The sequence below is a fragment of the Thalassococcus sp. BH17M4-6 genome, assembly GCF_049323015.1.
Lineage (GTDB): Bacteria > Pseudomonadota > Alphaproteobacteria > Rhodobacterales > Rhodobacteraceae > Puniceibacterium.
Window position 1 is genome coordinate 54146 of sequence record NZ_JBMPGU010000008.1, and the last position, 56030, is coordinate 110175.

At 65.3% G+C, this 56030-nt stretch carries 51 protein-coding genes (2 of these 51 running past the window's edge); 25 read left to right on the top strand and 26 right to left on the bottom strand.

What is annotated here, in order from left to right; translation table 11 throughout:
- The 5 genes from ACOXXX_RS12635 to hflX all read left to right on the top strand — a co-directional run.
- Positions 1-415: the 3' portion of a lipoprotein gene (locus ACOXXX_RS12635; protein ID WP_422827102.1), read on the top strand. It extends 179 nt beyond the left edge of the window; only the last 415 of its 594 coding nucleotides appear in the window; its start codon lies beyond the left edge, outside the window; its stop codon occupies positions 413-415.
- Between the two features lie 82 nt (positions 416-497).
- The gene (trkA, locus tag ACOXXX_RS12640; protein ID WP_422826955.1) at positions 498-1874 is read left to right on the top strand and encodes a Trk system potassium transporter TrkA; all 1377 of its coding nucleotides are present in this window, start codon (positions 498-500) and stop codon (positions 1872-1874) included.
- Positions 1875-1877: 3 nt separating this feature from the next.
- Positions 1878-3392 carry a TrkH family potassium uptake protein gene (locus ACOXXX_RS12645; protein ID WP_422826956.1) on the top strand — a complete coding sequence of 505 codons (1515 nt, stop codon included), beginning with the start codon at positions 1878-1880 and terminating at the stop codon, positions 3390-3392.
- Positions 3393-3518: 126 nt separating this feature from the next.
- Positions 3519-3758 (top strand): RNA chaperone Hfq, encoded by a 240-nt coding sequence (gene hfq / locus ACOXXX_RS12650; protein WP_114510067.1) that lies wholly within the window; start codon positions 3519-3521, stop codon positions 3756-3758.
- A gap of 17 nt (positions 3759-3775) precedes the next feature.
- Complete coding sequence (hflX, locus tag ACOXXX_RS12655; RefSeq protein WP_422826957.1) at positions 3776-5029, top strand: GTPase HflX; 1254 nt, start codon at positions 3776-3778, stop codon at positions 5027-5029.
- A 115-nt stretch (positions 5030-5144) separates the two neighbouring features.
- On the opposite strand, the gene ACOXXX_RS12660 is transcribed toward hflX, so the two are convergent.
- Together ACOXXX_RS12660 and ACOXXX_RS12665 are read right to left on the bottom strand one after the other, a co-directional pair.
- Positions 5145-6773: a BCCT family transporter gene (locus ACOXXX_RS12660; protein WP_422826958.1), complete on the bottom strand. Its 1629-nt coding sequence runs from the start codon at positions 6771-6773 to the stop codon at positions 5145-5147.
- A 100-nt stretch (positions 6774-6873) separates the two neighbouring features.
- Positions 6874-9336: a penicillin acylase family protein gene (locus ACOXXX_RS12665; protein ID WP_422826959.1), complete on the bottom strand. Its 2463-nt coding sequence runs from the start codon at positions 9334-9336 to the stop codon at positions 6874-6876.
- Positions 9337-9457: 121 nt separating this feature from the next.
- Here ACOXXX_RS12665 and ACOXXX_RS12670 point away from each other — a divergent pair, with 121 nt between their 5' ends.
- Together ACOXXX_RS12670 and ACOXXX_RS12675 are read left to right on the top strand one after the other, a co-directional pair.
- Positions 9458-10330 (top strand): NAD(P)-dependent oxidoreductase, encoded by an 873-nt coding sequence (locus ACOXXX_RS12670; RefSeq protein ID WP_422827103.1) that lies wholly within the window; start codon positions 9458-9460, stop codon positions 10328-10330.
- A gap of 760 nt (positions 10331-11090) precedes the next feature.
- The gene (locus ACOXXX_RS12675) at positions 11091-13988 is read left to right on the top strand and encodes an Rne/Rng family ribonuclease (RefSeq protein WP_422826960.1); all 2898 of its coding nucleotides are present in this window, start codon (positions 11091-11093) and stop codon (positions 13986-13988) included.
- Positions 13989-14058: 70 nt separating this feature from the next.
- Here the strand turns inward: ACOXXX_RS12675 and ACOXXX_RS12680 are convergent, their stop codons facing one another.
- The 6 genes from ACOXXX_RS12680 to ACOXXX_RS12705 all read right to left on the bottom strand — a co-directional run bounded on the left by ACOXXX_RS12680 (position 14059) and on the right by ACOXXX_RS12705 (position 22053).
- Positions 14059-14277, bottom strand: coding sequence for a tautomerase family protein (locus ACOXXX_RS12680; protein WP_422826961.1), 219 nt, complete (start codon positions 14275-14277; stop codon positions 14059-14061).
- A gap of 67 nt (positions 14278-14344) precedes the next feature.
- Entirely contained in the window at positions 14345-15799 is a 1455-nt protein-coding gene (locus ACOXXX_RS12685; protein ID WP_422826962.1) for a DEAD/DEAH box helicase, read from the bottom strand.
- A gap of 213 nt (positions 15800-16012) precedes the next feature.
- On the bottom strand, positions 16013-16951 hold the full coding sequence (locus tag ACOXXX_RS12690) for a glycosyltransferase family 2 protein (protein WP_422826963.1): 939 nt from the start codon (positions 16949-16951) through the stop codon (positions 16013-16015).
- The gene (locus ACOXXX_RS12695) at positions 16948-18696 is read right to left on the bottom strand and encodes a glycosyltransferase family 2 protein (protein ID WP_422826964.1); all 1749 of its coding nucleotides are present in this window, start codon (positions 18694-18696) and stop codon (positions 16948-16950) included. The genes ACOXXX_RS12690 and ACOXXX_RS12695 overlap by 4 nt, the downstream gene beginning before the upstream one ends.
- A 168-nt stretch (positions 18697-18864) precedes the next feature.
- The gene (locus ACOXXX_RS12700; RefSeq protein ID WP_422826965.1) at positions 18865-20472 is read right to left on the bottom strand and encodes a peptide chain release factor 3; all 1608 of its coding nucleotides are present in this window, start codon (positions 20470-20472) and stop codon (positions 18865-18867) included.
- A 45-nt stretch (positions 20473-20517) separates the two neighbouring features.
- Entirely contained in the window at positions 20518-22053 is a 1536-nt protein-coding gene (locus tag ACOXXX_RS12705; protein WP_422826966.1) for a cytochrome c, read from the bottom strand.
- A gap of 239 nt (positions 22054-22292) precedes the next feature.
- On the opposite strand from ACOXXX_RS12705, the gene ACOXXX_RS12710 reads away from it, so the two are divergent.
- Positions 22293-22547, top strand: coding sequence for a DUF7218 family protein (locus ACOXXX_RS12710; RefSeq protein WP_422826967.1), 255 nt, complete (start codon positions 22293-22295; stop codon positions 22545-22547).
- 69 nt (positions 22548-22616) lie between these two features.
- On the opposite strand, the gene ACOXXX_RS12715 is transcribed toward ACOXXX_RS12710, so the two are convergent.
- Positions 22617-23633 (bottom strand): Hint domain-containing protein, encoded by a 1017-nt coding sequence (locus ACOXXX_RS12715; RefSeq protein ID WP_422826968.1) that lies wholly within the window; start codon positions 23631-23633, stop codon positions 22617-22619.
- A gap of 121 nt (positions 23634-23754) precedes the next feature.
- Here ACOXXX_RS12715 and ACOXXX_RS12720 point away from each other — a divergent pair, with 121 nt between their 5' ends.
- Positions 23755-24534: an SDR family oxidoreductase gene (locus tag ACOXXX_RS12720; protein ID WP_422826969.1), complete on the top strand. Its 780-nt coding sequence runs from the start codon at positions 23755-23757 to the stop codon at positions 24532-24534.
- An 85-nt stretch (positions 24535-24619) separates the two neighbouring features.
- Entirely contained in the window at positions 24620-25783 is a 1164-nt protein-coding gene (locus tag ACOXXX_RS12725; protein WP_422826970.1) for a hypothetical protein, read from the top strand.
- A 30-nt stretch (positions 25784-25813) separates the two neighbouring features.
- On the opposite strand, the gene ACOXXX_RS12730 is transcribed toward ACOXXX_RS12725, so the two are convergent.
- The 4 genes from ACOXXX_RS12730 to ACOXXX_RS12745 form a co-directional block, all read right to left on the bottom strand.
- On the bottom strand, positions 25814-26503 hold the full coding sequence (locus tag ACOXXX_RS12730) for a M48 family metalloprotease (RefSeq protein ID WP_422826971.1): 690 nt from the start codon (positions 26501-26503) through the stop codon (positions 25814-25816).
- Between the two features lie 90 nt (positions 26504-26593).
- The gene (locus tag ACOXXX_RS12735; protein ID WP_422826972.1) at positions 26594-27031 is read right to left on the bottom strand and encodes an OsmC family protein; all 438 of its coding nucleotides are present in this window, start codon (positions 27029-27031) and stop codon (positions 26594-26596) included.
- 176 nt (positions 27032-27207) lie between these two features.
- Entirely contained in the window at positions 27208-28392 is a 1185-nt protein-coding gene (locus ACOXXX_RS12740) for a vWA domain-containing protein (RefSeq protein WP_422826973.1), read from the bottom strand.
- Between the two features lie 97 nt (positions 28393-28489).
- Positions 28490-29233 carry a hypothetical protein gene (locus ACOXXX_RS12745; protein WP_422826974.1) on the bottom strand — a complete coding sequence of 248 codons (744 nt, stop codon included), beginning with the start codon at positions 29231-29233 and terminating at the stop codon, positions 28490-28492.
- A gap of 352 nt (positions 29234-29585) precedes the next feature.
- Here ACOXXX_RS12745 and ACOXXX_RS12750 point away from each other — a divergent pair, with 352 nt between their 5' ends.
- Positions 29586-31226 carry an ABC transporter substrate-binding protein gene (locus tag ACOXXX_RS12750; RefSeq protein ID WP_422826975.1) on the top strand — a complete coding sequence of 547 codons (1641 nt, stop codon included), beginning with the start codon at positions 29586-29588 and terminating at the stop codon, positions 31224-31226.
- Between the two features lie 231 nt (positions 31227-31457).
- A complete protein-coding gene (locus ACOXXX_RS12755; protein WP_422826976.1) occupies positions 31458-32288 on the top strand; it encodes a class I SAM-dependent methyltransferase in 831 nt (276 codons plus the stop codon).
- Positions 32289-32401: 113 nt separating this feature from the next.
- On the opposite strand, the gene ACOXXX_RS12760 is transcribed toward ACOXXX_RS12755, so the two are convergent.
- The 4 genes from ACOXXX_RS12760 to ACOXXX_RS12775 all read right to left on the bottom strand — a co-directional run bounded on the left by ACOXXX_RS12760 (position 32402) and on the right by ACOXXX_RS12775 (position 35629).
- Positions 32402-32569 (bottom strand): apolipoprotein acyltransferase, encoded by a 168-nt coding sequence (locus ACOXXX_RS12760; RefSeq protein ID WP_422826977.1) that lies wholly within the window; start codon positions 32567-32569, stop codon positions 32402-32404.
- Complete coding sequence (locus tag ACOXXX_RS12765; protein WP_422827104.1) at positions 32566-33939, bottom strand: DUF2927 domain-containing protein; 1374 nt, start codon at positions 33937-33939, stop codon at positions 32566-32568. Before ACOXXX_RS12765 ends, ACOXXX_RS12760 begins: the two co-directional genes overlap by 4 nt.
- A gap of 2 nt (positions 33940-33941) precedes the next feature.
- Entirely contained in the window at positions 33942-34385 is a 444-nt protein-coding gene (locus ACOXXX_RS12770) for a GNAT family N-acetyltransferase (protein ID WP_422827105.1), read from the bottom strand.
- Positions 34386-34729: 344 nt separating this feature from the next.
- Entirely contained in the window at positions 34730-35629 is a 900-nt protein-coding gene (locus ACOXXX_RS12775) for an AEC family transporter (protein WP_422826978.1), read from the bottom strand.
- Between the two features lie 115 nt (positions 35630-35744).
- On the opposite strand from ACOXXX_RS12775, the gene ACOXXX_RS12780 reads away from it, so the two are divergent.
- A complete protein-coding gene (locus ACOXXX_RS12780; protein ID WP_422826979.1) occupies positions 35745-36350 on the top strand; it encodes a hypothetical protein in 606 nt (201 codons plus the stop codon).
- Here the strand turns inward: ACOXXX_RS12780 and ACOXXX_RS12785 are convergent.
- On the bottom strand, positions 36347-37189 hold the full coding sequence (locus ACOXXX_RS12785; protein ID WP_422826980.1) for an AAA family ATPase: 843 nt from the start codon (positions 37187-37189) through the stop codon (positions 36347-36349). The genes ACOXXX_RS12780 and ACOXXX_RS12785 overlap by 4 nt on opposite strands.
- Positions 37190-37370: 181 nt before the next feature.
- On the opposite strand from ACOXXX_RS12785, the gene dksA reads away from it, so the two are divergent.
- The 6 genes from dksA (at position 37371) to ACOXXX_RS12815 (ending at position 42246) form a co-directional block, all read left to right on the top strand.
- On the top strand, positions 37371-37793 hold the full coding sequence (gene dksA, locus ACOXXX_RS12790; protein WP_422826981.1) for an RNA polymerase-binding protein DksA: 423 nt from the start codon (positions 37371-37373) through the stop codon (positions 37791-37793).
- Between the two features lie 85 nt (positions 37794-37878).
- Positions 37879-39048: an FAD-dependent monooxygenase gene (locus ACOXXX_RS12795; RefSeq protein WP_422826982.1), complete on the top strand. Its 1170-nt coding sequence runs from the start codon at positions 37879-37881 to the stop codon at positions 39046-39048.
- 204 nt (positions 39049-39252) lie between these two features.
- A complete protein-coding gene (locus ACOXXX_RS12800; RefSeq protein ID WP_422826983.1) occupies positions 39253-39699 on the top strand; it encodes a tautomerase family protein in 447 nt (148 codons plus the stop codon).
- A gap of 78 nt (positions 39700-39777) precedes the next feature.
- A complete protein-coding gene (aac(6'), locus tag ACOXXX_RS12805; protein ID WP_422826984.1) occupies positions 39778-40224 on the top strand; it encodes an aminoglycoside 6'-N-acetyltransferase in 447 nt (148 codons plus the stop codon).
- 67 nt (positions 40225-40291) lie between these two features.
- Entirely contained in the window at positions 40292-41260 is a 969-nt protein-coding gene (locus ACOXXX_RS12810) for an XdhC family protein (RefSeq protein ID WP_422826985.1), read from the top strand.
- Positions 41257-42246, top strand: coding sequence for a molybdopterin-binding protein (locus tag ACOXXX_RS12815; protein ID WP_422826986.1), 990 nt, complete (start codon positions 41257-41259; stop codon positions 42244-42246). The genes ACOXXX_RS12810 and ACOXXX_RS12815 overlap by 4 nt, the downstream gene beginning before the upstream one ends.
- 149 nt (positions 42247-42395) lie before the next feature.
- Here the strand turns inward: ACOXXX_RS12815 and infC are convergent, their stop codons facing one another.
- A complete protein-coding gene (gene infC / locus ACOXXX_RS12820) occupies positions 42396-42941 on the bottom strand; it encodes a translation initiation factor IF-3 (protein ID WP_422827106.1) in 546 nt (181 codons plus the stop codon).
- A gap of 202 nt (positions 42942-43143) precedes the next feature.
- Here infC and ACOXXX_RS12825 point away from each other — a divergent pair, with 202 nt between their 5' ends.
- Positions 43144-44124 (top strand): hypothetical protein, encoded by a 981-nt coding sequence (locus tag ACOXXX_RS12825; protein ID WP_422826987.1) that lies wholly within the window; start codon positions 43144-43146, stop codon positions 44122-44124.
- Positions 44125-44212: 88 nt separating this feature from the next.
- Here the strand turns inward: ACOXXX_RS12825 and ACOXXX_RS12830 are convergent, their stop codons facing one another.
- The 6 genes from ACOXXX_RS12830 to cysG all read right to left on the bottom strand — a co-directional run bounded on the left by ACOXXX_RS12830 (position 44213) and on the right by cysG (position 49706).
- Positions 44213-45067, bottom strand: a complete 855-nt coding sequence (locus ACOXXX_RS12830) for a ferredoxin--NADP reductase (protein WP_422826988.1) — start codon at positions 45065-45067, stop codon at positions 44213-44215.
- 73 nt (positions 45068-45140) lie between these two features.
- The gene (locus tag ACOXXX_RS12835) at positions 45141-45509 is read right to left on the bottom strand and encodes a DUF934 domain-containing protein (protein ID WP_422826989.1); all 369 of its coding nucleotides are present in this window, start codon (positions 45507-45509) and stop codon (positions 45141-45143) included.
- Positions 45506-46321: a phosphoadenylyl-sulfate reductase gene (locus ACOXXX_RS12840; RefSeq protein ID WP_422826990.1), complete on the bottom strand. Its 816-nt coding sequence runs from the start codon at positions 46319-46321 to the stop codon at positions 45506-45508. Before ACOXXX_RS12840 ends, ACOXXX_RS12835 begins: the two co-directional genes overlap by 4 nt.
- Positions 46311-47981 carry a nitrite/sulfite reductase gene (locus ACOXXX_RS12845; protein WP_422826991.1) on the bottom strand — a complete coding sequence of 557 codons (1671 nt, stop codon included), beginning with the start codon at positions 47979-47981 and terminating at the stop codon, positions 46311-46313. Before ACOXXX_RS12845 ends, ACOXXX_RS12840 begins: the two co-directional genes overlap by 11 nt.
- A 22-nt stretch (positions 47982-48003) precedes the next feature.
- Positions 48004-48312: a DUF2849 domain-containing protein gene (locus tag ACOXXX_RS12850; protein ID WP_422826992.1), complete on the bottom strand. Its 309-nt coding sequence runs from the start codon at positions 48310-48312 to the stop codon at positions 48004-48006.
- Entirely contained in the window at positions 48312-49706 is a 1395-nt protein-coding gene (gene cysG, locus ACOXXX_RS12855) for a siroheme synthase CysG (RefSeq protein ID WP_422826993.1), read from the bottom strand. The genes ACOXXX_RS12850 and cysG overlap by 1 nt, the downstream gene beginning before the upstream one ends.
- A 148-nt stretch (positions 49707-49854) precedes the next feature.
- On the opposite strand from cysG, the gene ACOXXX_RS12860 reads away from it, so the two are divergent.
- Positions 49855-50313 (top strand): Lrp/AsnC family transcriptional regulator, encoded by a 459-nt coding sequence (locus tag ACOXXX_RS12860; protein ID WP_422826994.1) that lies wholly within the window; start codon positions 49855-49857, stop codon positions 50311-50313.
- A gap of 37 nt (positions 50314-50350) precedes the next feature.
- Here the strand turns inward: ACOXXX_RS12860 and ACOXXX_RS12865 are convergent, their stop codons facing one another.
- The gene (locus ACOXXX_RS12865) at positions 50351-51529 is read right to left on the bottom strand and encodes a cytochrome P450 (RefSeq protein WP_422826995.1); all 1179 of its coding nucleotides are present in this window, start codon (positions 51527-51529) and stop codon (positions 50351-50353) included.
- Positions 51530-51588: 59 nt separating this feature from the next.
- Between ACOXXX_RS12865 and ACOXXX_RS12870 the strand changes: the two genes are divergently transcribed.
- From ACOXXX_RS12870 to ACOXXX_RS12885, 4 genes are all read left to right on the top strand, one after another.
- Positions 51589-53331, top strand: a complete 1743-nt coding sequence (locus tag ACOXXX_RS12870; protein WP_422826996.1) for a sensor histidine kinase — start codon at positions 51589-51591, stop codon at positions 53329-53331.
- A gap of 61 nt (positions 53332-53392) precedes the next feature.
- Positions 53393-54616 carry a sigma-54-dependent transcriptional regulator gene (locus ACOXXX_RS12875; protein WP_422826997.1) on the top strand — a complete coding sequence of 408 codons (1224 nt, stop codon included), beginning with the start codon at positions 53393-53395 and terminating at the stop codon, positions 54614-54616.
- Between the two features lie 250 nt (positions 54617-54866).
- Positions 54867-55871: a DctP family TRAP transporter solute-binding subunit gene (locus ACOXXX_RS12880; RefSeq protein ID WP_422826998.1), complete on the top strand. Its 1005-nt coding sequence runs from the start codon at positions 54867-54869 to the stop codon at positions 55869-55871.
- A gap of 78 nt (positions 55872-55949) precedes the next feature.
- A protein-coding gene (locus tag ACOXXX_RS12885; protein WP_422826999.1) for a TRAP transporter small permease crosses the window boundary here: on the top strand, positions 55950-56030 show its 5' end (the start). 603 nt of this gene lie beyond the right edge of the window; 81 of the gene's 684 nt are visible here — the first part of the coding sequence; it begins with the start codon at positions 55950-55952; the stop codon falls past the right edge of the window.

Genomic DNA, 56030 nt, shown 5'->3' on the forward strand with positions numbered 1-56030 from the left:
ACGGGCGGCGCGCATCGCCGTTGAGATGCCGTTGCAATGGGCCAAGGACTGGAACGTCGTCGATGCGCCTTTGGTGCATAATTTCAAGGTCATCCACGGGCTGCGCGAAAAGGGGCTGTGCCGACACTGGGCCGATGCGCTGCAGCGCGCCATGGCCGCCGAAGGCTTCCGAACGCTGGCGCTGCACCGCGCCATCGCCAACGCTCACACAGTCAGCCTTGAACATGCCACGCTGATCCTGTCAGCGCGCGGCCAAGGCTGGGAAGACGGTCTGATCCTCGACCCCTGGCGCATCGGGCAAGGGCGGCTTTGGTTCGGGCGGCTGGCGGACGACACCCGCTACACCTGGGAATCCGCCGCCACGGTCCGCGCCAGAGCCGAGGCGCAGCAGGCCCGCGCTCTGACCACGCGGTAAGCGCGGTTCCTACGCCTCGGGCGTTGACCCGGCATGGCCTGCATGTCATGCCAATCAACGCGGGTGCCGGAGGCAGGAACACATGAAGGTCATCATTTGCGGCGCGGGGCAGGTGGGCTGGCAGATCGCGCGCCACCTTTCGGGCGAACGCAACGACGTCACGGTCGTGGACAACAACCCCGATCTGGTGCGCCGCGCCACCGACACGCTCGACGTGCAGGGCATCTCCGGGTTTGCCTCTTATCCCGACATCCTGGACCGCGCGGGCGCGGAGGATGCCGACATGATCATCGCCGCGACCTATTCGGACGAGGTCAACATGGTGACCTGTCAGGTCGCGCATTCGGTCTTTTCGATCCCGCGCAAGATCGCGCGGCTGCGGTCGCAAAGCTATCTGACGGCGATCTATTCCGACCTGTACCGCCGCGATCACATGCCCATCGACGTGGTCATCAGCCCCGAGAAAGAGGTGGCAGAGGCCGCGTTGCAGCGGCTTGCCGCACCCGCGGCCTTCGATACCGAGATCTTCTTTGACGGCAAGGCGCAGCTTCTGGGGCTCACCATCGATTCCGACTGCCCGGTGGTTAATACGCCGCTGCGCCAGCTGACCGACCTTTTCTCGACCCTGCGCGCCGTCGTGCTGGGGGTGCGCCGCGAAGGCACGCTGTTCGCGCCCGAGGCCCGCGATCAGCTCTTCGTGGGGGATTCCTGCTATGTCATGGTCCATGCCGAGGATATCCGCCGCACGATGGAAATCTTCGGAAAGTCGCTGCGCAAGCAGGAACGCGTGGTCCTGATCGGCGGCGGCAATGTCGGGTTGACGGTGGCCAAGGCGCTTGAGGGCCGCACCGAGCGGGTGCGCGCCATGATGATCGAGAAGAACCGCAAAAGCGCCGAATTCGCCGCCGAGGCGCTGGAGCGGACCATCGTCCTGCACGGCGACGGGCTGGATGCCAGCCTGCTGTCCGAGGCGCATATCGACCGGGCCGACGCAGTGCTGTGCGTGACCGACGACGACAAGACCAATATGCTGGCGGCGGTCCGCGCCAAGGCGGCGGGCTGTCCGATGGCCATCGCGCTGATCAACGATCCGACACTGGTGCCGCTGATGGAACCGCTGGGCATCGATGCCTATATCAACCCGCGCGCCACAACCGTCAGTTCGATCCTGCGCCACATCCGGCACGGCCGTGTCCGCCAGGTCTATTCCATCGGCGATGCCGAGGCCGAGGTGATCGAGGCCGAAGTGTTGTCGACCTCGCCCATCGCCGGGTCGCGGATCCGCGAAATCGACTTTCCCGAAGGCGTGCTGGTGGGCGCGGTCCTGAAAGGCTCGAAGGTGGTCAAGCCCACAGGATCGCTGAAGATCGACGAAGGCGACCTGATCGTGATGTTCGCGCTGAGCAAGGACGTGGCCGAGGTCGAGCGGCTGCTCCAGGTCTCGATCGATTTCTTCTGAGCCATGCAGCGCCTGCTTGCCCTGCCGTTCTTTCTGCTGCTGACGATGCTGGCCTGCGCGTCGATGATACTGCCCGCCATGGTGGCGTTGGCGCAGGAGGAATTTCACGACGCGCGCAGCTTTTTCTACAGCGGGCTGGTGGGGCTGGTGCTGTGCGTGATGGTGGGCATCGCAATGTCGACCCGGGTGCACAACCGCAGCGCCATGCGCCAGCTGCTTGCGCTGTTAGCCGCCTTTGTCTGCCTGCCGGCGCTGCTGGCGGTGCCGTTCTTCGAGGCGGTGCGCACCACCACCTTCGTCAACGCCTATTTCGAAATGGTATCGAGCCTGACCACCACCGGGGCCACTCTGTTCGAGCCTGCGCGCCTCTCGGCGCCCGAACACCTGTGGCGTGCCCAGGTGGGCTGGATGGGCGGGCTTTTGATGTGGATCGCGGCGGCGGCAATCCTGGCGCCACTGACCCTGGGCGGGTTCGAGGTCACCGCCCTGGGCGAACCCGGGCAGACCGCGCCCGAGGGGCGCGGCCCCAAGGAGGTGTCGGACCCCGCGCGGCGGCTGGCCCGCAGCACCCATGCGCTGCTGCCGATCTATAGCGGGCTGACCGTGGCGGTCTGGATCATGCTGCAGATGCTGGGCGATCCGCCGCTGGTGGCCTTCAGCCACGCGATGTCGGTGATGGCGACCTCGGGCATTTCGCCCATCGGCGGGCTGAGCAGCGCCCCCAGCGGCTTTGCCGGAGAGCTGATCCTGTTCCTGTTCATGTTCTTCGCGCTGTCGCGGCTGACCTTTTCCGGCGATACCGGCAATTCGGCCCGTCCGGGGCTGTCCCATGATCCGGAGTTTCGCATGGGCGTGTTGCTGGTGCTGATCGTGCCGACGCTGCTGTTCCTGCGCCACTGGCTGGCGTCGTTCGAGGTGGGCGACGAACAGAACCTTGCCGCAGGGCTGCGCGCCTTCTGGGGGGCGATGTTCACCACGCTGTCCTTCCTCAGCACCACCGGGTTTGTCAGCGGCGACTGGGAAACCGCGCAGAACTGGTCGGGGCTGGCCACACCGGGGCTGATCGTGCTGGGCCTTGCGCTGATCGGCGGCGGCGTGGCGACAACGGCGGGCGGGGTCAAGCTCTTGCGGGTCTTCGCGCTTTACCTCAACGGCCTGCGCGAGATCGAAAAGCTGGTGCATCCGTCCTCGGTCGGCCGGTCAAGCCTGCTGAGCCGCCGCATCAGACGCGAGGGCGCGTTCATCGCCTGGGTGTTTTTCATGCTCTTCGCGCTCACGCTTGCGGCGGTGACGCTGGCGCTTGCGGCCTTTGGCGTGGCGTTCGAGCCGTCGCTGGTGATGGCCATCGCGGCGCTGTCGAACACCGGTCCGCTGGTCACCGTCGCCTCGGAAACGCCGCTGGCGCTGGTGCAGTTCGGGGCCGGGGTCAAGGCGATCCTGTGCCTTGCGATGGTGATGGGCCGACTGGAATTGCTGGCGCTGATCGTGATGCTCAACCCCGATATGTGGCGCGACTGACGCCGCAATGCCGCAGGTGCGGAATTTTCGGCGTTTTGCACTGGAAGTTCCGGAATGTGCAGACCATACTTGATCCCTGATGCAGCGCGCAAACTCCGGCGCGTCCAAGAAAAAAAGGCAATTTCAATGGCTTCGGACAGACAGAATCTGCAGGACGCATTCCTTAACCACGTTCGCAAAACCAAGGTTCCTGTGACCGTATTCCTGATCAACGGCGTGAAATTGCAGGGCGTCATCACCTGGTTCGACAATTTCTGCGTGTTGCTGCGCCGCGACGGGCAGTCGCAGCTTGTCTACAAGCATGCGATTTCGACGATCATGCCCGCGCAGCCGATCAACCTGTATGACGGCGAAGACAACAATTGAACGAACACGGGGACCGTGTGACCCGCGCCTGGGTCCTGCATCCTGACATCAAGTCCGACCGCGACCGCCGTGATCCGGTGACCGCGCTGGACGAAGCCGTGGCGCTGGCCGCGGCCCTGCCGGGGATGGAGGTGGTGGGCGCCGATATCGTGTCGCTGCCGAAACCGCAGCCCGGCGCGCTGTTCGGGACGGGCAAGATCGACGAGATCAAGGCCCGCATCAGTGCCGAAGAGGTCGAGCTTGTGCTGGTCGACGGGCCGGTGTCGCCGGTGCAGCAGCGCAATCTGGAAAAGGCCTGGGACGTCAAGCTTCTGGATCGCACCGGCCTGATCCTCGAAATCTTTTCCGACCGCGCCGCCACCCGCGAGGGTGTGCTGCAGGTCGAAATGGCGGCGCTGTCCTATCAGCGCACGCGGCTGGTGCGGGCCTGGACCCACCTTGAGCGCCAGCGCGGCGGGCTTGGCTTTGTCGGCGGTCCCGGTGAGACCCAGATCGAGGCGGACCGCCGCGCCATCGACGACCAGCTGGTGCGCCTGCGCAAACAGCTTGGCAAGGTTGTGCGCACCCGCGAATTGCACCGCAAGGCGCGGGCGAAGGTGCCGTATCCGATCGTGGCGCTGGTGGGCTATACGAACGCCGGGAAATCGACGCTGTTCAACCGTTTGACCGGGGCCGAGGTGATGGCGAAGGACATGCTTTTCGCGACGCTCGACCCGACCATGCGCGCCGTGAAGCTGCCCAACGGGCTGGATGTGATCCTGTCGGACACGGTGGGGTTCATCAGCGACCTGCCGACCGAACTGGTCGCCGCCTTCCGCGCCACGCTTGAAGAGGTGCTGGCGGCGGACCTGATCGTGCACGTCCGCGACATCGCCCATGACAACACCGAGGAACAGGCCGAGGATGTGCGTGCCATCCTGAAATCGCTCGAGGTGTCCGAGGATACGCCGCTGCTCGAGATCTGGAACAAGGTCGACCTGCTGGAGCCGGAGGCCCGCGAAGCCGCCCGCACCCGGGCCGAGAGGGAGCCGGACATTCTGGCGCTGTCGGCGCTGACCGGCGACGGGCTGGAAGCGTTTCTGGACGAGGTCAAGCTCCGGCTCGAAGCGGAAACCAGCACTGAAACGCTTCGTCTGGGCTTTGACGAAGGGCACCGACGTGCCTGGCTGTTCGAGCGCGGTCTGGTCGAGCACGAGCAGGAAACCGAAGAGGGCTTTTCCCTGACCGTGCGCTGGTCGGACAAGCAGAAACGCACGTTCGAGACGGTTTAGGCCGTTTCGCGACTAACCTGAAACCTCAGGCACGACTTGATGCGTTGAAACCGAAGATTTCAGGCAGCCCCAGGCGATACGGGATTTTCGCGACATGCTATCGTCCGTGCGCCAGTCAGTCCGGCGTGTCGCGCGCAAAGCTGTCCAGTTCCGGCCTCGTGCCGATGTTGATGTGGTCGATCTCCTCGTTCGAAAAACCGAGGATCAGAGACGGTATCATCATGCTGACCAGCACGAAGATCGGCAGCCCGACGACCGTGATCACCTGTTGCAGGGCGGTGAGCCCCGCCTCACCGGCGAGGATGATCAGCATCGCCGCGACCAGCCCTTCGGCCGCGCCCCAGAACACGCGCTGGTGCACCGGGCCCGGCGTGGCCGAACCGGTGCAGAGCATGTCGACCACCAGCGAGGCCGAGTCCGACGAGGTGGCGAAAAAGATCGCCACGATCACCACTGCAAAGCCCTGGATGAAGCTGGTCCAGGGCAGTTGTTCGAAAAAGGCAAACATCGCCAGTGGCACGCTTTCGGCCACCGCATCGCTGATCGCCCCGGCCTGATCGCCCATCGCATCGCGCGCGGCGGCGCCAAGACCGTCAAACTCCATTGCCTGCCAGCCGAAGATCGCGAACCAGATCAGGGTGAAAAGCGACGGCGCCAGCAGCACGCCGAAGACGAATTCACGTATCGTGCGCCCGCGCGAGATACGCGCCACGAAAAGACCGATAAAGGGCGACCATGTGACCGTCCAAGCCCAGTAGAACACGGTCCAGGAGCCTTGCCAGCCCCAGTCATCGTTGCTGGGGTTGTTGTTGGCCAGCATGTCGTTCCAGAAGGCCAGCCGCGGCAGGTTCGAGAAATAAAGGCCAAAGGTTTCCACGATGCCGCGCAGCAGGAAGAGGGTGGAGCCGCAGATCAGGACAAAGATCATCAGCGCCACCGCCATTCCGATGTTGAGGTTCGACAAGAGCTTCACCCCCTTGTCGAGGCCGACGACGATAGACGTGACGGCGACGCCGGTCAGCACCGCGAGGATGCAGACCTGCACGAATGCGCCGTCGCCGGTGCCGAAGAGCTCATTAAGACCGGCGGCGATCTGGCTGGAACCCAGGCCCAGCGACACTGCCACGCCGAAAAGCGTGCCCAGGATCGCGGCCACGTCGATGGTCTTGCCGATGGGGCCGTGGATACGCTCGCGCAGCAGCGGGTAGAAGACCGACGACACCCGCACCGGAAGCTCGTAGCGGTTGATGAAATAGGCGAAAGCCAGCCCCGGAAGGGTGAAGATGGTCCAGGTGTGCAAGCCCAGATGATAGATCGCGATGGACATGGCGTCCTTGGCCGCCTCTTCGCTGTAGGGCTCGATCCCCGGCAGGGGCGGGGTGGAGAAATGCGAAATCGGCTCGGCCACGCCCCAGAACATCAGCACCGTGCCGATGCCGCCGGCAAAGAGCATCGTGAACCAGCTGAGGTTGGTATATTCCGGCCGCGATCCCTTGCGACCCAGTCGGATGTGCCCATGCCGCGACATCGCGGCCCAGAGCAGGAAGCCCAGCCAGACATTGACGCCAAGGATGAAAAACCACCCCAGGTTGGTGACGATCCGCGCGCGACCGGCGGCAAAGGCATCGCCGATCGGGCCGGGCATGATGACAAGCGCAAGGACGAAAAGAAGGGTCAGCAGCGCGGCTGAGAAAAAGATCGCCGGATCGGTCCGAAGACCCAGTTTGCGTGCCAATCCATCCATGATGTCCCCGCGTCTTTTTTGGAATATTCGGGACAAACGCGGCCCTTTTCCGCAATGTTCCGAAATTTCCGCAATTCACTCAACTTTGGCGGGAACGCCGTCAGTCCGTGGTCAGCCGGGTCACGCCCACTGCCGCGGCACGGGCGAGGTCGATGTCCAGCGACATCGGGATGTATTCGCCGCGCCGCCACAGCTCGCCCAGGTCGTCGTAGTGGCGTGACAGGAAATGCCCCGATTGCCCGGTCGAGATCACGAAGACCGACGAATCCGGATCGGCGAAGTCATACACACCGCGATAGGCCGCGCCGTGCACGTTCTGGAACGGCGTCGGATCGCGGCCCGAGGTGCGCCCGCGCTGCAGTGTCTGGTCACCGCCCGAGGTGCTTTGCCGGATGTTGACGAAGTACCGCAGCACCGGCACTTCGCCCAGAACCGCGTGGTCGTGGGTGGCCTGGTGCGCGTCCCCCCAACGCAGGGATTCCAGCGAGGTGCCGAAATTCTCTCCGATCCAGACCAGCGCGTCGTCCAGCGCCAGACGCGCAAGATCGGTGCAGGTTTCCTTGGCCGCCGACCGGATGATGTCGCACCAGGCCGAAGCGCCGTCCACATCGCGGTAGACCCGTTCGATGAAAAGCGGCTCCACGTGATCGAACTCATTGGCCAGCGGGCCAAGGTCGTCGCGGATCAGCCTGTCCTGCAGGGCGCGCAGCCAAGCGGCGTAGATCAGCGGTTCGGGCAGGTGTTCGTTCATCTCGCCGTTCCAGTTGGCCAGCAGGTCAAGCGCCCGCTGGCGCTGGCGTTCGGGCGTGCCCTCGGGCGCGGCTTCGCCGGTGAACCACAGATCCGCCCCGATCAGCGGCAAGAGCGATCGCGCCGCCACCGACACGGTATCAAGCTGCGCCTCGATAAAGCTGTCGCGCGTGTGCACCTGACGGCCCTGCATCAGCCCTTCCCAGCGCATCACCCGCTGGCTGTCGCCCCATTCATAGCTCATGTGCAGCGGAAACGGCCGGTCGACGATCTTGTTGTTGGTGTTGCCGACGATGCCGCCCGAAGGCGCGATGAATTCGGGGTTGGCGGAATAGGGCAGAACGCCCTGCCAGCGGTTCGTCTCGATCCAGCCCGGGCTGGGCAGGCGGCCACGGCTTTGGTGGTCTGCGTCGCGGCGCGGCATCGCCCCCACGGTCTTGAGCGCGATGGTGTCTGCGTCGATCAGCGTCAGGTTCTGCGACGGCGCGACGACAGCCTCGGACACGGTCAGCGCCTCGTCTACCGAGGCCGCGTGCATCAGTCCGATGGCCCCCGACATCGACGTGTCCCGCCCCGACAGCGCTGTCCAGGACAGGGCGGTCACGTGGCCCTGCGGCGTCACCGTGCCGATGTCGAAGGTGGTGCCGGGCAGCACCGGGCCGTTGTCCGTCCAGCGCAGGGTCAGGGTGACGGGCGGCGCATCCTTGATCTCGATGATCGACCGGCGGGTGGTGAAGGTTTTGAACCCGCCGGGGGTGCGATATTCCTCGGGATTGTCGGGATTCAGCTCCTCGATAAAGAGGTCCTGATCGTCGAGGTAGGAGGAGGTGATGCCCCAGGCCAGGCGGTCGGACCGACCCAGCAGGATCGCCGGAATGCCGGGGATCGTGCCGCCGATGACGCCGCCGGAACTCAACTGCATCCGCGCCAGGTACCAGATCGACGGGGCGGAAAAGCCCAGGTGCGGGTCGTTCGCCAGCAGCGTGCCGCCGGTGGCCGAGCGTGACGGGGCGGCGGCCCAGACGTTCGACGCACCCGCAAGCCCGCGGCGCGGCACCGGCGACAGAAAGGCGTCGGGCTGCGGCTGGGCGGCGGCAAAGCGGGGCAGGCCGGGCACGAGGCTGGCATAATCCGGCAGCGCTGCCAGGCCCTGACCGGGGATGTCGGGCAGCAGGTCTGACAGCCGGTCGGGGTCGGCCAGTTGCAGCGACGTGCGGGCGCGCAGCACCTCGTCGCGCAGATGACCCGACAACTGCAGCGCCATGACCTTGATCAGCGCCAGCGAATCCGCCGGTTGCCAGGGCGCCAGCGGCGCGTTGAACAGAAAGAACTCGGGCGCGCCGCGGCCCAGGCTGTCGGCGTTGATCTCGTTGATGCGGGCGTTGACCCCGGCGGCATAAGCCTCGAGCGCGTCGCGCGTGCGGCCATCCTGCGCCTCGACCGATTGCACCGCCAGCGCGTAAAGATCGAGCCTGCGCATCAACTTGTCGGTCTCGAGCGTGCGCGCGCCGAACACCTCGGACAGACGGCCCTGCACGGTGCGGCGCAGCAGCGTCATCTGCCAAAGCCGGTCCTGCGCATGGACATACCCCAGCCCGAAAAACGCATCGCGGTCCGACGCGGCAAGGATATGCGGCACGTTGGAATTGTCGCGCACGATCTCAAGATCGGCGGTCAGCCCCGACACCGTCAGCGTCTTGTCGTAATCGGGCAGGGAGCGCGACCCGAGATAGTAGACGACAAGCACCACCAGCACCGCGAGCAGGATCGCGGTCGAGGTCAGCCTGAGCAGCCATCTGAAGAGAAAGGCCATTTCCGTCTCCGTCTTCTGCGCTAATTCGGGTCCTGACGGGTTAACCCGGCGCTTGCCCCTTGCCAAGGGGGCGGGGGCGGAGGACAACCTTGGGCGCAAGGAATGAATGAAGGAGCGGACGATGGCGAAACTGGCGTTTCTCGGGCTGGGGGTGATGGGCTACCCGATGGCGGGGCATCTGGTGAAGAAGGGCCATGACGTCACCGTCTACAACCGCACCGCCGCCAAGGCCGAAGCTTGGGCTGCAGAGCATGGCGGCCAGTGGGCGTCCACTCCCAAAGAGGCGGTCGAGGGCGCGGATTTCGTCATGGCCTGCGTCGGCAATGACGACGATCTGCGCTCTGTCTGCCTTGGCTCCGATGGCGCCTTTGCGGGGATGAAGCGCGGCGCGGTTTTCGTCGATCACACCACCGTGTCGGCCAAGGTCACGGCCGAGCTTTTCGCCGCCGCCAAGGAACTGGGCCTGTGCTTTGTGGATGCGCCGATTTCCGGCGGGCAGGCGGGGGCCGAGAACGGCCAGCTGTCGGTGATGTGCGGCGGCGATCTGCCCGCCTATGAATTGGCCGAGCCGATCATCGACGCCTATGCCAAGCTCTGTCGCCGCATCGGCGGATCGGGGGCGGGCCAGATGACAAAGATGTGCAACCAGATCGCCATTGCCGGGCTGGTGCAGGGCCTGTCCGAAGCGCTGCATTTCGCCGACAAGGCGGGGCTGGACGGGCGCGCGGTGGTCGAGGTGATTTCGCAGGGCGCCGCGGGATCGTGGCAGATGGCCAACCGGTACGAGACCATGCTGGACGATCATTTCGACCACGGCTTTGCCGTTGACTGGATGCGCAAGGATCTGGGCATCTGCCTTGATGCCGCCGACGAGGTTCAGGCGTCGCTGCCGGTCACGGCGCTGGTCGACCAGTTCTACAAGGACGTGCAGAAGATGGGCGGCGGACGCTGGGACACGTCGAGCCTGATCAAGCGGCTGCGCGCGCTGGGGTAGGGCGCGCGGTGCCAGCGGGGCGAGACGCGTCGCAGAATGTCATACGCTGGCCAGAGCGGCCCGGAATTCTTCTGGTACCAACCCGAACCGGACGGGATCGCCGAACTGTTGAGATTCAGCGAGTGGCCGCCGGAAGTCCATGAACGATTGGACGGGTATTCCCAGGGGTGCGCTGTGGCTATTCTCCCGTGTCGCCGGTGAGGATTGTGCGCAGAACGACGTGAAATCAGTCGCTTCCGCGCCGTTCTTGATGTCCTGGACGACGTGCTGCGGCAGCCCCGACCCCATGCCGAAATTGCGAGAGTGCACAGCCGGGTCACATCAGTGCGCGCCGATCCGGGCCGCTTTTCTGGCGCGACACAGCGTCAGTTGTCCGACGATTGGCCATTGTCATTTTACCATGCCTGGCATTATGCTGACGGTCAGGCTGATTTGCGCGACCGCGCAGCACCGATGAGAGTTTCGCTGGACAGTTGGTTTTCAGGGCAATGCCCCGATCTCTGGACAGACCGATCAGGCCGCAAGGCCACAAAGTCCGCCCGGTTGCCACGCAACGGGCTCATAATGGGCACAGCCGGGATCGATCCCGTGATCTGTGTCGGAGAAGAAACGCGATGACGCGCGCCGAAACAGTGAGGCTGATGGCAGGCCCCCCCGGGTCGCTGTCGGCCTGCGCGCCCCCCGTCGCTCAGACAAGACACCACGCCAAAGCGCCACCCCCCACGGGGGCAGGCGCAACAGGCGTGTGCAATTGGAACATATGGCTAAGAAAATGCTTATCGACGCCACCCACGCGGAGGAAACCCGCGTCGTGGTGGTGGACGGAAACAAGGTCGAGGAATTCGACTTTGAATCCGAAAACAAGCGCCAGCTTGCTGGCAACATCTACCTCGCAAAGGTAACCCGGGTCGAACCGTCGCTGCAGGCGGCGTTCATTGATTACGGCGGCAACCGCCACGGGTTCCTGGCGTTTTCGGAAATCCATCCGGATTATTACCAGATCCCCATCGCCGACCGTCAGGCCCTGATGGACGAAGAACAGGCCTATGCCGAAGCGCAGCGGCGCGAGGACGAGGAAGAAAAGCCCAAACCCCGCCGCCGGTCGCGCTCGCGGTCGTCCTCCAAGGCGGAAAAGGCCACGTCGGACGATCAGACCACGACGCAAGAGGTCGAGGGCGAAGACACGTCTGCCGGGATCAAGGGGATGGAAACCATCGACCTTGATGATGAAGACACAGGCGACGACGGCGAAGGCCTGTCGCCGATGGAAACTGTCACCGAAACCCCGGTGGAAGAGCCTGAGACCGCGCAGGACGACAGCGCCGCGGATGCGTCCCAGGACGACAGCGACGATTACGGTGCAGCCGCCGACGATGAAGAAGACGAGGACGGGGGCGACACGAAGCGCGCCTCGGACGTGGATTCCAGCATCGAATCCGTGGCCGACGACGACACCGAGGAAGACCTGCGCCCGGTGCGCAAGCCGCGCCCCAAGCGGTACAAGATCCAGGAAGTCATCAAGGTCCGCCAGATCCTGCTGGTGCAGGTCGTCAAGGAAGAGCGCGGCAACAAGGGCGCGGCCCTGACCACCTACCTGAGCCTTGCCGGCCGCTACTGCGTTTTGATGCCCAACACCGCCCGTGGCGGCGGCATCAGCCGCAAGATCACCAATGCCGCTGACCGGTCCAAGCTCAAGGACATCGCCAATTCGATCGAGATCCCGAAAGGCGCAGGCCTGATCGTCCGCACCGCGGGCGCCAAGCGGACCAAGACGGAAATCAAGCGCGACTATGAATATCTGCAGCGGCTTTGGGAACAGATCCGCGAACTGACACTGAAATCCATCGCGCCGGCAAAGATTTACGAAGAGGGCGACCTGATCAAACGGTCGATCCGCGATCTTTACAACCGCGAGATCGACGAGGTTTTCGTGGAGGGCGAACGCGGCTACCGCATCGCCAAGGACTTCATGAAGATGATCATGCCGTCCCACGCCAAGAACGTGAAACATTACGCCGAAGCGATGCCGCTTTTCGCGCGCTACCAGGTGGAATCCTATCTCAGCTCGATGTTCAACCCGACGGTGCAGCTGAAATCCGGTGGCTATATCGTCATCGGCGTGACCGAGGCGCTGGTGGCCATCGACGTGAACTCTGGCCGCGCCACCAAGGAAGGCTCGATCGAGGAGACCGCGACCAAGACCAACCTCGAGGCCGCGGAAGAGGTGGCCCGTCAGCTGCGCCTGCGCGACCTTGCCGGGCTCATCGTCATTGACTTCATCGACATGGACGAGCGCAAGAACAACGCCGCCGTCGAGAAGAAGCTGAAAGACAAGCTCAAGACCGACCGCGCCCGAATCCAGGTGGGCCGGATCAGCGGTTTCGGCCTGCTCGAGATGTCGCGCCAGCGTCTGCGCCCCGGCATGATCGAGGCGACGACCGCGCCGTGCCCGTCCTGCCACGGCACCGGCCTGATCCGGTCAGACGACAATCTGGCCCTGCAGGTGCTGCGCCAGATCGAAGAGGAAGGCGTGCGCAAACGCTCGCGCGAGGTGTTGATCAAATGCCCGGTGGGCATTGCCAACTATCTGATGAACCAGAAGCGCGAACACATCGCCCAGATCGAGATGCGGTATGGCATGGCCGTCCGGATCGAGGGTGACATGCACCTGGTCAGCCCCGATTTCTCGATGGAGAAGTTCAAGACTGCCACCCGCTCTGTCCCCGAAGCGTCGGGTCATGTTGTGTCGGTCGATACCTCTCTGATGGACCAGATCGACGAGGATCAGACCTCGGCCTGGGACGACGAAGAGGCGGAAGAAGCGGCCGAGGCCGAAGCGCAAGCCAAGTCGCAGCCGCAGAACCGGTCGGGCGAGGGCGACAACGGCGACGAGGGCAAGCCCAAGAAGCGCCGCCGTCGGCGTCGGCGCGGACGCGGCAAGTCCGGATCGGACAATGGCGATAACGGCGATGGGTCCGACAACGCGGAGAACACCCCATCCGATACCGCGGATGCCGCAACGGCCGAGGCCCCTGCGGAGGCGGATCAGCCGCAGACGGATGCGGCCCCCGAGGCGGCAGAGGACAAGCCCAAGGCCAAGCCGCGCACGCGCAGCCGGTCGCGGTCGAAGAAGACCGAAGAGACCGCAGACGAATCTGTGACGGCAGAAGCGCCCGAGGCAGCCCAGGCCGAAACGGCAGAGGAAAAGCCCAAGCCCAAGTCCCGCAGCCGGTCGCGCAGCAAAAGGACCGAGGCGGCACCCGCCGTTGCAGAGGCGTCTGCAGAGCCCGCTCCGGTCGACGCGGTGCCTGAAACCGCAGCGGTCGATCTTGACCCGGTGGCGGCGGACCCGGCCCCGATGGCGGTCGAGCCGGAACAGGACGGCGGTACACCCGACGCGCCGGTGCCCGTCGACGCGGCGCTTGCGTCAGAAGGGGTGGCGGAACCGGAGGCGGTGGAAACCGCGGCCAGCGCGCCCATGACGCCGGAAGACCCGGTGGCCGAACCCGCGCCCGAAACGCCGGTGGCAGAGGAAACACCGACCCCTGCGCCCACGCCCGAACCCGCCCCTGCGGAACCGGAGCTGGAAACAGCGGATACGGCGCAAGAGGACGACGCGAAGCCGAAGAAACGCGGCTGGTGGTCCATCGGCCGCTAGATCCAAGGCCGCAACGCACCGCAAGAGAATCGCGCCCGCCCATCCTGGTGGGCGCTTTTCTTTTGGCGGTTCAGCCTTTTGCCTTCATCGCCAGCGCGTCCTGCGTTTTCAGCACTGTGCCGGCATAGCCCCAGGCGGCGCTTTTCACCTCGTGAATGCGGATCGAAAGGCCATGTGCGATGGTCTGTCCCGACACGGTGGCGAAAGCGGCCGTGACGCGTTCGATGATCGCGGCCTTTTCCTCTCCGTCGAATACGCCTTCGAGCACCTGTATATCCATGGATGGCATGAAAAAGCTCCCCGGTTGTGAAATACCGGGGAGCTTACATGAGATTACGTAAAAGCGAAATTCGGAGTCAGCTGGCCTGACGATCCTCAAAGCTCAGCGCGATGAAGCTGGGCAAGTGATCGCCCATGCCGACAACCTTGTTGTCGCGCCCGCCGCCGCCGCGATTGCCGCCACGCGCGCTTTCGTTGCGCGGTTTGCTGTCAGAGCGGGGGGCGTCGGCCTTGGGCGTCTCTGCTGCCGGTTCGGCCTTGGCCGTCTCGGGGGCAGGTGCGTCCGTCTTGGGCTTGTCGTCCGAGCGACGCGACCGGGACCGGCTGCGCTTGGGCTTTTCCTCGGTCTTGGACTCTTCGGCATCAGCCGCGGGGGCCGAGGATTTCAGCGGATTGTCGAGGCGCGGGATCTCTTTCTGGATCAGCTTCTCGATATCCTCGAAGTTCTTTTCGTCCTTCGGCACGCAGATCATCAGCGCCTTGCCGGACCGGCCGGCGCGGCCAGTGCGGCCGATGCGGTGCACGTAATCTTCGGCATGGCTGGGAACGTCGAAGTTGAACACATGGCTGACCGCGGGCACATCAAGGCCGCGCGCCGCCACGTCCGACGCCACGAGGAACCGCAGGTCGCCGTTGCGGAACCCGTCCAGCGTCCGGGTGCGTTGCGACTGGTCCAGATCGCCATGGATCGGGGCCGCGTCATAGCCATATTTCTTGAGCGATTTTGCGACGATATCGACATCGACCTTGCGGTTGCAAAAGATGATCGCGTTGCTGCAGGCGTCACCCTCGGCGTCGATCATCATCCGCAGCACCTTGCGCTTTTCCGATGCCTCGCGGTCCCGGCGGGAGCCTTTGAACATCACCACGCCCTGTTCGATCGTCTCGGACGCGGTGGCCTGGCGGGCGACCTCGATCCGGGCGGGGTTCGACAGGAAGGTGTTGGTGATCCGCTCGATCTCTGACGCCATGGTGGCGGAAAAGAACAGCGTCTGCCGGGTAAACGGCGTAAGGCCGAAAATCTTTTCGATGTCCGGAATAAAGCCCATATCGAGCATCCGGTCGGCTTCGTCCACCACCATCACCTTGACGTCCGACAGGATCAGCTTGCCGCGTTCGAAATGGTCCAGCAGGCGACCGGGCGTCGCGATCAGCACGTCGACACCCTTGTCGATCAGCAGGTCCTGTTCCTTGAAGCTGACACCACCAATGAGCAGTGCCTTGGTCAGCTTCACATGCTTGGCATAGGTGTCGAAGTTTTCCGCCACCTGTGCCGCCAGTTCGCGGGTCGGGCAGAGCACAAGGCTGCGCGGCATGCGCGCGCGGGCGCGGCCACGGGCCAGCATGGTGATCATCGGCAGGGTGAAGCTGGCGGTCTTGCCGGTGCCGGTCTGGGCGATGCCCAGCACGTCGCGCCCCTCGAGCGCCGGCGGGATGGCCCCCGCCTGGATCGGCGTCGGGGTTTCGTACCCGGCGTCTTCAATGGCTTTGAGAACCTTGGGGTTCAAGTTCAGGTCAGAGAATTTTGTCATCTGTATCCGATGCTTACGGACACGATTTGGCCCGTACGTCTGGTTTGAAGGTCAGGCCCGGACGGCCTTGTGGTTATCCACATCTGTGACCCGTGCGCGGCTTTTATAGAAAAGCCCGCAAAGCGTCAATGAGGGCCGATTCACGCAGGAATCGACGGTGTTTCAGTGAGGATATAGCGCATCATTTCCGCATTTCACGGGGCGCCGCCCAGTTTATCGGAAATGCCGGGCCCGCCGCGCGGCGAGGTCGAGATCGTAGCGGCGCAGCAGCCCCTCGGCGTCCAGCCGTGCGCAAAGCGCAGGCGTTGCCACTGCGACCTCTTCGTAAAAGGCGCGCAGGGCCGCTTCGCCGCCCTCCGCCTCGATCTGCCGGAAGAGATCGTGCAGCGACAGCGCGCCGGGCTGGCGCACCTGCGGATGAAGCTCGGCCCGGTAAGAGCCGCGCGCCAGGCGAAACCGGTAAGCGGCCAGGAAGTGATCCCAGCTGTGGGCGTGGAAGTGGCCCAGTTCTATCCCCGGCAGTTCCACCTGCCCGGGGTTCTGCACGCAATCCAGCAGAATGTTGTGGATCTTGATCTGCAATCGCTTGAGGCCGGTGCGGAAGAATAGCTTGCCCGCCACGTGGCTCAGAAATCCGCCCGACAGGTGCGCGCCCCAGGTCGGAAAACAGGCCAGCGCGGCGCGTTGCCGGGCAGCCTGATCCAGGTGAAAGGCCTTGAAGACGGTCTCGGTCCCCTCTGACGCCAAGGCCTCGATCGGGCGCACCCGGGCGCAGAGCGTGTCGGGCGACAGCCCGGCAAGCTGATCCGCGACGGGCCGCTCTGCGATCAAGAATTCGTCGACGTCGATATGCGCCAGCCAGTCCAGCGCCGGTTCGGCCTTGTTCACGAAACGGTTGTTGGCATGACGGGCGTTGACCGATTGCCGCGCCTGGTGTTTTTCCGGGCGGCCCTTGCGCTTGGCCCACCAGTCCGCGTCGGTGTGCAGCGCGGTGATCTGCGGATGCGTGTTGAGCCGCGCCAGCGTGTTGGGCGCGTCCTCATCCAGATAGAGGTAGATATGCGTGGCCCCCGCATCCAGATGCCAGGCACAGAACCCGGCGATCTGCTCGAACGGGGCCTTGACGGTCGACACGATCCCCCAGCGGATCATGGCAGCGCCCCGAAGACCCGCCTGACCGTGGCATCAAGGTCCATCTCGCGCGTCAGAAGCATGCCATGCGCCGCCAGCCGCGCCCGCAACTCGGGCGTATCGGCGCAGACTTCGTCAAACAGGGCGCGCAGGCCGTCGTCGCCTTCCTCTTGCACGAGAAAGGCCATGATGTCCGAAAGGTCGGTCTTGCCCGCATCGTTGCGGTCCCGGTACGACCCCTTCGCGCGGCGGAAATCGAAATGGCTGCGGAAATCCGCCCAGCTGGGGGCGTGGAAATGGCCAAGGTAAAGGTCGGGCAGGGTGGTGGCGTTCGTCGCCTCCTCGCCCCGGTATTTCAGCGTGTGAATGCCCAGACGGCTGTCGGGGATGCCCGGGCGGGCAAAGACCTTGCCGGAATGATGACTGAGGAACCCGCCGTAAAGATGCAGGCCGAAGGTGGGATAGATGTCCTGCACCACCGCCTTGCGCTGACCGGCCGCCTTGTGCGTCAGCTTGAACCTCTGCGGCGCGCCGGTTCCCGCCAGCGCCTCTGCCGGAAGGATGCGGGCATAGGCGTGCGACGGGTCGACCCGGCTCAGAAGCTGCGGCACCGGCCGGTCTGGCAGCAGAAATTCATCCACGTCGATGTGGCCCAGCCAGTCCAGGGTGCCGTCGCTGGCGCGCAGGGTGCGGGTGGCGTTGTGGGCCTGCCGCAGCTGGTGCGCCTCGGGCCGGTGCTTGCCGATCTTGCGCCACCAGGCGTCGGTGCATTGGGTGATGTGAATGCGCGGGTGCCGCGACAGGTAGGCCACGGTCTCGGCCTCCGGCGCATCAAGATAGAGGTGCAGCGCATGGGCGCCCAGATCCAGGTGATGCGCGGCAAAGCGCGCGGCCTGCGCCACCGGCGCTTTCAGTGTCGTGACAAGACCCCAGCGCAGCGCCTCAGCATCCCCCGCCGCGGCCCGGGCGGCGACGGGGGCGATGTTGCGCGGTTTGGTCCTGACCTTGGCGCCCTTGTCGCGCCGGGCCTTGCGGGCGCGCATGGTGGCCAGCCTGCGGAAAAGCGTGCTGTCGTCGGCGATCAGCTGCTCCAGCAGATGCCGGGCGAGCGGGCCGATGGTCGGATCGGTGCCCGCCTCGGTCCAGAGCCGCCCCAGCAGGTTCACATCCAGCCCGCCGCCGCTCAGTGCATAGGCATCCATCTGCATGGGCAGTCGCGCCTTGACCTTGCCGTCCAGCGGAAACGGCCGGTCGGGGGTCAGCCCGGAATAGAGCCGTTCGGATTCATAAAGCTTCATCGTGCCGAAAAGCACCGTGAGCGACAGCCCGACCGACGCCTGCGCGGCATTGGCGGGGTGATCGCCGAAGGTGGTCACCGACGACACCAGCCAACGCGGGTTGAGATGGGCCAGCAGATGGTCCGACTGTTCGGCCCAGAGCCTGCGGAACAGCGGCGCGGTCTGCGCAGGTTGGTCGCGCTTGCGCAGATGCGCGATGAGCAGACCGTTGAGGAAACAAAGCTCCGACAGGCCGGTGAATTCGGCCCGCAAGGCGCGGCGCTTGCGGGCATAGCCGCTGCGCGATGTCGTGGCCTCGGCAGGGTCGGTCTCGGGGTCGCGCACGCCCTGCGCGCAAAGCGGGGCGAGGTCCAGATCGAACGGTGGAAGCGCCTCGCCGGGGCCGTAATCCACGGCGCCGCGCCGCCCCTCCATCTGGGTCAGGATGGCGGGAAAGCCGCCGGGATAGGTCGGATCATCTTTGCTCATGCGGGCAGAGTGACCTTTCCCCGCGACAAAAGGCAATCGACACCGTGCAAGGCGCCGCGCCGCCGCGCTTTGCGCGCCACAGAGGTGTCTTCATCTGCCCGGAAATACTTCGGGGGGTGTGGGGGGCTGGCCCCCCACTGCGCCGGACAAAGGACACCCAGCAGAGCCTCAGACCATCATTTCCTTGGTGTTGGACAGGGTCACGTCCGGGTAGTCGCGAGCGATGCGGTCGATGTCCCACTGCAGCCGGGTAAGATAGACGATGTCGCCGTCGTTGTCGTGGCCGATATGCTGCTTGTTGGCGGCCATGAAGGCGTCGACCTTGTCCTTGGGGCCGTGCACCCAGCGGGCGGAGGTGAATTGCGATCCCTCAAAACGCACGGGCAGGCCGTATTCCATCTCGATCCGGCTGCCCAGCACCTCGAACTGCAGGGCGCCCACGACACCGACGATGAAGCCCGACCCGAAAGCGGGTTTGAAGACCTTGGCAGCGCCTTCTTCGGCAAATTGCATCAGCGCCTTTTCCAGGTGCTTGGCTTTCATCGGATCGCCCGCGCGCACCGATTGCAGCAGTTCCGGCGCAAAGCTGGGGATGCCCGAGACGCGCAAGTTTTCGCCTTCGGTCAGGGTGTCGCCGATGCGCAGCTGGCCGTGGTTGGGAATGCCGATGATGTCACCGGCCCAGGCCTCTTCCGCCAGTTCGCGGTCGGCGGCGAGGAACAGCACCGGGTTGGTGACCGCCATCTGTTTCTTGCTGCGCACATGCGTCAGTTTCATGCCCCGCTCAAAGTGCCCCGAGGCCAGGCGGACAAAGGCCACGCGGTCGCGGTGCTTGGGGTCCATGTTGGCCTGCACCTTGAAGACAAAGCCCGCGACCTTTTTTTCCTCGGGTGCGATGGCACGCGGGTTTGCGGATTGAACCTGCGGTTCCGGCCCGTAGGTGCCGATGCCGTTCATAAGCTCTTTGACCCCGAAGGAGTTGATCGCCGATCCGAACCAGATCGGTGTCATATGTCCTTCGAGCACTGCTTGCGGGTCAAGCGCGGGCAACAGTTCGCGCGCCATCTCGACCTCTTCACGCAAGCGGGCCAGTTGCTCGGCTGGCACGTGCTTGTCCAGCAGCGGATCGTCCAGACCGTTGATTTCGATCGATTCCGCCACCTTGTTGCGGTCGGCGCGGTCCATCAGTTCCAGCCGGTCGCGCAGGATGTCATAGCAGCCCAGAAAATCACGACCCATGCCGATGGGCCAGGAGGCGGGCGTTACGTCGATGGCGAGGTTTTCCTGAATCTCGTCGATGATCTCGAACGTGTCGCGGGATTCGCGGTCCATCTTGTTGCAGAAGGTCAGGATCGGCAGGTCGCGCAGGCGGCAGACCTCGAACAGCTTCTGGGTCTGACTTTCCACGCCTTTCGCGCCGTCGATCACCATCACGGCGGCATCCACCGCCGTCAGCGTGCGATACGTGTCTTCGGAAAAGTCAGAGTGGCCGGGCGTGTCCACCAGATTGAACCGAAAGTCCTTGAAGTCAAAGGACATGGCCGAGGCCGAGACGGAAATGCCGCGATCCTTTTCCATCTGCATGAAGTCCGACCGGGTGCGCCGCGCCTCGCCCTTGGCGCGGACCTGTCCGGCCATCTGGATCGCCCCGCCGTAAAGCAGGAACTTTTCCGTTAGCGTCGTCTTGCCCGCATCAGGATGCGAGATGATCGCAAAGGTGCGCCGCCGGGCAATTTCCGGCGGCAGGGCGGGGCGGTTTGTGGGCGTGTCCAGCATGAGCGCGCGTATAGGCCCCAGCCTGACCCTTGGCAAGAACGCCCCTTAGTTGCGGGGGCGGTCGCGCAGGGCTTTCCCCAGATCCTCGACAAACGACAGGTTGGAGGAAATGAAACGGTCACGCGTCATATCGGGGTTCGCGATGGCCAGTTCCCGGCAGTAAATCGCGCCCATCGCCACCAGCCGTTCGCCCCGGGTCATTTCGGGGCGGGCGTCCGCATAGGCATTGGCCATCTCCTCAAGCCCGCTCGCGCCTTCGGTGCCGTCTTCCACGCGCTTGGACAGTGCAGCGGCAAGGTCGGGCGTGACCGCATCGTCCGCGACCGACCGGCAGTTGACCGCCAGATCCACCGCGCCGTCGGGTTCCGCGTTAAGCGCGCGGAGCGAGGCGACGCGCGACGGCGTGGCAACCTCGATCCCCTCGTTGCCCCAGCTGCGGCGCACGTGGTTGGCGACGGCGGCGATCTCCTCGTCGCTGAGCTTGTCGGCAAAGCTGGGCATGACACCGTAGGATTCGTTGGGCGCAATGCCTTGAAGCAGGACCGAGATCACGTTGTTCGGCGACCGGGCCACGACACCCCCGTTGGCGACGAGGCTGGCCGCAACGCCGGGAGTGCCCTCGCCGGTTTCGGTGTGACAGCTCTGGCAATTGCTGGCGAATACGCTGGCACCAAGGGTGGCGACATCCGGATCAAGCGGGGCGGGATCGGTCGGCTCGGTCTCGTCCACCTCGGGCTGGGCGGTCAGCATGTATTTTGCGATCGCCGCGACATCCTCGGGCCGGGCCTTGGACAGGCTGTTGGTCATCTGACTCATCGGGCCGAAAGAGGGGATGTTGCGGGAATGCTCGTCCGACAGAAAGGCGATCAGGTCCTGGTCGCTCCATTTTGTCAGCACGGAATCGGGGCCCTTGCTGATATCGGGCGCGTACCACTGCTCGGCCGCGCCGCCCTGGAACTTCTGCGATGCGATCTGCGCACCCAGCGCGTTGCGGGGCGTGTGGCAGGAACTGCAATGCGCAAAGGCCTCGACCAGGTACGCACCGCGGTTGGTTTCGTCGTCGCGGGCCGGATCGGGTTCGAAGCGGCCGGGTTCAAAGAACATCTCCTGCCAGACCAGCACGGCAGGGCGAACGTTGTAGGGAAAGGGAAGCTGCACCGTCTCGACGGCGTTGTCCACGGGTTCGACGGTGGAGATATAAGCCCAGACTGCCGCGACATCCTCGTCGCTCATCTTGGTGAAGGCCTCGTAGGGCATGGCGGGGTAGAGCGGTTCACCGTCCTGGTTCTTGCCCTCGCGCAAGGCGCGGGTGAATTCTTCCTGCGTCCAGCCGCCGATGCCGGTCTCGTGGGGGGTGATGTTGGGGGCCACCAGCGTGCCGAAGGGTGTCTGCAACGCCACGCCCCCGGCAAAGGGCTTGTCCTCGGCGGCGGTGTGGCAATGCGAGCAGCCCGCCATGTTGACCAGATAGGCGCCGCGATCCTTGAGGCTCTGGTCTTTCTGATCGCCGCCACCCTCTTGTGCAAAGGCTGGAAGGGAAATGCAAAGGGTGAGGCAAAGACCAGTGGTGAGAGCGCGCATGACGAGGACGACCTTGATTTGGAATGACAGATCAACATCCAGAATGCACGGACTGTTCCAGTTGCCGAACGGTTTTTGCGTGGACCTTTCAGGCGCCCTCGCGTGTCGATATCGTAACTATTTGTAATCTAATTGATTATTCCGCCTGTCGGCCTGAATTTACAAATCTGTAAGCTTTTGACGACCGGGAACACGGCGGCGCTGTGGCGGGTTGTCCCTTAAAGTGAAAGGAAGATCCCATGCCCGATCCGTCGATCAAGAACGAAGACACCTACCAGGCGCTGCGCGACAAGGGCGCCAGCAAGGAAAAGGCGGCGCGCATCGCCAATGCGCAAGCCAACGACGACATGAACCCGTCGAAAAAGGGCGGATCGCAGCCGCCGTACGAGGACTGGACAAAGGACGCGCTTTACGAGCGTGCGCAGGAATTGGAGATCGAGGGACGATCTGACATGGATAAGGACGAGCTGATCGCGGCGCTGCGGGACAGGTAGGCAGAGAGGTCTGCTCTACCTCCGCGACATCTCGAGTTGCGGAGCGCGGCGATCTACCGATGGTGCCGCTCAGCCGCCCGAGGATTTGCGCAAGAGGTCGGCGGCGTCGGGGCGGCGCAGGAGCGCCTCGTGGACTTCCAGGCTCAGGTGCGAGGTGTCGCGGTGGCCGGGCAGCACGGAGCCGAGCCTGGCCGACACCTCTTCGGGCAGGGCGGCGCGGGTGCGGGTGTCGACCAGCATCGACTCGGCAGCAATGCCTTCGGCGTAGATGATCTGGTGGCTGTCGAAGAGCATCTGGAAGTAATCGACAAAACCGCCCGACTGCCGGGTCACGGTGTCGCCGTTGATCAGGTGGCGCGCCTTGACGAGCAGTTCCGGACGGCCCGCTCCCAGTCGGTCGGTCCGTTGGTAGATGAACAGGCGGTGGTCGGGGCTGACCACCAGGTCGCCTGCGTTGTGCAGCGTGCCCGCCTTGATGAGGATCGGCGCGAAGGCCCCGATGGCGCGCGTGGTGGTATGGCCGATCCAGCGGATCGTTTGGGGGCCGTCGTCGCGGGTCAGCACCTTGTCGCCGACCTGCAATTCCTCGACCCGGCGCTGCGCGCCCGACGCCATGGTGATGTGCGTGCCGCGGGTGAAGGACACGCAGGCGACTTGGGCGAATTTTTGCAACGCGATGTCGGGATTGATGCCGACCAGCGCATAATCCGTGCGTGGGCTGAGCGGGGCCAGGGGCAGCACGAAGGTGTCCACGATGCCGCCTGCGCTGTCGGTTTCGACCAGCACGAGCGCCTCGGTCGTGGTGCCGGCACCGGACATCAGCGTGACGCAGCAGTCGAGGTAGAGATCGGCGCCGGGGGTGCCGACCTCGGAATCGGCCCCGATGCGGAAGGGCGGCTGCGGGCGCGGCACAAGGCTGAGCGGCACGAGGGACGCGACCGGCGACAGGCGGTAGATGTCGTCCAGCATCAGATCCTCGGCGACTGCCATCCCGTCGCCAAGGTTGGCGCCGCTGAAGACGCGCAGGTGGTCGGCGCGGAACACGCCGATGCTGTGTGCGGTACGGAAACCGTCGGAACCTGTCATCTCACCTGATCCTTGCGGCGCGCCGCGCCAGAAGCTTCGGTCCTAGTCTATGGCCCGTGATTGTGGCATCAACAGGCCGTGAGCCCGGCCATTTGTCGATGTCGGGAGAGGAGATGAGCATATGGATCTGGGGATCAAAGGCAAGACGGCGCTGGTTTGCGCGTCGAGCAAGGGATTGGGCCGGGGCTGCGCCGAGGCGCTGGCCGAAGCGGGGGTCGATCTGGTGATGAATGCGCGCGGAGCCGAGGCGCTGGAGGAGACGGCCGCGGCGATCCGCGACCGGTTCGGCGTGCGCGTCACCACCGTGGCCGCCGATATCGTGTCGGAGGACGGGCGCGCGCAGGTGCTGGAGGCCGCGGGCACGGTGGACATCCTTGTCACCAACGCGGGCGGGCCGCCGCCGGGGCTGTGGTCGGACTGGGACCGCGCGGATTTCATCGCCGCACTTGATGCCAACATGCTGACCCCTGTGGCGCTGATGACGGCGCTGATGCCCGGCATGGCCGAGCGGGGCTGGGGCCGGGTGGTCAACATCACCTCGCAATCCGTGAAGGCGCCGATCCCGCAGCTGGGCCTGTCGAATGCGGCGCGCACGGGTCTGACCGGCTATGTCGCGGGCACGGCACGGCAGGTGGCGCCGATGGGGGTCATCGTCAACAACCTGCTGCCGGGCATCCATGCCACCGACAGGGCCGATGCGCTGGATGGCGGCGTGTCGAAATCCGAAGGCATCAGCCTCGAGGAAGCCCGCGCGCGACGCGCGGCCACGATTCCGGCGCGGCGCTACGGCACGGCGGCGGAATTCGGGGCGATGTGCGCCTACCTGTGTTCGCAGCACGCGGGTTTTATCGTCGGGCAGAACATCCTGCTGGACGGCGGGGCGACCAACGCCACGATCTGAGTCTCTTGATCAAGGGGGCGCTGCCCCCGTCGCAGCCTTTGCTGCGACTCCCCCGAGGGTTATTGAAAACCGGAGAAGGGCAGGGATGGCACGAGGACCGGACGGCAAGGGCGGCGGCGCGGGGTTTTCGCTGTCGGATCAGCTTTTCAATGCCGACAGCTTGGGCGATCTGGCGCGGGACTATGCGCGCCTGCCCGGGTTCGATGCGGATCGATTCCAGGCGGAGGCCTTGGGCGGGCTGGCCGGGCGCGGGCTGCTGGAGCGGCTGGACTGGATCGCCACCTGCGTGGAAGCGCAGCTGCCGCGGGAGTTTCCCGCCATGGCAGACGCGCTCGAGGCCGCGATGCCGCCGGAGCTCGATCCGGACCTGCGTGACGACGATTTCGGCCGGTTCATCCATGCGGTGCCGGGGATTCTGGCGGTGCGGCACGGGCTGGAGGCACATCGGGAGCGGGCGTTGGACCTGCTGCATGCGGCGACGAAGCGGTTTTCGATGGAATTCTATATCCGCCCCTTCCTCAACCGCTGGCCGGAGGAGACGCTTGCGCGGCTGGATGCCTGGGCAGGCGATGACAATTACCACGTGCGGCGGCTGGTGAGCGAGGGCACGCGGCCAAGGCTGCCCTGGGCCACCGGCATCACGCTCGACCCGCTGGTGCCGCTGCGGTTTCTGGATCGGCTGCACGCTGATCCGACCCGCTATGTCACGCGGTCGGTCGCGAACCACATGAACGACATCTCGAAAATCGCGCCGGATGTGGTGGTGGATCGGTTGCGGGGCTGGGCGGCGACCGGGCGTCAGGAGAGGCGCGAGATGGACTGGATCACCCGCCATGCGCTGCGCACCGCCGTCAAGCGCGGCGAGGCGGGGGCGCTGGAGCTTCTGGGGTATCGGCGGGATGCGACTCTGGCGGTGTCCTTGCGGCTGGAGAGCGGAGAGGTGCCCATCGGCGGCGCGTTGGTGTTCGAGGTGGTGCTGGAGGCGGCGGAGGCTAGCCGGGCGCTGGTGGATTACCGTCTGCGCCTTGCGCGGCCCAAGGGGAAAGAGGCGGAAAAGGTGTTCAAGCTCAAGGCCGTGGCCCTTGGCGCGGGGGAACGGGTGGTGCTGCGCAAGCGCCACGTCCTCAAGGCCGATGCCACCACCTTTACCTATCATCCCGGCGCACATGCCGTAATCGCGCAGGTCAACGGGGTTGACCGGGCGGAGGCGGCGTTCGAGGTCGTGTTGCCGCAGGATAGTGGGTTGTAAACCCACCCTACGCCGGTTGCGCAGCCGGTCCTATTCGGCAGGGGTCCAGCGCTGCTCCAGCTTGTCGAGGGCGGCGATGCGTTCTTCGGTCTTGGGGTGGCTCATCAGCCAGGCGGGCACCGCGCCCGCGCGGCTTTGCGTCAGTTCCTCGAGCTTGCGGAAGAGCGATTTTTGCGCATCGACCCCAATGCCGGATTTGTGCAGCAGGGCGGCGGCATAGGCGTCCGCCTCGTATTCGTCGCCGCGCGAAAGCCGTGCCGCCAGCAGCGACATCAGCGCGTTGGCGATCCAGGGGCCGACGCCCGGAATGAAGCGCGACAGCACCATCGCCAGGGCGGTGCGCAGGGCGTTCTGGCCGGAAAAGTCGATCATGCGGCGGCGGGAATGGCCCAGGGCGACATGGCCCAGCTCGTGCGCGATGACGCTGGCCAGCTCTTCGCCCGTGACCTCGCCTTGCTGGTATTTGCGGTAGAAGCCACGGGTGATGAAGATCCGCCCGTCGGGGGCGGCGAGGCCGTTCACCGGGTCGATCTCGTAAATGTTCACGCGGATGCGTTCGAGGTTGAGCGCCGCGGCCATGCGGTCGGTCAGGCGTTTGAGTTTTGGGTCGGCCAGTTCGGTCGAACGGGCGTCCAGCTCCTTGGCCGTGCGGCGGGCCGAGAAGTGGTACATCGCGGCGGCGTAGAGAATCGCCAGCAGGATCGGGGTGAACTTCAGCATGCAGAAGATATGGGGGCGGCCGCTGGCGCTGGCAAGCAAAACGCCCGCGTCACGGGAACGCGGGCGTTTGCGAATGCTCTGATGGCGAGGTCAGGAGGTGAATTTCGCATCCATCGTGATTTCGGCCGAACCGCCCATGAGCAGCTTGGAAATCGGGCAGTTGTCCTTGGCAGCCTGGGCGGCTTCCATGAAGGTGGCCTCATCGATACCCGGCACCTTGCCTGTCACGTCGAGGTGGATTTTCTTGACCGCGAAGCCTTCGCCTTCCTTGTCCATCGACACGGTGGCGGTGGTTTCGATCATGTCGGGGGTCGCATCGTGCTGGCCCAGGATCATCGAAAGTGCCATCGAAAAGCAGCTGGCGTGCGAGGCGCCGATCAGCTCTTCGGGGTTGGTGCCTGCCTGGCCTTCAAAGCGTGTGTTGAAGCCATAGGGCTGATCGTTGAGCGCGCCGGATTCGGTGCTGACGTGCCCCTTGCCGGATTGCAGATCGCCAGTCCATTTTGCGGAACCTGTCTTGTTGATCATCGTGTCTCTCCTTCGACTGATGTGTCTTGTGTCACGGGGCCAACGTCCGGTGGGCGGGGATGTTCCCGCATCGGGGGCGCTGCCCCCGTCGCAGCGGGGCTGCGACTCCCCCGAGGGTGATTGGGAACCGGAGAAGGGCAGGGCGCGGTGCACCGCGCAGGCGGCGGGTGATGGGGTCAGCGCACCAGATCGCGCATGCCGCGGTCGATGCCATCGAGGGTCATGGGCACCATCCGGTCCTCGAAGATCTCGCGGATCATGCCGATGCTCTGGGTATACTGCCAGTGCTTTTCCGGCACCGGATTGATCCACAGGTGGTCGGGCCACTGGGTCCGGGCGCGCTGAAGCCAGACCTGTCCCGCCTCTGCGTTCCAGTGTTCGTTGGCGCCACCGGGATAGGCGACCTCGTACGGCGACATCGAGGCGTCGCCGACAAAGATGCACTTGTAGTCCTTGCCGTAGGTGCGCAGCACCTCGTGCGTCGGGGTCTGGGCATCCCAGCGGCGCCGGTTGTCGCGCCACACACCTTCATACAGGCAGTTGTGGAAGTAGTAATATTCCAGATGTTTGAATTCGGCGCGGGCGGCGCTGAACAGCTCTTCGACCACCTTGATGTGGTCGTCCATCGACCCGCCCACGTCGAGAAAGAGCAGCACCTTCACGGCATTGCGCCGTTCGGGCCGGGTTTTGACATCCAGGTAGCCGTTGTTGGCGGTCGACCGGATGGTACCGTCGAGGTCAAGCTCTTCGGCCGCGCCGTCGCGGGCCCACTGTCGCAGGCGTTTGAGCGCCACCTTGATGTTGCGGGTCCCCAGTTCGACCTGGTCGTCGAGGTTGCGGAATTCGCGCTTGTCCCAGACCTTGACCGCGCGGCGGTGGCGGCTGGTCTCTTGGCCGATGCGGACGCCTTCGGGATTGTAGCCATAGGCGCCGAAGGGCGATGTGCCGCCGGTGCCGATCCATTTGCTGCCGCCCTGGTGGCGGCCCTGTTGTTCCTTCAGCCGCTCCTTCAGGGTTTCCATCAGCTTGTCGAACCCGCCAAGCGCCTCGATCTCGGCCTTTTCGGCGTCGGTGAGGTGCTTTTCGGTCATCTTGCGCAGCCACTCTTCGGGGATGTCGACCGCATTGAGGACCGCGTCATTGCTGATCTCTTCGAGGCCCTTGAAGCTTGCGGCGAAGGCGCGGTCGAACCGGTCGATGTGGCGTTCGTCCTTCACCATGGCGGCGCGGGCGAGGTAATAGAACGCCTCGATATCATAGGTGGCGAGGCCCGCGGCCATGCCTTCGAGGAAGGTCAGATATTCGCGCAAGGAGACCGGCACGGAGGCGCGGCGGAGGTTGTCAAAGAAGGGGATGAACATGGGGCTGAGGTAGCGCGGGGCGGGCGGGGTTGCAAAGGGTATTCTGATCCGTCTTACCCCGTATGACCGCAGAAGGCCCTATGTGTCGTGCCGTGCCTTAGCTGGACAGCAGAAGGTCAAGTATTGCCTTGCCCCCCTTGCTGTTCGGGCCAAGGCTGGCCGAGCGGGTCTCGCCCCCTGTATATTTGATCACGTTGGGCTGGTCCGGGAGGTTCCAAGCTTTGACGCTGCGCGTCACGATCAGCGTGCGGCCGGAATCCTTCGCGATTGCCTGAGCAGCACTTCGAGCCGCTGTGGTCGATGCCAGGTTCAGTTTGCCCGTGAAGGAAACAGAGTGGTAGGGCACCAGTTCGATGCAGGCGACCTCTCGCGCCAGCAGGTCCAGAGCGCGTCCGTAGTTGTTGTCGAATTTCCGCTCCGAAAGTTCTCCAACCAAGCGCCTAACCTTTCCATGCCACCAGCCAAATGCAGTTGTCCAAGCCCATTTGGGATCAAGAAACATATGTGTGGCGCGGGTCTGCCGAATTGTGGCCAGCAAGTTGTCGCGAAATTCGGGAACATGGTGCTCGACATAGAAGTCGTTCGCACTCAGGCCGGGATTAAGCATCAGGATCACGAAGCGTGCATTCACCACATCACCAACATATGGCAATGGCAGGAGAGACACTTGATAGCCTGGCTTCCGCATCCGTCGTTCGCGCAAAGCTGCTTGATATTCGTCGAAGGTCTTGATCGGCGGCAGAAAAACGCGGCCATCTAGGTTTTCTTTATCTTGCGGATGAATGTAGGGGTATTCCGTCAGGGGCGCCTCGTCCCAGAACTTGATCAATTCCTGTGTCATGTAGTTGACTTGACCTTCGATTGCCGCGGAGCTGACAGTGTTGCCGGATATACGGCAATACTTTCATAGGACGATAAGACACACGGCCCTTGGTCAGGTCGCGCTAAAGGATTAAACCACCAAGGCTATCGTGTTTCCAGCAGGTTCGCTGTGGCGTACCAATTGCGCCGTGGGGATGCTGATGCGCGACGCGCATAAGGAATCGATAACTTTGTTTTTGGTTGATCCTGTCGGTTTCGGGCTATTTGAAAGCACTGACGCCGGTCACGCGACGGGCGCGCGCCGCGAGTCGCGACGCAAGAACCCTCTGAACCGCCCGCGCGGCGCCTTTTTCCCAACAGATGAGATCGCCATGACCCCGAGAGAGACCATTCATCCCGCCGCCCGCAGCTATGCCGCGGAGGTTGCCGCAGGCACGCTGTCGCGCCGGGAATTCATGACCCGCGCCACGGCGCTGGGTGTCACCGCCGCCACGGCCTATGCGCTGCTGGGCCTGGCGCAGCCTGCACGCGGCGCGGCGCATGCGCAGACGGGCGGCACGATGCGGATCGAATCCACCGTCAAGGCGCTCAAGGATCCGCGCACCTATGATTGGCCGCAGATGTCCAACTTCACACGCGGCTATCTGGAATATCTGGTCGAATACCAGGTCGACGGCAGCTTTGCGCCAGCGCTTCTGGAAAGCTGGGAGGTGAACGAGGACGCGACCGAATATAGCCTGTCGGTGCGCCCGGGCGTGACCTGGAACAACGGCGATCCGTTCACCGCCGAAGACGTGGCGTTCAACATCGCGCGTTGGTGCGAAACCGCGGTCGAGGGCAATTCGATGGCGTCGCGCATGGGCTCGCTGGTGGATTCCGAAACCGGCACGGCCCGCGAAGGCGCGATCGAGGTGGTCGATGACACCACCGTGCGTCTGACGCTGAACACGCCCGACATCACCCTGATTGCGGGCTTTTCCGACTATCCCGCCGCCATCGTCCACCAAAGCTTCAACGGCGATCCGCTGAACAATCCCATCGGCACCGGCCCCTATCTGCCCGACGAATTCGAGGTCGGCCAAAGGGCCGTGCTGGTGAAGAACAAGGATCACGACTGGTGGGGCGAGGGCGCGTATCTCGATCGGATCGAATACCTGGATTTCGGCACCGAACAGGCGGGGATCGTCGCGGCGGTGGATTCCGACGAGGTCGACATGGTCTATGAATCCATCGGAGATTTCATCCTGCTGATGGACGACATCGGCTGGACCAAGTCCGAGGCGGTGACGGCCAACACCGTGGTGATCCGCACCAATCAAGAGGCCGAGGTTGACGGCGTGAAACCCTATGCCGATGCGCGGGTGCGCCGGGCACTGGCGATGGCGGTGGACAACAAGGTGCTGCTGGCGCTTGGTTTTTCCGACAACGGCACGGTCGCCGAGAACCATCACGTGTCACCGATCCACCCGGAATATGCCGAACTGCCCGCACCGGTCTACGACCCCGAAGGTGCAAAGGCGCTGATGGACGAGGCCGGGATGGCCGATTTCGAGCACGAGCTGATCTCGATCGACGACACCTGGCGCAAGAACACCTCGGACGCGGCGGCGGCGATGCTGCGCGACGCGGGCATCAACGTGCGCCGCACGGTGTTGCCGGGCTCGACCTTCTGGAATGACTGGGCGAAATATCCGCTCTCGACCACCGACTGGGCGCAGCGTCCGCTGGGCGTGCAGGTGCTGGCGCTGGCCTACAAGAGTGGCGAGCCGTGGAACGAGACCGCGTTTTCCAACGCCGAGTTCGACAGCCTGCTGGCCGAGGCGCTGGCGATCGCCAATGCCGATGAGCGCCGTACCGTGATGGCAAAGCTCGAAAAGATTATGCAGGACGAGGGCGTGATCATTCAGCCCTACTGGCGGTCGATCTACCGGCATCACCGCGAAAACGTGGTGGGCGCAGAGATGCACCCGACGTTCGAAATCCACGTCGCCAAGCTGGGCTTTGCCGCCTGAGGTCGGCGCCTCGAAGCGCCGCGCCGCGCCCGACGGAATTGGCCTGAACGCGCGCCGGATGGACTGCCAAGGCAAGCCTGTTCCCAACGGCAACACGGTGTAGAAACTGCCACGGCCCCCCGCAGATCCTGCGGGGGCCGCTGATTGTCTGAACGGCCTTTCTTGCGAACGAAGCTGACAGATCGGACCGCCGGGTGTAGCCTGCGTGTATTGGTTTGGAGGGTTCGCAAATTGACCGATCCCAAGAATGTCGCGCATCACTATCATTCCGGGCACCTGCTCCAGAGGATTTCCGACGCCTGCAAGGCGCTCGATCTGACGCCGCCAATCCCGCCCGGCGTCCTGGCCCCGGTGGATGAATTTCACATCGGCGGACGCCTTGCCACCCAACCGTTCATCGAAGCCTTGGGCCTGACCGCCGAAAGCCGGGTTGTCGACCTTGGCTGTGGCCTGGGCGGGCCTGCCCGATATGTTGCCGCGACGACCGGCGCGCAGGTGACCGGCGTCGATCTGACGGCCGAATTCGTGGAAACCGGTCGTGTCCTCACCGAATGGACCGGTCTTTCGGACCGCGTCACGCTCGTTGAGGGCAGCGTGCTGGATCTGCCGTTGGAGTCTGGCTCGATGGACGCCGCCTACATGATCCACGTGGGCATGAACATCGCCGACAAGGACGGCATGGCACGAGAGGCCAGGCGGGTCCTCAAACCCGGGGGCATCTTCGCGATCTACGACGTGATGCAGGTGGGGGAGGGTCGGATGGACTATCCCGCGCCCTGGGCGTCCTCTCCGGATCAGAGCGCACTGGCCTCGCCGGAGGTCTATGAAACCGCACTGACCGCCGCAGGTTTCAAGCTGACCGAGCGGATCGACCGCACCGGCTTTGCCAGGCAGTTCTTTGCAGATTTGGCCGCGGCGCAAAGTCGGGCGGGCGGCCCTCCGCCTCTGGGTCTGCATCTTGTGATGGGCGACAACACCGCGCTGAAAGTGCAGCACATGGTCCGGAACATCGCGGGCGGTCTGATTGCCCCGAACGAGATGCATGCGCGGCTCACGTCATAGTTTCCGAGCGTCTGAAAATCGAAGCGGGCGGTCGTCCGCGTGATCGGTTCAGTCGAAGCGGTGGGCAGTTACAAAGGTACGGGTCCGACGGGCCGACAGGTCAGGCCTGCGCCTTACAGGACCGCCTTGTCGATGACGATCGTGGCCACGACGCCGAGCAGAGCAAAGAAAATCCCGAACCCCGCGGCGTACTGGGCCATGTCGGCCGCGTTGCCTTTGCGGCGTTTGGCGGTGGTGGCGCCAAGGACGGCACCGACAAGGGCGGCGATGAGGACGATCATAGGTGGCCCGGTTTCCTTTTCAGCGGGTTGAGCGATGCAATCTCGCGCAGCTTGGCGCGCACCGCCCAATCGGGGCCAAACCCGTACCGTGCCCAGCCCAGACTGTCCAGACGGACCTCGCGCCCTTCGGAGGCGCGGCCCGACAGCTCCAGCGCCTCGGCGCGCAGCAACATCAGCGTCGACAGCAGCGCCGCGTTTTCATAGCGCGCGGCGGTGTCCAGCGTGCGGCCCAGCAGGTGCAGCGCATCTTCGGGCCGGTTGCGGCTGATCGCGTAGGCGGCCAGTTGCGAGGCGACATAGGCGCGGTGCAGCTGCGATTGCGGGGTATTGGCGAAATAGCGGTCGGCCAAGGCGAACTGGTCCTGCGCGTCCTCGGGGTCGGTGCCTTGCAGGATGCGGCCCATGGCATAGTGCGAAAACGCCCGACGGTGATCGGTCCAGCCCATGGCGCTGGCGACCTTGAGCGCCTCTTGCGCCGCGGCGCGCCGTTCGGTGGGCGAAAAGCCCGGTCCAAGCGCGCGCTGCACCGCGTCGATCCAGACGCGCGGGGTGCGGGCCAGACGCTGCGGTGGCACCGCCTGTCCGGCGGGATTGACCCGTTCGAGGATTGCGGGAATACGGGCCGCCACCTGCGCGCGGGTCATGCCGCTGGTCAGCGACGGGTCGTAATAGGCGCGCAGGATCGTCATGTCATAGCCGGTCAGCACCGTGTGCACGTTGTCGTCGTTGAAGACCGAATCCGGCAGGCGGTACAGGTCATTGAGCGGCCCGATGGCCTGGGCCAACTCCTCGTGCAGGCAGTCGCGCACCTCTTGCGGGCTGGCATCATTGGGCAGAAAGATCGCCAGCGTCTCGCGGGTCTTGAGGCGGGTCCAGTTGACCTTTTGCGTGCGTCTTGCGCTGCGGTATTCCGCCAGAGACGACACGTTGGGCACCACGAAACAGGCGGCCTGGGGCAGGTAGCGGCGGATTTCGGCGCGCGGAATGGCGTCGATGGTGATATTGGCCTGCGCCGTGGCGCTGAGCGAAATGTTTATCCCCGCCTCGGTCCGCAGGCGGTGCAGCAGGCGCGTGAGGTCAGAGCCCAGGCTGCGCGGCGGCGCACCGGTCACGCGCACGGAAATCGGCCCCTCGAAACGGGTAAAGACCGGCAGATCGCGCCCCGATTCCAGCTTGAATGCGAGGTCGAGGAAGTCGCGCGCCATATCGGCGTTGGAGGCGACGGGCCGGGCCGGACGCGGCACGGAAAAGACCTTCATCGCGGGCAGACTGCTTTCCTCGGTCACCGCGGCGCGGCTGGGAATGTCGCTGGGGGCTACGGGCACGCAGGCGCCCAGCATCAGGTAAAGCGGCAGGATAAGGCGGCGCATCATCAGGACCTCTGATATTTGAGGAAGGGGGTGACAACGCCGATGCGGTCGTAAAGCCGCCGGGCCGTGGCGTTGAAGTCCTGAGTGAGCCAGTAGACATTGGGCGCGCCCGCGGCGTCGGCCGCGGCATAGACGCCTTCGATCAGCGCCCGCCCGACCCCGGTGCCACGCACCGCCGGGTCGGCGTAGAGGTCCTGCAGATAGCAGACCTCCTCGACCTTCCAGGCGTGACGATGAAAGAGGTAGTGCGTCAGCCCGACGACCTGTCCGTCCACCACCGCGACCAGCGCGTTGAAGTCGCGGACATCGTCGCCCAGAAGGCGTGCGAAGGTCGTGTCATAGACCTGGTCGTTGACGCGGGTGCCATAGAAGGCGAGGTACGCCGTCCAGTGTCTGCGCCACGCATCTTTGTCTGCGGCACGCAAGGGGCGCACCGCGGGGGCCATTTCTTGGGACACGTCGAAGCCTGCCTGCTCTTACTCAGATGCTCATAGTCATCCGATGTTTTTTTGTCCTCTGTTTGGACACTATAAGGCGAAAGCAAGGTTTCTGACTATCGCCTGATTCGACCGGACGACGGATTTTCCGGGATCGGGTCGCGAAAGGTTAAGGTCTATGAAAAACAGGCCTCTACGCGATGCAGTTGCGCAACAATCGGACGGTTCAACCCGGATTGTCGGTCTTGGCCGAACGGAGAAACCAAGGCGGCTTTGCGGCCCCGGGGCGGGGTGACGCAAGGTCACTCAGGCGCGGCACCCTGCGCTGGCGAAACAATCGCGCGGATCCGGCGTCACGCCAGAAGTGCCAGCGGGACGAGTGACAGCAGGCTGGTCCAGATGATCACCGGGGTGATCGCATCGGTGCGCACCCCGTGCAGCAACGCCAGCGCAAAGGCCATCATGCCCGACGGGCCGGCGGCGTTCAGGATGAACTGCGGCGCCGCCGGGTCGCCCGGCGCAAACGCCGTCATCAGCCCCCAGACCAGCAGCGGAAAGAGCACCAGCTTGAAGCCCGAGATCGCCGCCACGACGGGTGTCGGCCTCAGCGCGCTGGCCGACAGGATCACCCCGACCGCCAGCAGCGTCAGCGGCGACGCCGCGGCACCCGCGAATTCCAGCGCCGTGACCAGCGGTGCGGGCAGGGGAGCCGCCATCAGATTCACCACGACCGCAAGCAGGATCGCGATCAGCACCGGGTTGCGCAGCATCGACGCCATTGCCGGGCGCGGGCCGCGCTGGCCGCAGATCAGCTCGATCGAGATGATGAAGAACGCGAAAGACACCGTGGCGTCCCAGGCGACGATGGCACTGATCGGGGCGGCGCCCGCGCTGCCATAGATCAGCACCGAAATCGGCCAGATATAAAGCAGCGAATTGACGAAGACGACCGCCATCGCCAAAAGCCAGCTTTCCGCCACGTCCCGTTGAAAGACCCGCCGCGCGACAAGGTAGGTCAGCGCGAAGGTCGCGACCTCGGCACAGGCATAAAGCGCCAGCGGCGCAGCCGGAAAGCTCGCCGCGTCGATCCGCGCGACCAGCACGAAGATCAGCGGCGGCTGGAACACCAGGAACGCCACCCGGTTCACAGTTCGCGCCTCGCCCCCGCTGATCATCCCGATCCGGCCCAGCATATAGCCCAGGGCGAGGACCGAAAAGACCGGCAGGATGTCTTGGGTGAGAATACTGAGCATTTGGCATCCGGTCTGTGATCCACCGGGACAGAGCATGCCGCGCGCGGGCCTGCAAGCCCGGGACAATGGAACAGCGACCCCCGGCTGCGGGTTGAGCATGTCAGGAGGCATGCCGATGGACTGGATGCAGGAGAACGCGGAGCAGATCACACTATGGGCCAATATCGCCATGGTGATGATCTGGCTGGTCTACTTGCAACTGATGTACATGGGCATTCGCCGTGCCAACCGTGCTGTGATTCACATCGACAAGGCCGCGTCCGAGGACGAGGATGCGCGCTGTCTTGTCGCCAACATGGGATCGGACACGGTTTATGTCCTGGCCGTGAAGGTCGATCTGGACTGCGCGAACGGTGTGCACGAGGCGCTGGTCACCGACCGGATGGAAAAGGACGGTCCGCTGGGCGGCGATTTTCGCGAGGGCAGCAGCAAGGGGCCGCTGCGGGGCGGCGAGGTGGTGGACATCGGCAGTTTCGGCGCCATCGTCGAGCGTGCGGCGCGACAGATGGACGCGGACATCCGGGTCGACACCTGCCGCGGCATCGAGATCACCGTGGTGGTGGCGGCGCAGCAGGCGCACAAGCTTTTGGGTGGCTACAAACGGTTCGAGGTCGAGGGCGCTGAGGGCGGCCCGCTGACGGTGCGCTCTGACGATGTGCTGACCCGGCAGATTTCGGGATGGAAGCGCCGCCGCCAGCTTCGCCGCGAGATCGCCTGCTAGCGTCCCTGCCGCCGCGCCATGAAGGCCAGCCGCTCGAAAAGATGCACGTCCTGTTCGTTCTTCAGCAGCGCGCCGTGCAGTTTGGGCAGGGCGTTGGCCCCGTCGCGTTTCAGGTCTTCTGCGGACAGATCCTCGGCCAGCAACAGCTTGAGCCAGTCCAGAACCTCGGACGTCGAAGGCTTTTTCTTCAGCCCCGGCTGCTCGCGCAGCTCGTAGAATTGCGTCAGCGCCGTGGTCAGCAATGCGTCCTTGATGCCCGGATGATGGACGGCGACGATCTTGCGCAGCGTCTCGGGATCGGGAAAGCGGATGTAGTGGAAAAAGCAGCGGCGCAGAAAGGCGTCGGGCAGTTCCTTTTCATTGTTGGACGTGATGATCACGATGGGGCGATGTTTCGCGCGGATCGTCTCTCCGGTCTCGTAGACGTGGAATTCCATCCGGTCGAGTTCCTGCAACAGGTCGTTGGGAAACTCGATATCGGCCTTGTCGACCTCGTCGATCAGCAGAACGACCTTGCCGTCCGCCTCGAACGCCTGCCAGAGCTTGCCCTTGCGGATGTAGTTGGCCACGTCGTTTACCCGCTCGTCGCCCAGCTGGCTGTCGCGCAGGCGGCTGACCGCATCGTATTCATAAAGCCCTTGCTGCGCGCGGGTGGTCGACTTGATGTTCCACTCGATCATCGGAAGGCCTAGGGCCCCCGCGACCTGGCGCGCCAGCTCGGTCTTGCCGGTTCCGGGCTCGCCTTTCACCAACAGCGGGCGTTCGAGCGTGACGGCGGCATTGACCGCCATGGTCAGGTCGTCGGTGGCGACGTAATCGGCTGTACCTTCGAATTTCATGAAACAGACCTTGCGTTTTCTCACAGCTGTGAAGGCGCTGTTGTCGCTGTCCAAAAACGCCGTAAGGGGGCGCTATTGTGTAGTGACATCGCGCGGAGGTTGGGTTAGATGCTGCGCGCAGGGGTGCCAGATATCTGAGGAAATTACCATGGCGGATATCGGCTTTAGCGAGGGAACCAAGATGAAGCCTGAATCTTTTCTTCCCGACGATTACCGTCCGGCGGAAGATGAACCATTCATGAATGAGCGGCAGCTGGAATACTTCCGGCGCAAGCTTGTGATGTGGAAGAACGACCTGATGGCCGATACCCGCGACACGATCGAGGGGCTTCAGGACGGCACGCGCAACATTCCCGACGTGACCGACCGCGCGTCCGAGGAAACGGACCGGGCGCTGGAACTGCGCACGCGGGACCGTCAGCGCAAGCTGGTCAACAAGATCGACGCGGCACTGCGCCGGATCGACGAGGGCGAATACGGCTACTGCGAAGTGACCGGCGAGCCCATCAGCCTCAAGCGGTTGGACGCGCGCCCGATCGCGACCATGAGCCTCGAGGCGCAGGAACGTCACGAGCGCCGCGAAAAGGTGCATCGCGACGACTGATCCCGGTGACGGATCGGACGACAAACACGCCGGGGCTGATCGCCCCGGCGTTTGTGTTTCAGCAAGGCGGCGGGATGCGGCGGACATGCACCTGAGCGGCAAGAGCATCATCGTGATCGGCGGTGGCATCGGTGGGCTGGCCTGCGCCCTGGCCCTGCGCCAGCGCGGGGCCCAGGTGCAGGTGCTGGAACAGGCCCCGGCGCTGCGCGAGGTCGGCGCGGGGCTGCAGATCTCGCCCAATGGTTTGCGGGTGATCGAGGCGCTGGGGCTGGGCGACGGTCTGCGCGCGTGCTCGGTCCGGGGGCGGGCGGTATCGCTGCGCGACCACCGCGCCGGGGCCGAGGTGCTGCGGCTCGATCTGGGGCGGTTGCCGCCGGATCAGGGCTATCACTTCGTCCACCGTGCCGACCTGCTGGATCTGCTGGCGCAGGCCGCAGGTGCCGCGGGCGTGGAGGTCCGGCTGGGCTACCGGGTCGCCGGCGTAACCGGGGGCCAGCCTGCGACGGTCACGTTGGACGGCGGCGCGGTGCTTCAGGGCGATCTGGTGCTTGGGGCGGACGGCCTGCATTCGGTGCTGCGTCCGGTCCTGAACGGCTTGGCCGCGCCGTTCTTCACCGGCCAGGTGGCCTGGCGCGCCGTGGTGCCCAACACCGTCGGGCAGGGGGCAGAGGTGCAGGTGCACATGGGGCCGGGCGCGCATCTGGTGAGCTATCCCTTGCGCGATGGCCGGTCGCTGAATCTGGTCGCGGTGCAGGAACGCGCCGACTGGGCCGATGAAGGCTGGACCCATGTCGACACCGGCGACAACCTGCGCGCGGCGTTTCAGGGCTTTGGCGGGCCGGTGCCCGCGATGCTGGCGGATCTGGAGGCGCCCGGCCTTTGGGGGCTTTTCCGCCACCCGGTCGCGCGGCACTGGCACGGCGACGGGCTGGCGCTGTTGGGCGATGCCGCGCATCCGACGCTGCCGTTCCTGGCGCAGGGCGCGAACATGGCGCTCGAGGATGCCTGGGTGCTGGCGGCGGAACTGGCGCGCGGCGGCGACGATGCCCTGGCCCGCTACCAGCAGCGGCGGCGCGACCGGGTCTGCCGGGTCATAGCGGCGGCGAACGGCAATGCCTGGAAATACCATCTGCGCAGTCCGTTGATCCGGTTTGCAGCGCATACGGCCCTGCGTCTTGGCGGGCGGCTGGCGCCGGGGCGGATGCTGGGTCAGTTCGACTGGCTTTACCGGCACGATGTGACCGCCGATCCTTGATCCGATCGTGCGCGTACCGCGCGCTGGTTCCCGGAGATATCTGCGATGCGAGCCCGCCAGTTCGACGTCTGCGCGGGGGCGCCCGTCAGAACAACGCCACCTTGCTCCGACCCCTTGCGTTGGCGGCCTGTTCGCACCGGGCAGCCGACCAGGGCGGGGCCGATCTTCGCCAGGGCAACTGCCCGGGAACCGTTCTGCCGGACGATGCGTTGTCACAAGTCTAAAAATCGAAACACATCAATAAGATGGAGCACACCGTTGCCACTTGTACGAATCGACATGATCGAAGGCCGTTCGGACGAACAGCTCAAAAACCTTCTGGATACCATCCAGGGCTGCGTCGTCGACGCCTTTGGCGTGCCTGAAACAGACCGCTACCAGATCGTCCACGAGCACAAACCCGGAAGGATGGTCTTTCTCGATACCGGTCTTGGTTTCACGCGCAGCGACGATGTGCTTTCGGTTCAATTCTTCACCAGTCCCCGCACGCATGTTGAGAAGATGAAGGTGTACAAGCTGATGGCCGAACGGCTTGAAAAGGACTGTGGTCTCGATCCGAAAGACCTTTTGATCTCGGTCTTCACGAACAGGGAAGAGGACTGGAGTTTTGCCGGTGGCGAAGCGCAGTATGTGACGGGACGCCTGCCGTAGCGCCAGGCATCGGCTTTTGGCGATGCCCGTCGCACCGGCTGCTGCGCGCCGACTGAAAATAGGGGCCAGGATCTCTTCATGCCGATACGGATCGCAACGCCTTCGGACAGTCAAAGCTGGGTCGCCCTGAGGGCCCAGCTTTGGCCGGACACCCATAGAAGCGTTCACGAAGACGAAGCCGCGGCGATCCTTGCCGGATCGCCCGGTGACAGCATCGCGTTTCTGGCGGTCACGGACGACGGCGGGCTGCAAGGTTTTGCCGAGGCCGCCTTGCGGCGCGATCACGTCAACGGATGCGAGACATCGCCGGTGGCCTTTCTCGAGGGCATTTTTGTGTGCCCCGGCGATCGAGGCACCGGCGTCGGCCGGTCCCTGCTGCGCGCCGTGCAGGTCTGGGCGCGGGATCTGGATGTGACGGAACTGGCCTCTGACGCGCATCTCGACAATGTGGCGAGTCACGCGTTTCATCGGGCGCTGGGATTCGAGGAAACCGACCGGGTCGTCTATTTCCGCAAACCGCTTTAGACGTGCCACCAAGGGAGGGTTCGACAGCCCCGGACGCCAGGAGTAGGAAGGACGGGGAGGATCAGTCATGGACCGTTTCGACAACATTCCCGAAACCGCGCTGCGCTGGCACCGGGCGGGCACGGGCGCAGTGCTGGCCACGGTGATCCAGACCTGGGGGTCGGCGCCGCGGCGGGTCGGATCGCAGCTCGCGATCTCGGGTCAGGGCGAGATCGAGGGCTCGGTCTCGGGCGGCTGCGTCGAGGGTGCCGTGATCGTCGAGGCGCTGGAGGCGCTGGAAGACGGCGGCCTGCGGGAGTTGGAATTCGGCGTGTCGGACGCGGATGCCTTTGCCGTGGGCCTCGCCTGTGGCGGCACGATCCGGGTGCTTGTCGAACCGGTGGGCGCGGCGCTGCCCGAGGATCTGCTTGCCGATCTGGTGGCGGCGCGTGCGGCGCGGCAGGCGGCCGCCTACGTGGTCGATCTGGATGGCGGCACTCGGCGCGTGGACCGCGACGGGCATACCGACAGGTTTCGCATGGATCGGTCGGGGTTCGAGCCCGAAAGCCGGGTCTTTGTGGGCATTCACAACCCGCCGCTGCGGTTGATCGTGGTGGGCGCGGTGCACATCGCACAGGCGCTGGTGCCGATGGCGCGGCTTGCGGGCTACGATGCGGTGATCATCGACCCGCGCGAAACCTTCGGCTCCGAAGCGCGCTTTCCGGGAGAGCGGCTGGTGCACGACTGGCCGGACGAGGCGGTGGCGGCCGAAGGGCTCGATATGCGCACCGCGCTGGTGCTGCTGACCCATGATCCCAAGCTGGACGATCCGGCGCTTGAACGGGCGCTGGCGTCCGACTGCTTCTACATCGGCGCGCTGGGATCGACCCGGACCCATGCCAAGCGCGTGACGCGGCTGACCGAGGCGGGGTTCAGCGAAGGCCAGATCGCCCGCATCCACGGTCCGGTGGGGTTGGACATCGGCGCGGCGGGGCCCGCCGAGATCGCGGTGTCGATCATGGCAGAGATGACGCGGGTGCTGAGGACCGGGGCATGAAATTCGGCACCGTTCCGGTGCGCGCCGCCGAAGGGGCCGTACTGGCGCATTCCGTGGCGCTTGGCCAGGGTCGGCTGCGCAAGGGGCAGGTGCTGGGCGCGCCAGAGATCGCCAAACTGGAGGCCGCGCAGGTGACCGAGGTGGTCGTGGCGCGGCTGGAGCCGGGCGATGTCTCGGAAGACGCGGCGGCGCAACGGCTGGCGCGGGCCATGGTGCCGGATCCGGCGGCGACGGGCCTGCGGATCGGGCCGGCTGCGACGGGCCGGGTGAACCTTTTCGCGGATACGATTGGCGTGGCCGAGATCGACGCCGCGCGCATCGACGCGATCAACGCGGTCGACCCGATGATCACCGTGGCCACGGTGCCGCGCTGGCAGCGCATGGGGCAGGGCGGCATGGTCGCGACGGTCAAGATCATTGCCTATGCGGTGCCCGAGGCGGCGCTGGCCCGGGCCTGCGATGCGGCCCGGGGGGCGATGCGGATGCGGCCCACGCAGGTGGCATCGGCGCAGCTCATTCAGACGGTGGTGGAGGGCGACGACGGCGAGCGGGGCCACGCGGCCATCGCGCAGCGGGCCGAACGGATGGGCATCGCCTTCGGCCCCAAGGACATCGTGCGCCACGAGGTTGCGGCGCTGGCCGCTGCGCTGCGCCGCGCAGAGGCGGAATTGCTGCTGATCCTGACCGGATCGGCCACATCCGATCCGCGCGATGTCGCACCCGAGGCGCTGCGCGCCGCCGGTGGCGTGGTGCATCACTTCGGCATGCCGGTCGATCCGGGCAACCTGCTTTTTGTCGGGGCATTGGAGGGGCGTCCGGTGATCGGCCTGCCGGGCTGCGCGCGGTCGCCCGCGCTCAACGGCGCGGACTGGGTGCTGGAACGGCTGGCCTGCGGCGTGCCGGTGGGCCCTGCGGACATTGCGGGCATGGGCGTGGGTGGATTGCTCAAGGAAATTCCGACGCGACCGCGCCCGCGCGAAGGATAGCCACAAGGATGCCTGCGGCATACGAGAGACGCTGTCTCTCGTGCTCTCTGGAGGTATTTTGCCAAGAAGAAGGGCCGGGTGATGGCAAGGGCCTGACATCAAAAGGGGCGCCGCGGCGCCCCCCGAAACAGATCCGCTGGTCGTGTCCGTCAGCGGGTCGCCGGCCCGATCATCATGATCATCTGGCGGCCTTCCATCTTGGGCATGTTTTCGATCTTGCCCACCTCTTTGACGTCCTCGGCCACGCGTTCGAGCAGTTCGCGCCCCAGGTTCTGGTGCGCCATTTCGCGGCCGCGGAAGCGCAGGGTGATCTTGACCTTGTCGCCGTTTTCCAGAAACTTGAAGACCGACCGCATCTTGACCTCGTAGTCGTGGGTGTCGGTGTTGGGCCGGAACTTGATTTCCTTGACCTCGATGATCTTCTGCTTCTTGCGCGCCTCGGCCTCGCGTTTCTGCTGTTCGTACTTGAACTTGCCGAAATCCATGATCTTGCAAACCGGCGGTGTGGCATTCGGCGAAATCTCGACAAGGTCGAGCCCGGCCTCTTCGGCCATCTGCATCGCGCGTTCGGGCGTCACGACGCCGACATTGTCGCCGTCTGCGCCGATCAGGCGGATTTCGGGCGCGCGGATGCGGTCGTTGACGCGGGGGCCGGTTTCACGGGTGGGCGGCGCGTTATGGGGTCTGCGGGCTATGGGAGAGTTCCTTTTTTGTGCTTGGCTCAAGGGCGCAAGGTAAACTTGGGCGGGGCGCACTTCAAGCGGCAAATGGGCTGTTTTGCGCCATCCTGCCGCGCTTTCCCCTTGCAGGCCTGCGCGCCTTTCACCACATCGACGGGTGGTAAGCGGGGCCCGTCCGGGAGCCCTGAAAAGAAATAATCCGAAGGGGGATTGTCCAATGAAGAACCTGTTGATGATCGTTGCGGCCATCGTCGTGCTGGTCGGCGGCTACCTGCTGATTGCCCCGCAGGACCGCGACGAGGCGACGCGCACCGTGGAAGAGACCGCCACGAGTGCCGCTCAAGAGACAGAAGCCGCTGCCGAAGAGGCTGCCGCTGCAACCGAGGAGACGGCAGACGAGGCTGCCGACACAGCGGATGCCGCGATCGACGAGGCTGCGACAGAGGCCGCCGAAGCCGCCGATGCGGCGGGGGAAGACGCGGCTCAGGCGGCTGACGACGCGGCCAGAGCCACAGAGGAAGCCGCGGCCGACGGCGCCTTGGTGGTCGAGGAAACCGCCGACACGGCCGCCGACGCCACCGCCGATGCGGTCAGGACTGTCGGTGACGCGGTCCGCTCTGCCGCCGAGGGGGCGACCGACACAGTGGCCGGCATGGCAGAGCAAACTGCCGAAACGGCGGGCGACACGATAGCCGCCGCCGATGAGGCGATGGAAGCGGCCACGCCGGAGGCCACCGAGGCGATGGACGCCACCGAAGAGACCATGGCTGACGCGGCGGACAGCGCGGCAGAGGCTGCGGGTGACACCATGACCGCCGCGGAAAATACCGCCGCCGACGCGACGGAAGCGGCAGGCGACACGATGGCCGCGGCCGAGGACACTGCCACCGCAGCTGCCGAAGCCACGACGGCCGCCGCCGGTGACGCCGCCGAGGCCGCGGGCGCTGCGACCGAGACCGCCAGTGCCGAGGCTGAGGCCGCAGCCGAGGCCGCGGGCGTGTCTGTCAGCGAACTGACCGAGCTTCTGACCGTGGACGGTTTCGACTACGATAAGGTGATCGAGGCGGTCGACGGCTCTGACCTGGGAACCGGCGTCAAGATGGCGACCAAGGCGGCGCTGCAAGGGGCGCGCGACAATCCTACCCTGCTGGGCGGCGTGCTGGATCAGCTGCGCGAGCGTCTGGGTCTGGAAGGCTGATCCTTTCGCCACAAAGAACGAGAACGCCGCGCCAGGACGATCAGGGCGCGGCGTTGTCATTTACGTGGCTAGTCGGCGGCGCGCCCGGTCAGTCCAGGAATGCTTTCTCGACCACGTAGTGCCGGGGCGCGGAGTTGGCGCCTTCCTCCAGCCCGTAGCTTTCCAGCAACGCCTTGATATCCAGGTTGAACGCAAGGTTGCCGCAGACCATTGCGCGATCGTTTTCCGGCGTGATCGGCTCGACGCCCAAGTCTCGGTAGACCTCGCCCGAGCGCATGAGATCGGTGATCCGGCCCATCTTGGCGCTCTCTTCCCGGGTGGTGGTGGGGTAATAGCGCAGCTTGGCCAGGTTTTCGGCCCCGATCAGTTCGATCAGCATTTCATCGGTGCGGATGCTGTCGATCAGGTCCGCACCGTAGGTCAGTTCCCCGACCTCGCGGCAGGTGTGGGTGATGATGACCTCGTCGTAATCCTCGTAGGTCTGCGGGTCGCGCAGCAGCGACGCGAAGGGCGCGAAGCCGGTGCCGGTCGCGAAGAACCACAGGCGCTTGCCGGGCAGCAGGGCATCATGCACAAGCGTGCCCACCGGTTTGGGGCGCAGGATGATCTCGTCGCCGGGCTGGATGTGCTGCAGGCGCGAGGTCAGCGGGCCGTCCTGCACCTTGATCGAGTAGAATTCCAGCTCGTCATCCCAGGAGGGCGAGGCGATGGAATAGGCGCGCAAAAGCGGTTTCTGCTTGCCGGTCTTGGGGTCCGGATCGCCCATGAGGCCGATCATCACGAACTCGCCCGACCGGAACCGCAGCGACGCGGGTCGGGTGCAGCGGAAGGAAAACAGCCTGTCGGTCCAGTGTTTTACCTGCGTTACGGTCTGCGCATCGGGCAGGGCGGGCTGGGTCACGGGTTTGGCCTGGGCTTGGGTCACGGGGCGTTGCTCTGTCATAAGGTATCCTCGCGGGTGGCGCACCCCCGCAGTTTTTCGTTAGCATACAAACGAGTTTGCGAAAAGGGCCGGATCAGCCGCGGACCCGCGACTGATAGTCATGGGCCTGCCACTGCGCACGGTCAAGCCACTGCGCCTCGGGCTGGCGCGCGGCCAGATCGTCGGAAATCTCGACCTCGTCAAAGCCCGACCGGCGGGACATGGCGTATTGATCGGCGATCACATGGCCACGGGCGCGCAGCCGCCCGGTATAGCCACGCAACCGCAAGAGCCGCGCCAGGGTGAAGCCGCGGCCATCGGCGAAGCTGGGAAAGTCGATGCGCACCAGCCTCACACCCGGAGCGATGTCGAGCGCGTCGGGCGTGGTGTCGGATGCCAGATCGAGAATCGGGCCGGTGTGGTCTTCGGGTGCAAAGCCCGCGTCGGTGACGATCACGCTCATGCGCTTTCTCCTTTGGTCTGTCGGGCGGCCTGTCCGTCGATGAAATGGATGCCGCATTCGTCCTTGCTTTGGCCCCGCCAGCGGCCCGCGCGCGGATCTTCGCCCGGGGCGACCTTGCCGGTGCAGGGCGCGCAGCCGATGCTGGGATAACCCTGCGCCACCAGCGGATGCCGGGGCAGGCGGTTTTCGTCCATGTAGGCGGCCACATCCTCGGGCGCCCAATGGGCCAGCGGGTTGACCTTGATCCGGCCTGTCGCCTCTTCCAGCTCGAAAAAATCGAGCGCCGCACGGGTGCCGGACTGGTAGCGCTTGCGCCCTGTGATCCAGCCGTCAAAGCCCTGCAGCGCGCGTTCAAGCGGCCGGGTCTTGCGCAGCGCACAGCAGGCGTCGGGGTCGGAAAAGCGCAGGGCGCCGTAGGGGTCGGTCTGGTCGAGATCGGCGCGCGTGGCCTTGATGATGCGCACATCGCGCAAGCCCAGCCGTTCGGCCACGTCGGCCTGGTAGATCAGCGTTTCGGTAAAAAGCAGCCGGGTGTCGATGAAAAGCACCGGCGTGCGGTTGTCGACCATCGCGACGAGGTGCAGCAGCGCCACCGATTCCGCGCCGAAGCTCGACACCATTGCGATCTGGCCCGCCTCGGGGTCGCGCAGCGCGCCGCGCAGCACGTCCGTCGCGCCATGGTGGCGGTAGCGGGCATTCAGCTGCGCGACCCGTGCCCTGAGCGGTGCCAAGTCGGGCCTGCTCGATCCGCCCGTGCGGGCGTCCTCGCGCGGGTGGTCTGGTCTGGCCAAGAGGCTGCGGTCAGGCTGCATCGCGCTTGTCCTCGCGCGCGGGGTAAAGCGCAGCCTTGAACGGATCCATACCGGTGCGGCGGAAGGTCTCTATGAACGGCTCCTGTGCGCCCAGACGGATATCAAGATAGGTCTGCACGATGGTTTCCACCGCGCCCACGATCTCTTCGGCCGGAAAGCCCGGGCCGGTGCGTTCGCCAAGAGCGGCGTTTTCGGTGTGGTCGCCGCCCAGTGTGATCTGGTAATTTTCGACCCCCGCGCGATCGAGCCCGAGGATGCCGATATGACCGACGTGGTGATGCCCGCAGGCGTTGATGCAGCCCGAGATCTTGATCTTCAGGTCGCCGACCTCGTGTTCCAGTTTGAGTTCGTCAAAGCGCGTCGAAATCTCTTGCGCGATCGGGATCGACCGGGCGGTCGCCAGGGCGCAGTAGTCCATGCCCGGGCAGGCGATGATATCCGAGATCAGCCCGATGTTGGCAGTGCCCAACCCGTGCTGCTGCAGAACCGCTTGGACCTGCGGCAGGTCGGATTTGTGCACATGCGGCAGCACGATGTTCTGCTCATGGCTCACGCGCAATTCGTTGTGCCCGTAACGTTCTGCCAGGTCGGCCATGACGCGCATCTGCGCGGCACTGGCGTCGCCGGGTGTTGCGCCATGGGCCTTGAGGCTGATCTGCACAATCGCATAGCCCTCGGCGCGGTGCGCACTGAGGTTGGTATCGGCCCAGCTGCGGAACACCGGGTCGTTGCGGTAGGCCAGATCAAAAGGGGCGGTATCCGCACGCTTGAACTGGGGGGCTGCGAATTGCGCCTCGATCTCGCGCAGCATGTCCTGATCGACGCCGCTGAATGCCTTTCGGGTCTCGGCAAATCGGGCGTCGACCAGACGGCGGATTTCGTCGATGCCGTGCTCGTGCACGGTGATTTTGATCCGCGCCTTGTACTTGTTGTCTCGACGCCCCAGCAGGTTCCAGACCGACACGATCGCCTCGAGATAGGGCAGCAGATCGGCCTTGGGCAGGAAATCGGTGATGACCTTGCCGATCATCGGGGTGCGGCCCAGCCCGCCGCCCACGATGACCTCGTAGCCCTGCGCGCCGCCGCGTTCGACGATGCGCAGCCCGATGTCATGGGCGCGGATCACCGCGCGGTCGGCCTGCGAGCCGGTCACGGCGATCTTGAACTTGCGCGGCAGGAACTGGAATTCGGGATGGTCGGTGGACCACTGGCGGATCAGTTCGGCCACCGGACGGGGGTCTGCGACCTCGTCCGCCGTGGCGCCTGCAAAGTGGTCGGCGGTGACATTGCGGATCGTGTTGCCCGAGGTCTGGATGGCATGCATCTGAACCTCGGCCAGGGCGTCGAGCATGTCCGGCACGTCGCGGAGTTCGGGCCAGTTGTACTGGATGTTCTGGCGCGTGGTGAAATGGCCATATCCCTTGTCCCAGCGTTCGGCGATATAGGCCAGCTGGCGCATCTGCGCGCCCGAGAGCGTGCCGTAGGGCACCGCGACGCGCAGCATGTAGGCATGCAGCTGCAGATAGAGGCCGTTCATCAGGCGCAGCGGCTTGAACTCATCCTCGGTCAGCGATCCGTCGATACGCCGTTCGACCTGGGCGCGGAACTGGCGGTTGCGTTCGGCGACAAAGGCCGCGTCGAAATCGGTGTAGCGATACATGGCGTGTCTCCTGTCGGCGGGTCTAGTGATCGGCCAGATCGGCCTGTTTGCCGTGGAAATGGTTCGAGGGGCCGGTGCGGCGGAAGTCTTCGCGGAAATGCGTGGGCTCGGGCCCGTCGGGCGTGGGTGCGACATCGGCAAGGTAGGCGCCGACGATCTCGGCCTGGCGCGAGGAGGCATCCAGCAGCCGGATCTGGGCCACCGCCTCGTCGGTCAGCACCTCGGCCTGGCGCAGGTCGCGGGTCCACTGGTCGTCGGCTGTCAGATAGACCACGTCGCCTTCGAGCAGCGCATTGGCGGTGACGACTTTGGGGGTAAAGGCGCGGGGCATCAGGCAAACTCCTGCTGATCGAGGGATTCAAGGGCGGATTGCGCGGCGCGCGGGGCGAGGCCGAAAAGCGTGAGCGCGGGGCCGCCAAGTTTTGCGTCGGACAGATCGGCGGGCAACTGCGCCAGCGTCGTGGCGACGATGCGCTGATCGGCGCGAGAGGCGTTTTCGATCACGGTCACCGGCGTGGCCGGATCGGCACCGTGCATGATCAGTCGGCCCTGGATGAACCGCGCGGCCTTCTTGCCCATGTAGATCGCGGCCACCTCGCCCGGGCGGGCGAGGGTTTTCCAGTCGTGATCGGCAAAGCCCTTCATGTCGTGCCCGGTCAGGAACCGCACGCTTGCATTGCGGCCCCGGCGGGTCAGGCTTTGCCCGATGCCCGCAACAGCGGCCGAGGCCGAGGTGATGCCGGGCACGATATGCCAGGTCACGCCCGCGTCGGTGCAGGCGTCTATTTCCTCGTCCAGACGGCCGAAGACCGTGGCATCGCCGGATTTCAGCCGCACCACCTGCGCGCCCCCTGCGGCGTGATCGGTGATCAGGCGGTTGATGTCGTCCTGCGCCATCGAGGGGCCAAAGCCTTCCTTGCCCGCGTCGATCATCAGCGCCTCGCGGCGGGCGAGTTCCAGGATTTCGGGACTAATCAGCCGGTCGTGAATCACCACGTCGGCAGTATCCAGCGCGCGGCGCGCCTTGAGCGTCAGCAGCTCGGGATCGCCGGGGCCCGCGCCGACAAAGGCGACATGGCCCTGCCGGTCCTCGGCGCGCAGATGCGTGTTGAGCAGCTCGTCCAGGGTTTCGCGCACCTGATCCTCGCCCGCCGTGAGGGCGCGGGGGCCGTGATCGAAGTAGAAGTCCGACCAGAAATCCCGGCGCTTGCGGCCCATGGGCAGGATGTCTGCCATCTTGCGAAAGCTTTTGCCGATGCGGGCCAGCGTGCCAAGGCCCGTGGGCAGGCGTTCCTCGAGATCGGCCTTGATGCGGCGCGCCAGCACAGGTGCCGCGCCTTCGGTGCCGATGGCCACGGTTACGGGATCGCGATCGACGATGGCGGGGGTGATGAACTGGCTGTCGGCCAGATTATCCACCGTGTTGGTCAGCGCCCCGTCGGCGCGGGCAAGCGCCACGGTGCGGGCATCCTCGGCCGCGTCTTCGTCGGCGGCATAGAAGAGCACCGCGCAGGTGGCGTCGCCCGGCTCCATCCGGCGGCGGAGGATACGCAGCTTTCCCGCCGCCTCCCAGGCGGTGATCTCGGGCGCGGGGTCGGGGCTGATGACGGTCAGATGCGCCTCGGTCTTGAGCAGCAGCCGCAGCTTGGCGAGCGCGGCCTCACCCCCGCCCGACAGCACCACGCGGCGTCCGGCAAGGGCGACGAAGATCGGGAAATGTTGCATGGCACGGGCTCCGGTCGAGGTGTCGATTGCCCTAAATATAGAATTTTGTTCCGGTTATTGGCTAGCCTGTTGCAAAAACAAGAACGCATGTTCTAAATGACTGCGTGAGTGCCGGGTTCGGTTTCACGACACTGGAAAAGGCGGGACAATGGTGCGCATCGACGACACGGATCGGAAAATCCTTTTGGAACTGCAGCAGGACGCCAGCCGGTCGCTGGACGACATCGCCAAGGCGGTGGGGTCTTCGAAGACACCGGTCTGGAACCGCATCCGCAAGCTGCGCGAAGCCGGGGTGATCGGCGCCCAGACCGTGCAGCTGGATGCCGAGGCGCTGGGGTTCGAGGCGTGTTTCTTCGTGCTGATCCGCACCTCGGAACACGAGGCCGCCTGGCAGCAGGCGTTTCTGCGCGCGCTCAAGGAACGCCCCGAGGTACAGGAAGCGCACCGGCTGGCGGGGGATATCGACTACATCCTCAAGGTCCGGGTCAAGAACGCGCGGGCCTACGATGCCTTCTATCAGGCGCTGATCTCGGAGGTGCGGGTCTACAACGTCACGGCGCTGCTTTCGATGGAAGAGATCAAGTCCACCACCGCCTTGCCGCTGTGACCTGTGCCGTCCTTTGGGGGTTCGAGAGTGGTCCGCCCTAGCCGTCGTAGCCGACCATCAGCCGCTTAAGGCCGTGAAAGTGATAGGTCATGGCATAGCGCGGCGGTTCGGTCAGGTGCAGGCCGGGCAGGCGGTCGAAAAGGATCGGCAGGGCCATCTGCAGTTCCAGCCGGGCCAGCGGCGCACCGACGCAGAAATGCAGCCCGCCACCAAAGCTCAGCTGCGGGCGGACAGGGCGGGACGGGTCGAAACGGTCGGGCGCGTCCCAGACCGCCGCGTCGCGGTTGGCCGATGCCAGAAGCAGCGCCACCTGATCGCCGCGTGCGAAGTTATGGCCGAAGACCTGCAGATCCTCGTAGGCGTAGCGGGTGAACATGTGCAGCGGCGGATCAAAGCGCAGGATTTCCTCGCTCACCGCCTCTGCGGTGTCGGGGGTCACGGTCCGGCCGTGCTCCAGCAGCGCCTTCACGCCGTTGCCGATGGTGTGCACCGTCGCCTCGTGTCCCGCGTTCAGCAGCAGGATGCAGGTCGCGATCAGTTCATCGGGGCTGAGCTTCGTGCCGTCCTCTTCGGCGGCGATGAGCTGCGTGATCAGATCGTCGCGCGGATCCGAACGGCGCGCGTCGATATATCCGCGCAGAAAGTCGGCAAAGTCCCGCGCCGCGCGGCTGGCGGCATCCTCGACCGCGCGGGAGCGGCCCGACTGGTACATCGCGACCATGGCATTGGACCAGGCCAGAAGGTCGGGGCACATCGCCTCGGGCACGCCCAGAAGCCGCGCGATGACGATCACCGGGAGCTTCTGTGCAAAGCCGGGCAGCAGGTCGCAGCCACCGGGCGGCAGATCGTCGATCAGCCGGTGCGACAGGGCCGCGATTTCGGGCCCCAGCCCGGCGATGCGGCGCGAGGTGAAGGCGCGCAGCACCAGCCCGCGCAGCCGGGTGTGGCGGGGCGGTTCAAGCTCGAGCATGGAATGCGCCTCGATCGCGTAGAAATTCGCGGTGTGCTGTGCGGGCGGGCGCGCCTGCTCGGGCGGGATCTCGCGGCCAAAACGGCGGTCGCGCAGCAGCGCGTGTACCGCGGCATGGCTGCAGGCGCAGGGCATGCCGTAATCCTCCCACCAGACCAGATCGCCGGCGGCGCGCATCCGGACATAAAGCGGGTAGGGGTCCTGCACGAAATCGGGATCGGTCGGGGACTGTTCAAAGCGCTGCATGGGCGGAAAGCTGACGCTTGGCGCTGGCGTTTGCAAGCCGGGTCTTGCTAAGCAGGGGCATGCAGATGCCCCGCCTGTCCCGCGCGCCGCTGGTGGCGCTTTTCCTCACCGCCGTCCTGGGGGTCGCGGCGGCGGTGTGGGCCTACGGCTACCGGCAGGCGCTGGACCAGGTAGCGGCGCGCGGGTCATCGGACCTGGAGCTGGCGGGCGACCGGCTGGTCACACAGTTGCAGCGCTACCGCGAATTCGCGGTGCTGATGGCCGATCACCCGTTGCTGGCGACGCTTTATGACGACAGTTCCCGCCGGGCCGAGGCCGAGGCGCTGTTGCAGATGGCGTCGGACAAGGCCGGGACGATGGCCACGTATTTCGCCGACCGCGACGGACAGGTGCTGGCGCAGTCGGGGCCGTTTGCACCGCGGCTGCTGGCGCAGGGCGATGCCTTTGCCCGTGCCTTGCACGGGGCGCTGGGGTCGGGTCAGGTGCGCTTTGCCGGGATGGACGGGCGCGGCTACAGCTTTGCCGCGCCGGAATTCGGGCCGGACGGTCGGGTGCGCGGCGTACTGATCACGGTGGTCAATGTCGCAGGGCTCGAGGGGGAATGGCGCGGCAACCTGCCCACGGTCTATTTCACCGATGCCGACGGCGCGGTCTTCATGACAAACCGGTCGGAACTGCTGCACTGGCGGCAGACCGGCGCGGGTGACATGCAGCGCGCTGACGGTACCGTTCTGCCGGTCCGGGCGTCGCAGGTCGCCGATCACGAGATCTGGCGCCAGGACTGGAGCAACTATATCCCGCACAACGCCCTGCATCTGAGCAAGGCGTTCCCGGTGATCGACCTGACCGGGTCGGTCCTGGTGGACGTCGCCCCGGCGCAGCGTCTGGCGACCCTGCAGTCGGCGGCGGTGGCGGCGATCTGCCTCTTTTTCTGCGCGCTGCTGTTCCTGGCGACCGAACGTCGCCGGGTGCTGGCCGCCGCAAATGCGGAGCTTGAGGAGCGGGTGTCGGCGCGCACCGCGGATCTGTCGCAGGCCAATGCCGCGCTGCGCCACGAGGTCGCCGAACGGCAGGAGGCCGAGGCGGCGCTCAAGCGGGCGCAGGCAGAGCTGGTGCAGGCCGGCAAGCTGAGCGCGCTGGGGCAGATGTCGGCCGGGATCAGCCATGAGCTCAACCAGCCGCTGATGGCGATCCGGTCCTTTGCGGAAAACGGTCAGGCCTTTCTGGATCGCGACGATCCGGTCCGCGCCCGCGTGACGCTGGGCCGGGTCGCCGATCTGGCGCAGCGGGCGGGTCGGATCATCCGCAACCTGCGCGCCTTTGCCCGCAATGAAAATGAACCCATGGGGCGGGTCGATCTTGTCGCCGTGATCACCCAGGCGGTGGAACTGACCGAGGCCCGGCTGCGCGCCGATGGCGTCACCCTGCTTTGGCAGCCGCCGGATGCTCAGGTGCTGGCGCTTGGCGGCGAGGTGCGGTTGAGCCAGGTTTTCGTGAACCTGATCAACAATGCCGCCGATGCCATGGCGGGCCAGTGCGAAAAGCGCATCGAGATCGGGTTGCACACCGCCCCCAGGCTGCAGGTCACGGTCAGCGACACCGGCCCCGGCATCGCCGATCCGGATCGGATATTTGAGCCGTTCTATACCACCAAGGAGGTCGGGGCCGGCATGGGGCTGGGGCTGTCGATTTCCTACGGGCTGGTTCAGAGCTTTGGCGGCGAAATCCGCGGCAGCAACACCGAAAGGGGGGCGATGTTCACGGTCGAGCTGGAGCCCTGGCGCGTGGAGGAGGCGGCATGACGTGTGACGCTCGGGCCGGGGCCCGTCGCCCCACCCGCCATCCCGCAAGCGGGGCCGCGAGATGATCCGCACCGTGCTTCTGGTCGATGACGACGCCGCCGTGCGCGAGGCGCTTGGCGAGACGCTGGAACTGGCGGGGTACGACGCGCTGACCGCCGGGTCGTTCGTGGAGGCGAAGGACCGCATCGGTGCGGGCTTTGCCGGGGTCGTGGTGTCGGATATCCGCATGCCGGGGCGCGACGGCTTTCACTTGCTGGACTTTGCCCGCGCCGCCGATCCGGACCTGCCGGTGATCCTGCTGACGGGCGAGGGCGACATTCCGATGGCGGTGCGGGCGATGGCCGCGGGGGCCTTCGATTTTCTCGAAAAACCCTGTGCGCCTGCCGATCTCACCGCTGTCATCGCCCGTGCACTGAAGACCCGCGAACTGGTGCTTGAGAACCGCAAGCTCAAGGCGCAGCTTGAATCGGGTGACGCCGCCGCGCGGCTGATCTTTGGCAGCTCGGCCCTGGCTGACGGCCTGCGCGAACAGGTGCGCGCGGCGGCGAAATCGGGGACCGAGGTGCTGGTGACCGGCGCGCCAGGCACTGGCATCGGCAAGATCGCCGAGGTGGTGCACCTCTGTTCGCCCCGCGCCAAGGGGCCGCTCAAGAAACGCGCGTCGCACGGGCTGACTCGGGCGCAGCTGTCCGAGCTTTGGGATTCCTGCACCGGCGGCACGCTGTTTCTGGACGACATCGGTGCCTTGCCCACCGACACCCAGCTGGCGCTGGTCGATGCGCTGGACGCGGGCGGGGCGCGGCTGGTCGCGGGCACCACGCAGGACCTGCAGCGCGGGGTTGACAGCGGCACGCTGAATGCCGAGCTTTATTATCGCCTGCAGATTATGCCGGTGCGTATCCCCGCGCTGTCGGAGCGGCCAGAGGATATCCCGGTGCTGTTCCGTCACTACGTCGCACAGGCCAGCGATCAGGCCGGGCTGACCCCGCCCGAGATCGCCCCCGAAGTCATCGCCGGGCTGATGGCGCAGGACTGGCCCGGCAACGCGCGGGCGCTTATGTCGGCGGCCATGCGCTTTGCCTTGGGGCTGGCCAAGGCCGAAACGCCCGACACGCAACTGGGGCTCAACGAACAGCTGGCCCAGGTCGAACGGTCGCTGCTGACCGAGGCGCTGCGCCGCGCGAACGGGCAGGCCAGTGCGGCCGCTCAGGCGCTTAAACTGCCGCGCAAGACCTTCTATGACAAGCTGGCGAAATTCGGCCTGAAGCCCGAGGACTTTCGTTAGCGGGGCGAGTCGGCGCCCTGTGTGGATTTCCGCACTGCTGGCGCAAACAGCTGTGCGGGATTCCGCACAGCTAGCGCTCGGGTCGATTCAACGTCACCGCTCAAGCCTCTGAAATCAAGAAATTTCCCTCTGAAACACGCGGCGTCGCAATGAGCGCTTGCGATGATTCGCATCGCCATGTCTTCTATCCCCAGCGCGGCATGCCGGAGGGGCGTGCCGTCGTGACCAAATACGTACCGGGAGGATACACATGAAAAAGTTTCTGATGACCGCCACTGCGGTTCTTGCCCTGACGGCCACCGCTCAGACCGCTGCCGCGGCCTGTGACGAAGGCGAGATGGTGATCAAGTTCAGCCACGTGACCAACACCGACAAGCACCCCAAGGGGATCGCCGCGTCGCTGCTGCAAGAGCGCGTCAACGAAGAGATGGACGGCACCGCCTGCATGGAGGTCTATCCGAACTCGACCCTCTACACCGACGAGCAGGTGATCGAAGCGATGCTGCGCGGTGACGTGCAACTGGCCGCGCCGTCGCTGTCGCTGTTCGAATCGATCACCAAGGCCTACCGCCTGTTCGATCTGCCGTTCATGTTCAAGAACATCAACGCGGTCGACGCCTTCCAGGCTTCTGAAACCGGTCAGGCGATGCTCGACAAGATGCAGCGCCGCGGCCTGCAGGGTCTGGGCTTCTGGCACAACGGCATGAAGCAGATCAGCGCAAACAAGCCGCTGATCGAGCCGTCGGATGCCGAAGGTCTCAAGTTCCGGGTGCAGCCGTCGGACGTGCTGGTCGCCCAGATGAACGCGCTGGGTGCATCGCCGCAGCCGATGGCGTTTTCCGAGGTCTACGGCGCGCTGCAGACCGGCGTTGTCGACGGGCAGGAAAACACTTGGTCCAACATCTACGGCCAGAAGTTCTTTGAGGTGCAGGACGGTATCACCGAAACCAACCACGGCATCATCGACTACCTGGTGGTGGCGTCGGTCGACTGGCTCGACAGCATGGATGCCGATGTGCGCGAACAGTTCCTGACCATCCTTGATGAGGTCACGACATCGCGCAACGCCGAATCCTCGAAGGTCAACCAGGAGGCCAAGCAGGCCATTCTGGACGCCGGCGGCACCGTGCGCGAGCTGAGCGCCGAACAGCGTCAGGCCTGGGTCGACGTGATGAAGCCCGTCTGGGCGCAGTTCGAGGAAGAAGTCGGCGCCGAGAACATCGCCGCCGCACAGGACATCAACGCGCAGAACTGATCCGCGCGCTTGAAAACCGACGCGGACCGCGATGGCGCGGTCCGCGTCACACGACCAGCATCCAGGGAGGGGGACCGCATGAGCGGTAAATACGAGCCCAAAGGGCCGGTCGGCCATATCGTGAACGGAATCGAAGAAACGGCGATTGCCGTGCTTCTG

Excerpts from the sequence above, each read along its gene's own strand:
- trkA (WP_422826955.1), top strand. The coding sequence starts at position 498 with ATGAAGGTCATCATTTGCGGCGCGGGGCAGGTGGGCTGGCAGATCGCG.
- ACOXXX_RS12645 (WP_422826956.1), top strand. The coding sequence starts at position 1,878 with ATGCAGCGCCTGCTTGCCCTGCCGTTCTTTCTGCTGCTGACGATGCTG.
- hfq (WP_114510067.1), top strand. The coding sequence starts at position 3,519 with ATGGCTTCGGACAGACAGAATCTGCAGGACGCATTCCTTAACCACGTT.
- ACOXXX_RS12660 (WP_422826958.1), bottom strand. The coding sequence starts at position 6,773 with ATGGATGGATTGGCACGCAAACTGGGTCTTCGGACCGATCCGGCGATC.
- ACOXXX_RS12665 (WP_422826959.1), bottom strand. The coding sequence starts at position 9,336 with ATGGCCTTTCTCTTCAGATGGCTGCTCAGGCTGACCTCGACCGCGATC.
- ACOXXX_RS12670 (WP_422827103.1), top strand. The coding sequence starts at position 9,458 with ATGGCGAAACTGGCGTTTCTCGGGCTGGGGGTGATGGGCTACCCGATG.
- ACOXXX_RS12675 (WP_422826960.1), top strand. The coding sequence starts at position 11,091 with ATGGCTAAGAAAATGCTTATCGACGCCACCCACGCGGAGGAAACCCGC.
- ACOXXX_RS12680 (WP_422826961.1), bottom strand. The coding sequence starts at position 14,277 with ATGCCATCCATGGATATACAGGTGCTCGAAGGCGTATTCGACGGAGAG.
- ACOXXX_RS12685 (WP_422826962.1), bottom strand. The coding sequence starts at position 15,799 with ATGACAAAATTCTCTGACCTGAACTTGAACCCCAAGGTTCTCAAAGCC.
- ACOXXX_RS12690 (WP_422826963.1), bottom strand. The coding sequence starts at position 16,951 with ATGATCCGCTGGGGGATCGTGTCGACCGTCAAGGCCCCGTTCGAGCAG.
- ACOXXX_RS12695 (WP_422826964.1), bottom strand. The coding sequence starts at position 18,696 with ATGAGCAAAGATGATCCGACCTATCCCGGCGGCTTTCCCGCCATCCTG.
- ACOXXX_RS12700 (WP_422826965.1), bottom strand. The coding sequence starts at position 20,472 with ATGCTGGACACGCCCACAAACCGCCCCGCCCTGCCGCCGGAAATTGCC.
- ACOXXX_RS12705 (WP_422826966.1), bottom strand. The coding sequence starts at position 22,053 with ATGCGCGCTCTCACCACTGGTCTTTGCCTCACCCTTTGCATTTCCCTT.
- ACOXXX_RS12710 (WP_422826967.1), top strand. The coding sequence starts at position 22,293 with ATGCCCGATCCGTCGATCAAGAACGAAGACACCTACCAGGCGCTGCGC.
- ACOXXX_RS12715 (WP_422826968.1), bottom strand. The coding sequence starts at position 23,633 with ATGACAGGTTCCGACGGTTTCCGTACCGCACACAGCATCGGCGTGTTC.
- ACOXXX_RS12720 (WP_422826969.1), top strand. The coding sequence starts at position 23,755 with ATGGATCTGGGGATCAAAGGCAAGACGGCGCTGGTTTGCGCGTCGAGC.
- ACOXXX_RS12725 (WP_422826970.1), top strand. The coding sequence starts at position 24,620 with ATGGCACGAGGACCGGACGGCAAGGGCGGCGGCGCGGGGTTTTCGCTG.
- ACOXXX_RS12730 (WP_422826971.1), bottom strand. The coding sequence starts at position 26,503 with ATGCTGAAGTTCACCCCGATCCTGCTGGCGATTCTCTACGCCGCCGCG.
- ACOXXX_RS12735 (WP_422826972.1), bottom strand. The coding sequence starts at position 27,031 with ATGATCAACAAGACAGGTTCCGCAAAATGGACTGGCGATCTGCAATCC.
- ACOXXX_RS12740 (WP_422826973.1), bottom strand. The coding sequence starts at position 28,392 with ATGTTCATCCCCTTCTTTGACAACCTCCGCCGCGCCTCCGTGCCGGTC.
- ACOXXX_RS12745 (WP_422826974.1), bottom strand. The coding sequence starts at position 29,233 with ATGACACAGGAATTGATCAAGTTCTGGGACGAGGCGCCCCTGACGGAA.
- ACOXXX_RS12750 (WP_422826975.1), top strand. The coding sequence starts at position 29,586 with ATGACCCCGAGAGAGACCATTCATCCCGCCGCCCGCAGCTATGCCGCG.
- ACOXXX_RS12760 (WP_422826977.1), bottom strand. The coding sequence starts at position 32,569 with ATGATCGTCCTCATCGCCGCCCTTGTCGGTGCCGTCCTTGGCGCCACC.
- ACOXXX_RS12765 (WP_422827104.1), bottom strand. The coding sequence starts at position 33,939 with ATGCGCCGCCTTATCCTGCCGCTTTACCTGATGCTGGGCGCCTGCGTG.
- ACOXXX_RS12770 (WP_422827105.1), bottom strand. The coding sequence starts at position 34,385 with ATGGCCCCCGCGGTGCGCCCCTTGCGTGCCGCAGACAAAGATGCGTGG.
- ACOXXX_RS12775 (WP_422826978.1), bottom strand. The coding sequence starts at position 35,629 with ATGCTCAGTATTCTCACCCAAGACATCCTGCCGGTCTTTTCGGTCCTC.
- ACOXXX_RS12780 (WP_422826979.1), top strand. The coding sequence starts at position 35,745 with ATGGACTGGATGCAGGAGAACGCGGAGCAGATCACACTATGGGCCAAT.
- ACOXXX_RS12785 (WP_422826980.1), bottom strand. The coding sequence starts at position 37,189 with ATGAAATTCGAAGGTACAGCCGATTACGTCGCCACCGACGACCTGACC.
- dksA (WP_422826981.1), top strand. The coding sequence starts at position 37,371 with ATGAAGCCTGAATCTTTTCTTCCCGACGATTACCGTCCGGCGGAAGAT.
- ACOXXX_RS12795 (WP_422826982.1), top strand. The coding sequence starts at position 37,879 with ATGCACCTGAGCGGCAAGAGCATCATCGTGATCGGCGGTGGCATCGGT.
- ACOXXX_RS12800 (WP_422826983.1), top strand. The coding sequence starts at position 39,253 with ATGCGTTGTCACAAGTCTAAAAATCGAAACACATCAATAAGATGGAGC.
- ACOXXX_RS12810 (WP_422826985.1), top strand. The coding sequence starts at position 40,292 with ATGGACCGTTTCGACAACATTCCCGAAACCGCGCTGCGCTGGCACCGG.
- ACOXXX_RS12815 (WP_422826986.1), top strand. The coding sequence starts at position 41,257 with ATGAAATTCGGCACCGTTCCGGTGCGCGCCGCCGAAGGGGCCGTACTG.
- ACOXXX_RS12825 (WP_422826987.1), top strand. The coding sequence starts at position 43,144 with ATGAAGAACCTGTTGATGATCGTTGCGGCCATCGTCGTGCTGGTCGGC.
- ACOXXX_RS12830 (WP_422826988.1), bottom strand. The coding sequence starts at position 45,067 with ATGACAGAGCAACGCCCCGTGACCCAAGCCCAGGCCAAACCCGTGACC.
- ACOXXX_RS12835 (WP_422826989.1), bottom strand. The coding sequence starts at position 45,509 with ATGAGCGTGATCGTCACCGACGCGGGCTTTGCACCCGAAGACCACACC.
- ACOXXX_RS12840 (WP_422826990.1), bottom strand. The coding sequence starts at position 46,321 with ATGCAGCCTGACCGCAGCCTCTTGGCCAGACCAGACCACCCGCGCGAG.
- ACOXXX_RS12845 (WP_422826991.1), bottom strand. The coding sequence starts at position 47,981 with ATGTATCGCTACACCGATTTCGACGCGGCCTTTGTCGCCGAACGCAAC.
- ACOXXX_RS12850 (WP_422826992.1), bottom strand. The coding sequence starts at position 48,312 with ATGCCCCGCGCCTTTACCCCCAAAGTCGTCACCGCCAATGCGCTGCTC.
- cysG (WP_422826993.1), bottom strand. The coding sequence starts at position 49,706 with ATGCAACATTTCCCGATCTTCGTCGCCCTTGCCGGACGCCGCGTGGTG.
- ACOXXX_RS12860 (WP_422826994.1), top strand. The coding sequence starts at position 49,855 with ATGGTGCGCATCGACGACACGGATCGGAAAATCCTTTTGGAACTGCAG.
- ACOXXX_RS12865 (WP_422826995.1), bottom strand. The coding sequence starts at position 51,529 with ATGCAGCGCTTTGAACAGTCCCCGACCGATCCCGATTTCGTGCAGGAC.
- ACOXXX_RS12870 (WP_422826996.1), top strand. The coding sequence starts at position 51,589 with ATGCAGATGCCCCGCCTGTCCCGCGCGCCGCTGGTGGCGCTTTTCCTC.
- ACOXXX_RS12875 (WP_422826997.1), top strand. The coding sequence starts at position 53,393 with ATGATCCGCACCGTGCTTCTGGTCGATGACGACGCCGCCGTGCGCGAG.
- ACOXXX_RS12880 (WP_422826998.1), top strand. The coding sequence starts at position 54,867 with ATGAAAAAGTTTCTGATGACCGCCACTGCGGTTCTTGCCCTGACGGCC.